Source organism: Gordonia amicalis NBRC 100051 = JCM 11271 (assembly GCF_000332995.1).
GTDB lineage: Bacteria > Actinomycetota > Actinomycetes > Mycobacteriales > Mycobacteriaceae > Gordonia > Gordonia amicalis.
On record NZ_BANS01000030.1, the window covers coordinates 1 to 57,671 of the forward strand.

Annotated in this window: 50 protein-coding genes and 1 tRNA gene (1 of these 51 running past the window's edge); 20 read left to right on the forward strand and 31 right to left on the reverse strand. The window is 68.5% G+C overall.

Features of this window, described 5'->3' with window-relative positions:
* Positions 1–315 precede the first annotated feature (315 nt).
* A tRNA-Met gene (locus GOAMI_RS14930) sits at positions 316–392 on the reverse strand.
* Between the two features lie 229 nt (positions 393–621).
* Here GOAMI_RS14930 and GOAMI_RS14935 point away from each other — a divergent pair.
* A complete protein-coding gene (locus tag GOAMI_RS14935) occupies positions 622–903 on the forward strand; it encodes a hypothetical protein (RefSeq protein WP_006437374.1) in 282 nt (93 codons plus the stop codon).
* Between the two features lie 88 nt (positions 904–991).
* Here the strand turns inward: GOAMI_RS14935 and GOAMI_RS14940 are convergent, their stop codons facing one another.
* A complete protein-coding gene (locus GOAMI_RS14940; protein ID WP_040004879.1) occupies positions 992–3,979 on the reverse strand; it encodes a UPF0182 family protein in 2,988 nt (995 codons plus the stop codon).
* A 165-nt stretch (positions 3,980–4,144) separates the two neighbouring features.
* Here GOAMI_RS14940 and GOAMI_RS14945 point away from each other — a divergent pair, with 165 nt between their 5' ends.
* The gene (locus tag GOAMI_RS14945; protein WP_006437376.1) at positions 4,145–4,681 is read left to right on the forward strand and encodes a PPA1309 family protein; all 537 of its coding nucleotides are present in this window, start codon (positions 4,145–4,147) and stop codon (positions 4,679–4,681) included.
* Between the two features lie 19 nt (positions 4,682–4,700).
* Here the strand turns inward: GOAMI_RS14945 and GOAMI_RS14950 are convergent, their stop codons facing one another.
* Positions 4,701–5,765 (reverse strand): YlbL family protein, encoded by a 1,065-nt coding sequence (locus tag GOAMI_RS14950; RefSeq protein WP_006437377.1) that lies wholly within the window; start codon positions 5,763–5,765, stop codon positions 4,701–4,703.
* 173 nt (positions 5,766–5,938) lie between these two features.
* Between GOAMI_RS14950 and GOAMI_RS14955 the strand changes: the two genes are divergently transcribed.
* The 3 genes from GOAMI_RS14955 to GOAMI_RS14965 all read left to right on the forward strand — a co-directional run bounded on the left by GOAMI_RS14955 (position 5,939) and on the right by GOAMI_RS14965 (position 9,739).
* Positions 5,939–7,408 (forward strand): zinc-dependent metalloprotease, encoded by a 1,470-nt coding sequence (locus tag GOAMI_RS14955; protein ID WP_006437378.1) that lies wholly within the window; start codon positions 5,939–5,941, stop codon positions 7,406–7,408.
* Between the two features lie 87 nt (positions 7,409–7,495).
* The gene (locus GOAMI_RS14960; RefSeq protein WP_006437379.1) at positions 7,496–8,407 is read left to right on the forward strand and encodes a hypothetical protein; all 912 of its coding nucleotides are present in this window, start codon (positions 7,496–7,498) and stop codon (positions 8,405–8,407) included.
* 15 nt (positions 8,408–8,422) lie between these two features.
* Entirely contained in the window at positions 8,423–9,739 is a 1,317-nt protein-coding gene (locus GOAMI_RS14965; protein ID WP_006437380.1) for an ABC1 kinase family protein, read from the forward strand.
* Positions 9,740–9,807: 68 nt separating this feature from the next.
* Here GOAMI_RS14965 and GOAMI_RS14970 read toward each other — a convergent pair whose 3' ends face one another.
* Positions 9,808–10,101, reverse strand: a complete 294-nt coding sequence (locus GOAMI_RS14970; protein WP_006437381.1) for a WhiB family transcriptional regulator — start codon at positions 10,099–10,101, stop codon at positions 9,808–9,810.
* Between the two features lie 536 nt (positions 10,102–10,637).
* Positions 10,638–12,770, reverse strand: a complete 2,133-nt coding sequence (locus tag GOAMI_RS14975; RefSeq protein WP_006437383.1) for an ATP-dependent helicase — start codon at positions 12,768–12,770, stop codon at positions 10,638–10,640.
* A 130-nt stretch (positions 12,771–12,900) separates the two neighbouring features.
* On the opposite strand from GOAMI_RS14975, the gene GOAMI_RS14980 reads away from it, so the two are divergent.
* Positions 12,901–13,185, forward strand: a complete 285-nt coding sequence (locus tag GOAMI_RS14980) for a mycoredoxin (RefSeq protein ID WP_006437384.1) — start codon at positions 12,901–12,903, stop codon at positions 13,183–13,185.
* Between the two features lie 60 nt (positions 13,186–13,245).
* On the opposite strand, the gene nudC is transcribed toward GOAMI_RS14980, so the two are convergent.
* The 4 genes from nudC to GOAMI_RS15000 are packed head-to-tail and all read right to left on the reverse strand — an operon-like array spanning position 13,246 to position 22,176.
* Positions 13,246–14,181, reverse strand: coding sequence for an NAD(+) diphosphatase (gene nudC / locus GOAMI_RS14985; protein WP_006437385.1), 936 nt, complete (start codon positions 14,179–14,181; stop codon positions 13,246–13,248).
* A 47-nt stretch (positions 14,182–14,228) separates the two neighbouring features.
* The gene (locus tag GOAMI_RS14990) at positions 14,229–15,305 is read right to left on the reverse strand and encodes a potassium channel family protein (RefSeq protein WP_006437386.1); all 1,077 of its coding nucleotides are present in this window, start codon (positions 15,303–15,305) and stop codon (positions 14,229–14,231) included.
* 60 nt (positions 15,306–15,365) lie between these two features.
* Positions 15,366–18,776, reverse strand: a complete 3,411-nt coding sequence (locus tag GOAMI_RS14995) for an ATP-dependent helicase (protein WP_006437387.1) — start codon at positions 18,774–18,776, stop codon at positions 15,366–15,368.
* A complete protein-coding gene (locus GOAMI_RS15000; RefSeq protein WP_040004881.1) occupies positions 18,769–22,176 on the reverse strand; it encodes an ATP-dependent helicase in 3,408 nt (1,135 codons plus the stop codon). The genes GOAMI_RS14995 and GOAMI_RS15000 overlap by 8 nt, the downstream gene beginning before the upstream one ends.
* A 99-nt stretch (positions 22,177–22,275) precedes the next feature.
* On the opposite strand from GOAMI_RS15000, the gene GOAMI_RS15005 reads away from it, so the two are divergent.
* Both GOAMI_RS15005 and GOAMI_RS15010 read left to right on the forward strand, forming a co-directional pair.
* Positions 22,276–23,064, forward strand: a complete 789-nt coding sequence (locus tag GOAMI_RS15005) for an alpha/beta fold hydrolase (RefSeq protein ID WP_006437389.1) — start codon at positions 22,276–22,278, stop codon at positions 23,062–23,064.
* 12 nt (positions 23,065–23,076) lie between these two features.
* Entirely contained in the window at positions 23,077–23,376 is a 300-nt protein-coding gene (locus GOAMI_RS15010; protein WP_006437390.1) for an MGMT family protein, read from the forward strand.
* Between the two features lie 4 nt (positions 23,377–23,380).
* On the opposite strand, the gene GOAMI_RS15015 is transcribed toward GOAMI_RS15010, so the two are convergent.
* The 8 genes from GOAMI_RS15015 to GOAMI_RS15050 form a co-directional block, all read right to left on the reverse strand.
* Positions 23,381–24,112: a sirohydrochlorin chelatase gene (locus tag GOAMI_RS15015; protein ID WP_006437391.1), complete on the reverse strand. Its 732-nt coding sequence runs from the start codon at positions 24,110–24,112 to the stop codon at positions 23,381–23,383.
* Between the two features lie 20 nt (positions 24,113–24,132).
* On the reverse strand, positions 24,133–25,338 hold the full coding sequence (locus GOAMI_RS15020; protein WP_006437392.1) for a uroporphyrinogen-III synthase: 1,206 nt from the start codon (positions 25,336–25,338) through the stop codon (positions 24,133–24,135).
* A complete protein-coding gene (locus GOAMI_RS15025; RefSeq protein WP_006437393.1) occupies positions 25,335–25,763 on the reverse strand; it encodes a nitrite reductase (NAD(P)H) small subunit in 429 nt (142 codons plus the stop codon). Before GOAMI_RS15025 ends, GOAMI_RS15020 begins: the two co-directional genes overlap by 4 nt.
* A complete protein-coding gene (nirB, locus tag GOAMI_RS15030) occupies positions 25,760–28,342 on the reverse strand; it encodes a nitrite reductase large subunit NirB (RefSeq protein ID WP_006437394.1) in 2,583 nt (860 codons plus the stop codon). Before nirB ends, GOAMI_RS15025 begins: the two co-directional genes overlap by 4 nt.
* Before the next feature lie 50 nt (positions 28,343–28,392).
* The gene (locus GOAMI_RS15035) at positions 28,393–29,859 is read right to left on the reverse strand and encodes a nitrate/nitrite transporter (protein WP_006437395.1); all 1,467 of its coding nucleotides are present in this window, start codon (positions 29,857–29,859) and stop codon (positions 28,393–28,395) included.
* 240 nt (positions 29,860–30,099) lie between these two features.
* Positions 30,100–30,954 (reverse strand): TIGR02569 family protein, encoded by an 855-nt coding sequence (locus GOAMI_RS15040; protein ID WP_006437396.1) that lies wholly within the window; start codon positions 30,952–30,954, stop codon positions 30,100–30,102.
* A gap of 91 nt (positions 30,955–31,045) precedes the next feature.
* The gene (gene moeZ, locus GOAMI_RS15045; RefSeq protein WP_006437397.1) at positions 31,046–32,242 is read right to left on the reverse strand and encodes an adenylyltransferase/sulfurtransferase MoeZ; all 1,197 of its coding nucleotides are present in this window, start codon (positions 32,240–32,242) and stop codon (positions 31,046–31,048) included.
* A 73-nt stretch (positions 32,243–32,315) separates the two neighbouring features.
* Positions 32,316–33,359 (reverse strand): DUF3152 domain-containing protein, encoded by a 1,044-nt coding sequence (locus tag GOAMI_RS15050; RefSeq protein WP_006437398.1) that lies wholly within the window; start codon positions 33,357–33,359, stop codon positions 32,316–32,318.
* 66 nt (positions 33,360–33,425) lie between these two features.
* Here GOAMI_RS15050 and fasR point away from each other — a divergent pair, with 66 nt between their 5' ends.
* The gene (gene fasR / locus GOAMI_RS15055) at positions 33,426–34,118 is read left to right on the forward strand and encodes an HTH-type transcriptional activator FasR (RefSeq protein ID WP_024498905.1); all 693 of its coding nucleotides are present in this window, start codon (positions 33,426–33,428) and stop codon (positions 34,116–34,118) included.
* 91 nt (positions 34,119–34,209) lie between these two features.
* Here fasR and GOAMI_RS15060 read toward each other — a convergent pair whose 3' ends face one another.
* Positions 34,210–34,440 (reverse strand): DUF3107 domain-containing protein, encoded by a 231-nt coding sequence (locus GOAMI_RS15060; protein WP_005197051.1) that lies wholly within the window; start codon positions 34,438–34,440, stop codon positions 34,210–34,212.
* A 113-nt stretch (positions 34,441–34,553) separates the two neighbouring features.
* Complete coding sequence (locus GOAMI_RS15065) at positions 34,554–35,258, reverse strand: ferritin-like fold-containing protein (protein WP_040004882.1); 705 nt, start codon at positions 35,256–35,258, stop codon at positions 34,554–34,556.
* Between the two features lie 313 nt (positions 35,259–35,571).
* Between GOAMI_RS15065 and GOAMI_RS15070 the strand changes: the two genes are divergently transcribed.
* Complete coding sequence (locus GOAMI_RS15070) at positions 35,572–37,182, forward strand: DEAD/DEAH box helicase (RefSeq protein ID WP_006437401.1); 1,611 nt, start codon at positions 35,572–35,574, stop codon at positions 37,180–37,182.
* 17 nt (positions 37,183–37,199) lie between these two features.
* Positions 37,200–38,474, forward strand: coding sequence for an Rv3212 family protein (locus GOAMI_RS15075; RefSeq protein ID WP_006437402.1), 1,275 nt, complete (start codon positions 37,200–37,202; stop codon positions 38,472–38,474).
* 19 nt (positions 38,475–38,493) lie between these two features.
* Here the strand turns inward: GOAMI_RS15075 and GOAMI_RS15080 are convergent, their stop codons facing one another.
* Entirely contained in the window at positions 38,494–39,282 is a 789-nt protein-coding gene (locus GOAMI_RS15080) for a ParA family protein (RefSeq protein WP_006437403.1), read from the reverse strand.
* A 106-nt stretch (positions 39,283–39,388) separates the two neighbouring features.
* On the reverse strand, positions 39,389–39,835 hold the full coding sequence (locus GOAMI_RS15085) for a hypothetical protein (RefSeq protein WP_024498902.1): 447 nt from the start codon (positions 39,833–39,835) through the stop codon (positions 39,389–39,391).
* 130 nt (positions 39,836–39,965) lie between these two features.
* On the opposite strand from GOAMI_RS15085, the gene GOAMI_RS15090 reads away from it, so the two are divergent.
* On the forward strand, positions 39,966–40,901 hold the full coding sequence (locus GOAMI_RS15090; RefSeq protein WP_006437405.1) for a diacylglycerol/lipid kinase family protein: 936 nt from the start codon (positions 39,966–39,968) through the stop codon (positions 40,899–40,901).
* On the opposite strand, the gene GOAMI_RS15095 is transcribed toward GOAMI_RS15090, so the two are convergent.
* Complete coding sequence (locus GOAMI_RS15095; RefSeq protein ID WP_006437406.1) at positions 40,820–42,058, reverse strand: MFS transporter; 1,239 nt, start codon at positions 42,056–42,058, stop codon at positions 40,820–40,822. The two genes, GOAMI_RS15090 and GOAMI_RS15095, sit on opposite strands and share 82 nt — an antisense overlap.
* Positions 42,059–42,499: 441 nt before the next feature.
* On the opposite strand from GOAMI_RS15095, the gene GOAMI_RS15100 reads away from it, so the two are divergent.
* Entirely contained in the window at positions 42,500–42,754 is a 255-nt protein-coding gene (locus GOAMI_RS15100) for a WhiB family transcriptional regulator (protein WP_004023450.1), read from the forward strand.
* 91 nt (positions 42,755–42,845) lie between these two features.
* Here the strand turns inward: GOAMI_RS15100 and GOAMI_RS15105 are convergent, their stop codons facing one another.
* Entirely contained in the window at positions 42,846–44,351 is a 1,506-nt protein-coding gene (locus GOAMI_RS15105; protein ID WP_006437407.1) for a sensor histidine kinase, read from the reverse strand.
* A gap of 42 nt (positions 44,352–44,393) precedes the next feature.
* Positions 44,394–44,609 (reverse strand): biotin/lipoyl-binding carrier protein, encoded by a 216-nt coding sequence (locus GOAMI_RS15110; protein ID WP_040004884.1) that lies wholly within the window; start codon positions 44,607–44,609, stop codon positions 44,394–44,396.
* 143 nt (positions 44,610–44,752) lie between these two features.
* Here GOAMI_RS15110 and GOAMI_RS23935 point away from each other — a divergent pair, with 143 nt between their 5' ends.
* A complete protein-coding gene (locus GOAMI_RS23935; RefSeq protein WP_369758845.1) occupies positions 44,753–44,827 on the forward strand; it encodes a 50S ribosomal protein bL37 in 75 nt (24 codons plus the stop codon).
* 119 nt (positions 44,828–44,946) lie between these two features.
* Here GOAMI_RS23935 and rsrA read toward each other — a convergent pair whose 3' ends face one another.
* Positions 44,947–45,234 (reverse strand): mycothiol system anti-sigma-R factor, encoded by a 288-nt coding sequence (gene rsrA, locus GOAMI_RS15115; protein ID WP_006437409.1) that lies wholly within the window; start codon positions 45,232–45,234, stop codon positions 44,947–44,949.
* Complete coding sequence (locus GOAMI_RS15120) at positions 45,231–46,025, reverse strand: sigma-70 family RNA polymerase sigma factor (protein ID WP_006437410.1); 795 nt, start codon at positions 46,023–46,025, stop codon at positions 45,231–45,233. Before GOAMI_RS15120 ends, rsrA begins: the two co-directional genes overlap by 4 nt.
* A gap of 206 nt (positions 46,026–46,231) precedes the next feature.
* Here GOAMI_RS15120 and ybaK point away from each other — a divergent pair, with 206 nt between their 5' ends.
* Positions 46,232–46,726 (forward strand): Cys-tRNA(Pro) deacylase, encoded by a 495-nt coding sequence (gene ybaK, locus GOAMI_RS15125; protein ID WP_006437411.1) that lies wholly within the window; start codon positions 46,232–46,234, stop codon positions 46,724–46,726.
* 38 nt (positions 46,727–46,764) lie between these two features.
* Positions 46,765–47,529: an SOS response-associated peptidase gene (locus GOAMI_RS15130; protein WP_040004890.1), complete on the forward strand. Its 765-nt coding sequence runs from the start codon at positions 46,765–46,767 to the stop codon at positions 47,527–47,529.
* A 7-nt stretch (positions 47,530–47,536) separates the two neighbouring features.
* Here GOAMI_RS15130 and GOAMI_RS15135 read toward each other — a convergent pair whose 3' ends face one another.
* The gene (locus GOAMI_RS15135) at positions 47,537–48,565 is read right to left on the reverse strand and encodes a zinc-binding alcohol dehydrogenase family protein (protein ID WP_040004891.1); all 1,029 of its coding nucleotides are present in this window, start codon (positions 48,563–48,565) and stop codon (positions 47,537–47,539) included.
* A 138-nt stretch (positions 48,566–48,703) separates the two neighbouring features.
* On the opposite strand from GOAMI_RS15135, the gene GOAMI_RS15140 reads away from it, so the two are divergent.
* From GOAMI_RS15140 to GOAMI_RS15150, 3 genes are read left to right on the forward strand one after another with little or no spacing between them, the layout of a single operon-like run.
* Positions 48,704–49,831 (forward strand): ABC transporter permease, encoded by a 1,128-nt coding sequence (locus GOAMI_RS15140; RefSeq protein WP_006437414.1) that lies wholly within the window; start codon positions 48,704–48,706, stop codon positions 49,829–49,831.
* Positions 49,828–50,508, forward strand: a complete 681-nt coding sequence (locus tag GOAMI_RS15145; RefSeq protein WP_006437415.1) for an ABC transporter ATP-binding protein — start codon at positions 49,828–49,830, stop codon at positions 50,506–50,508. The genes GOAMI_RS15140 and GOAMI_RS15145 overlap by 4 nt, the downstream gene beginning before the upstream one ends.
* Before the next feature lie 17 nt (positions 50,509–50,525).
* Positions 50,526–51,140 (forward strand): TetR/AcrR family transcriptional regulator, encoded by a 615-nt coding sequence (locus tag GOAMI_RS15150; RefSeq protein WP_006437416.1) that lies wholly within the window; start codon positions 50,526–50,528, stop codon positions 51,138–51,140.
* Positions 51,141–51,152: 12 nt separating this feature from the next.
* Here the strand turns inward: GOAMI_RS15150 and GOAMI_RS15155 are convergent, their stop codons facing one another.
* From GOAMI_RS15155 to GOAMI_RS15165, 3 genes are all read right to left on the reverse strand, one after another.
* Entirely contained in the window at positions 51,153–52,664 is a 1,512-nt protein-coding gene (locus tag GOAMI_RS15155) for a flavin-containing monooxygenase (RefSeq protein ID WP_006437417.1), read from the reverse strand.
* 80 nt (positions 52,665–52,744) lie between these two features.
* Entirely contained in the window at positions 52,745–54,427 is a 1,683-nt protein-coding gene (locus tag GOAMI_RS15160; RefSeq protein ID WP_006437418.1) for an HNH endonuclease signature motif containing protein, read from the reverse strand.
* A gap of 225 nt (positions 54,428–54,652) precedes the next feature.
* Positions 54,653–55,843: an ATP-grasp domain-containing protein gene (locus GOAMI_RS15165; RefSeq protein ID WP_040004892.1), complete on the reverse strand. Its 1,191-nt coding sequence runs from the start codon at positions 55,841–55,843 to the stop codon at positions 54,653–54,655.
* 111 nt (positions 55,844–55,954) lie between these two features.
* On the opposite strand from GOAMI_RS15165, the gene GOAMI_RS15170 reads away from it, so the two are divergent.
* Entirely contained in the window at positions 55,955–57,148 is a 1,194-nt protein-coding gene (locus tag GOAMI_RS15170; protein ID WP_006437420.1) for an MFS transporter, read from the forward strand.
* Here GOAMI_RS15170 and malQ read toward each other — a convergent pair.
* Positions 57,120–57,671, reverse strand: partial view of a 4-alpha-glucanotransferase gene (gene malQ / locus GOAMI_RS15175; RefSeq protein WP_040004886.1) — the 3' portion only. 1,581 nt of this gene lie beyond the right edge of the window; 552 of the gene's 2,133 nt are visible here — the last part of the coding sequence; its start codon lies beyond the right edge, outside the window — the gene reads right to left on this strand; the stop codon is at positions 57,120–57,122. The genes GOAMI_RS15170 and malQ overlap by 29 nt on opposite strands.

The following is a 57,671-nucleotide window of genomic DNA, read 5'->3' on the forward strand; positions in this document are numbered from 1 at the left end:
TCGACATAAGTTACGCACGTGGGTCCCCAACGTCAAATCGCCTGGTCAGAAGGGGTGATTGGGGATCGGCGCCGAGGTCGGCATGCACAACCGCGGCGGATTCGCGCGAGATTCGGTGAAGAAATTCCTCGGTCCGCTCCGGAGACCGGTGCCGGCCGATCTGGATCGGCCCCCATCCCGCAACCGGGCGAGCTCCACGCACCTGCGGTTCGAGCACCGCGCCAGGCCGGCCGTCGCTCGGGCATCGGCTCCGCACACATGAGAAGCACATAGCAAGAACCCCCGCCCGGGAGTCCCGGGCGGGGGTTCTTGTGTTGGTAGCGGGGACAGGATTTGAACCTGCGACCTCTGGGTTATGAGCCCAGCGAGCTACCGAGCTGCTCCACCCCGCGTTGGTGAACACCACGTTACACATGCGCTCGTCAGCGATGCAAATCGATCCCGAAACCGCGGCTGAACTGGGCGTATAGGAGTGATCGCGGTCACGGAAGACCGTTAAGCACAGGTCACGGCGCCGTACCTGACCTGCGTCGGCGGACCACCATCACTGTGAGCCGAGTCACCTTCGGGCGTAGAATCGGCGCTACCCGAACCCGGCCGACCCACCACCGAGGAGGGACCATGTCCGCCCACTTCCACCATGAGAGCCACGGCAACCATCCGATGAGCTTCATCGGATTCGTATCCGCGCTCGGCGGCTTCCTGTCGGCTGCACTGTGGCTGGTCCACATGGCCTCCGGCAACACAGGCCTCGCAGTCCTGTTCGCAGTGGTCACGGTCGCAGCGTTCGGCTTGACCGTCTCGATCTTCTTCACCATCGGTCACCGGTATCACCACAGCCCGGTGCTACCGGACAACACCGCGGACGAAAAAGAGCGCTACGTGCGCAAGTACCGCGGCTAGCGGTACCCGACGCACGTAACGCTCGGATCGTTACTACTGCCCGATCGACACGCCCCCGTGTGGGGCGCGTCGATCGGATCCACCCGGTTCAGTTCTGCTTCGGTAGTGACTCGTACTGTGTCACAGCCTTGTTCAGCTGATCGAGGGCCGCGCCATAACCGGCGAAGTCGCCCTTGGTCTGCGCGTCGCGCAGCGCGCTGAGCGCGTCTCCGATCGCCTTCACCGCGGCATCGCGCTCGGGTGTACCACCCTGCGGAGGAGCCGGCAGCTGCGGACTCGTCGTCCCGCCCTGCTGCTGAGGCCGGTCCGGCTGGGTGGGCTGCTGTTCACCGGGAACCACACCGGCGGCCGGCGTGATCCCGACCTGGCGCAGTGCCTCGGCCGTCGTCGGCGCATAACCGATCCGGGCCTCTCGTTCCTTCGGCTCGTACCGGGTGATCACCCGGAACAACCGGGGGAAGGCCTCTTCGCCCTGGGCCTGCGCATACATCGGGACGACGTACAGGATCCCGTTGTCGCCGACCGGCAGCGTCAGCAAGTTGCCGAACGTCACCTTTGCCGTGTTCTCGAGGGACTTGAGCGATTCGGCGACTCGACCATCGGTCTTCATCGGGTTGAACGCCTGCTTCGGTCCCGACCGCTGGTTGTTGCCCGGCAACTCCTTGACGGTGATCTGTCCGTAGTTCTCCGGGTCCGAGGCAACGGTGATGTAAGCACCGAGGATCGGACGGTTGAGTCGTGTGAGGACAGAGGTGAGCTGGAACGACGCCTGCTTGCTCTCCGGGTCCGAGGCCACGAAGTAGTACGGCGGCTGATCGAGTCCACGCTGTTCGGCGTCGGGGCTCGTCGGGTCCGACGGCACCGACCAGAAGTCGTTCGCCTGGAAGAACGTTCCCGGGGTGTCGACGTGGTAGCGCGTCAGAAGCGCCCGCTGGATCTTGAACAGATCCTCCGGGTACCGGACGTGCTCGCGCAACGAGGTCTGCTTGTCGAACTCGGCACGCGAGGCGACCGATCCCGGGAAGACCTTCATCCAGGTCTTGAGGACGGGGTCCTCGGTGTCGAACTCGTACAGCTTGACCTCACCGGTGTAGGCGTCGACGGTGGCCTTCACCGAGTTGCGTACGTACGACACGGTCTTGTTGACCTGCGTACGTCCGGTCTGACCGGGGTTGAGGTCCTGGGCGTCGGCGGTCGCGCTCTGCAGCGACGTCGGCTGCGAGTACGGGAAGTTGTCGAGCGTGGTGTAGCCGTCGACGATCCACTTGATCGAGCCGTCCTCCATGACCGCCGGGTAGGTCTTGGAGTCGACGGTCAGCCACGGCGCGATCTGCTCGACGCGGTCCCGCGGGTCGCGGTTGTAGATGATCTTCGACGCCGAGGTGATCTCGCCCGACAGCAGGAAGTTCCGCTCCGCGTACTTGCCCGCATAGAGGAGTCGGGTGAACCAGTTGCTCAGCGGGACGCCCGCGGGCCCCTGGTAGGTGTACTTGGCGTCGCCCATGTCGTGTTCGCGGGGCTCACCGCCTTCGGAGCCGACGATCGCGTAGTCGGGATCGATCTTTGCGAGAAGCTCACCGAAGTAGATGCGCGGCTGTGTCACCTTGATCGGGGCGTCGCGCTTGTACGCCTCGGTCTGGTAGTTCGTGGTGTCGCTGACGTAGTAGAACGGGTCACCGCCGCCGTCGATGTCGTTCTCGTCGACCGACTCGTTGACCCGGTTCGCCGGCGCGGCGACGAAGCCGTTGCCGTGGGTGTAGACGAGATGCTTGTTCAGCCAGTTCTGCTGGTTCTCGAGGTAGCGGCTCGGGTCGAGTTCACGCACTGCGACCACGAAGTCGCGCAGTTCGCCGTCGATCTTGTAGCGGTCGACGGCGAGCTGCGTCGGGAAGCCGTAGAAGTTCTGGCGCTGCTGCTGCTGGATGAATGTCGGCGACACCACGTTCGGGTCGAGGATGCGGACGTTCGACAGCGTCGGGGTGTCCCCGTTGACGAGTGCGGGATTCGCGGGCTCGGCGGTCCAGTCCTTCTGCGTGATGACCTTGTCCGGCCCGATGCCGTAGGCCTCCCGCGTGGAGTTGATCGCCCGCTGGATGTATTCGGCTTCCTTCTGGGCGGCGTTCGGCTTCACCGAGAACTGCTCCATGGTGAGCGGCCAGCCCACACCGATCAGCAGTGCCGAGAACAGCATCAGCACGGTTGCGAGGGCGGGGATGCGCAGATCACGCAGCACGATGGCGGCGAAGAACGCGACGGCACAGATGATCGCGATCGCCATCAGGATGAGCTTGGACGGCAGGACCGCATTGATGTCGGTGTAGCTGGCACCCGGGAAGATCTCGGCCTTGCGCTGACTCGAGAGCAGGTTGTACCGGTCGAGCCAGTAGGCCGCTGCCTTGAGCAACAAGAAGGTGCCGGCCAGAACGGCGAGCTGGATACGGGCGGCCATCGTGACCGAACCCCCGCCCTGGCCCAGCCGGATGCCGCCGAAGAGGTAGTGGGTGACCAGGTTGGCGAGGAACGCCACGACGACCACGACGAACAGGAGATTCAGCACGAACCGGTAGAACGGCAGGTCGAAGGCGTAGAAGCCGATGTCGAGGTTGAACTGCGGATCGGTCTGGCCGAACGAGGTCCCGTGCAGGAACATCTGGACCGTGGCCCAGGAACCCTGCGCGACGAGACCGGCGAGTGCGCCGATGATCAGGGCCGGCACCACGGCGAACCACCGGACCTTGGTCATGATGGCGGTCCGGTAGCGCGCGAGCGGATCGTTGGGTCCCGCGGTGGGCACGAACACCGGCCGGGACCGGTAGGCCAGGGCCACCGCGCCGAAGATGATCAGGCCGACGACGAGAGTCGTGATCAGGAAGAGGATGACGCGGGTCCAGATGACCGTGCTGAACACGCTCGAGTACCCCACATCACGGAACCACAGCCAGTCGGTGGCAAGACCGATCAGTCGTGGTCCGATGAGCAAGAGGACCAGCACGGCAACGCCGAGTCCGATGCCGATCTTGCTCCTGCGTGACAGTGTCGGCATTCCTGCCGGCCCTCGAGCGCCCACCAGACCCACTCTCCAAAGCTCTCAATTCGGACAACGCCCTGCGTGACGCGCAAGCCTGGGCGTGGTGTCCACTGTACTGGCACCGCCCGGATGCCGATCACACTCGGGCGGTGGGACAACGATCCGGGGTTGGTCACGGTTCCCGGGTGCGCCCCGCCGGGGCAAGATGGTCGGATGCCCGACAACGCGACGACACCACGAGCCTTCTCCACCGACGATCTCGGAAGCTCGCTGAGCGAGATCATGGATCACCTCGATGCCGATGGCTGGGGGCAGCCGCCTGCGGTGTACGCGCTCGTGCCGACGTCTCTGCTCGTCGAGCGCGTTCCCGGCGTCGTCGCCGACGACGACCGGTCGGTCTTCACGCCCGTCGAGGAGGAGTGCGACGACCTCGACGAATTCCTGGCCACCGCGATCTGGCCCGCAGCGGTCGCCGGGGCGGCGGTGGCGCTCGAGATCGTCGTCACGCCACCGGGTCCGGATGACGACGGTACACCGAAGTACGTGGTCACCGAGACAGCCGATCAGCACGCGGACGAGGACGTCGCCCGGTTGGTCGTCGGTGTGCTGCGCAACGGGCCCGACCTGGCGCTCCTGCGGCTTCGACCCGTGCCCGACGAGGTGCCCGAGCTGCTCACCCATCCCCAGCTCGCGCTCGAGCTACGGGCAGCGCTGCACGAGACCTTCGCCCCGGACGCGCCGGAGTCCTGACCGGTGGACCGCCGGTCCGTCAGCAGGACGGGGCCGGGCGTCCCGAACCGATCGCGTCGAGGGCGTCGACCGCGCCGTCGAGCGTCTCGACCTTGACCAGTTCGAGTCCGTCGGGACGGTCGGAGACCGCCTCCGCGCAGTTGCGGGCCGGGACCAGGAACACGGTCGCACCGGCGTCGTGGGCCGCCCGTGTCTTGTGGGTGATGCCGCCGATCGGACCGACGTCACCGTCGGCCGAGATCGTGCCCGTTCCCGCGATGAACTTGCCGTGCGTCAGTTCGCCGGGACCCAACTGGTCGACGACCGAGAGCGCCAGCATCATGCCCGCCGACGGTCCGCCGATGTCGCCGACGGTGTAGGTGACCTTGAGCGACGGGTCGGCGTTGGCGACCTCGGCCGTGACCCCGAGGAATCCGGCCTTCTCGTCGCCGGGATGCGGGGCGAGCGTGACGGTCACGGTCTGCGGCGTGCCCTGCCGCACGATCTCCAGCGGAAGCACCGTGCCCGGCGGATTCTTCGACACGACGTCGCGCAGTTCCTTGCTGGTCTCGACCTCGACTCCCCCGGCCCTGGTGACCACGTCGCCGGCGCGCAGGACGTCGGCCGACGGCCCGTCGGCGCCCACAGCGGCGATGCGCAGGACCGTGGGACGGTCCAGGAACCGCAGGGCCGCGACGGTGGCGTCCTCCTCCGACCCCGCCATCTGCTGGGCGTTCTCCTGCTGTACCTGTTCGGTGCTGCGGTCCGGCGGATACACCTCGTCGCGCGGGGTCAGTGCGTATTTCCCGGACATCCACAAACCCAGGGCGTCGAAGAGTGTGAGCCCGTCGCTGACCGACACCGTGGTCAGGTTCAGGTTGCCGGTGGTCTTGTCGAGGGGTGCACCGTCGATCTGCACGACCTTGCGCTCGACGACCTTGCCGTCCTGCTCGACCTTCGTCATGCCCAATGTGTTCAGCGTCGGTCCGGGACCGAGAGCGGCGTAGGGCACCTGCACCTGCGTGCCGACGACGAGCAACGCCAGCAACACCAGGGCGCTGACCGCGGCGGTGGCGATCCGGCGGAAGCGAGGGCTCGAACTCATTCCGCACACGATAGTGCCCCGACCTCTGAGGACAGTGTCGACGTCGTGCTCCGCACAGGCCGGCGTCATGCCGCCACACCGCCCGAAGGCGGGCCGCGCACGTGCGGCGGCGCTACGCGCACGGCGAACATCCGACGCCGTTGAGGGGCCTGTCCGGGCGGTACGGTGGACATATGAGTGATCTGCCCTTCGGCTTCTCGGCGTCCGGCAACGGCGACGACGACCGCGACAAGAACAGCGGTGACCAGAACAAGCCGGGCGACAACCCCGGCGGCAACCCCTTCGGCGGGGCCAACCCGTTCGGATTCGCCATGGGCGGCCAGGGACAGGGCTTCGGCGACTTCGATCCGTCGAACTTCGACCCGAACATGCTCGGCCAGATGTTCTCCCAGCTCGGCAGCATGTTCAGCGGCATGGGCGCCGGCATGTCCGGTGGCGGCGGCGGTCCGGTGAACTATCAGGTCGCCATGAATCTCGCCCGCCAGCAGATCGGTTCGTTCACGCCGATTCTGGACAAGGAGATCTCCGCGTCGGCCGACGCGGTGCGCCTCGCCGACGTCTGGCTCGACGACGCGACGACCTTCCCCAGCGGCGTCACCCAGACCGTCGCGTGGACCCCGGTGCAGTGGCTCGAGGAGTCCATGGACACCTGGAAGGGTCTGTGCAACCCGGTCGCCGAACAACTCGCACGCACCTGGCAGGACAACCTGCCCGCCGAGGCGGCCCAGTTCGCCGGCCCGATGCTGGGCATGCTGACGCAGATGAGCGGTATGGCCTTCGGGACCCAGCTCGGCCAGGGTCTCGGCCAGCTCGCCAAGGAGGTGCTCACCTCCACCGACATCGGCCTGCCGCTGGCTCCCGAGGGGATTGCGGTGCTGCTCCCCGAGGCGATCGCGAAGTTCGCCGAGGGTCTCGAGCAGCCCGGACAGGAGATCATCGTCTTCCTCGCCGCCCGCGAGGCCGCGCACGTCCGCCTGTTCACCCACGTCGGCTGGCTGCGTCAGCGCCTGCTGTCGACGGTCGAGGAGTACGCCCGCGGGATCAGCATCGACTTCAGCGGGATCACCGACGCCACGGCGAACATCGATCCCACCGAACTGCTGTCCGATCCGTCGAAGCTCGAGGAGCTCATCAGCTCGTCGACATCTTTCGAGCCGACCACCACGCCCGAGCAGAAGGCGGCACTCGGCCGCCTCGAGACGCTGCTGGCGCTCATCGAGGGCTGGGTGGAGCAGGTGGTGACCCGAGCACTGGGCGACCGCATCCCGAGCACCGGCGCGCTGACCGAGACCATCCGTCGCCGCCGCGCCTCCGGCGGCCCCGCCGAGCAGACCTTCGCGACCCTCGTCGGTCTCGAACTGCGCCCGCGCAAGGTGCGGGAGGCGTCCGAGCTGTGGCGCCGGGTCTTCGAGGCCACCGATCTGTCGACCCGCGACGGTGTCTGGGCGCATCCGGACCTGCTGCCCGACTCCGACGACCTGGACAACCCGGCGGCGTTCATCGACCGTCTGCTGCACAAGGACACCGACCTCGACGACGCGATCGCGCAGCTCGAGAAGTCGCTCGCCGAACAGGACGGGGTCGAACAGGGAGACGCCGACTCCGGGGACGACGGCCCGAACCCCGGGCAGACCGGCTCATAACTCCACAATCGACGCCGAACCCGATCATGTTGTGGATAACCGGCCCGAACGACGCCGGCGAGGTCCTTTCGCTGGCAGAGTTGCGCCATGTCCATCACGGTCCCGCGCATCCGTCCGGGAACACCGATCCTGGTGCGGCCGGGCAACCGGGTACACGTGGGGATCGATCCGGCCGGCAGCGTGATCATCGAGCTCGACGCCGGTATCTCGGCGCATTCGGTTGCCGCGATGTTGCGGTTGCTGGAGCGCCCCTGCACACCGGAACTGCTCAACCGTCGCGCGTCGGCGGCCGGGCTCGCCGACGACGAGATCCGGACGCTCCTCGACGGCCTGGCCGCAGCCGGACGGACCATCTCCGACACCCGAGCCGAAACGTCCTCGGACAGTTCGGATCTCGCGGACTTCCGGATTCAGATCCACGGCCAGGGGCCGTTGTCGGACCTGCTGGGCGCCTCCCTGCGCGCACAGGGCCTGCAGGTGCACCGGACGATGCGGCGCCGAGCCGACGGCTCGCTCGACACCGTCGACACCCGACTGGTGATCCTCAGCGACTTCCTGGTCCACGACCCGCGGGTCGTCTTCGCACTGACGAGGGCACGGATCCCGCATCTGCTGGTGCGCGTGCGCGACGGCGTCGGCATCGTCGGCCCGCTCGTCCTGCCCGGACTCTCGAGTTGTCTGATGTGCGCCGATCACCATCGTTCCGACGCCGATCCGGAATGGCCGATGATGGCGGTGCAACTCATCCGCGCGCCGGGCGATGCGGATCCCGCGCTCGTGCGGCCGACCGCAGCGATCGCGCACGGCCAGATCGAACGTCTGGTGAACAGCTTGCGGCGACCCTCCCCCGCCGCGAGACGACACGAACCGCAGCTGTTGAATCAGGTGTTGGAGTTCCGCGATGATCCCGCACGGGTGGACCGTAGAGAATGGTTACCCCACCCGAGCTGCGATTGTCGTCCGGTGGGAGACGAACGGCTCAAGTCGTCTATTGTGTGACGCGGAAAGGATGCTATGACCGACATCACTCGGGGGCAGGGTCGTCGCAACGCGAAGTTGGCGTCTCTCCCCATCGGTATGGCCGGACGTGCGGCGGCGGGGCTCGGCAAACGCATGGTCGGCAAAGACAAGGACGAGGTCAACCAAGAACTCCTCGAGAAGTCCGCGGAACAGCTGTTCGCGGTCCTCGGTGAGCTCAAGGGCGGCGCCATGAAGGTCGGCCAGGCGCTGTCGATCATGGAGGCCGCGATCCCCGACGAATTCGGTGAGCCGTTTCGGGAGGCGCTCACCAAGCTCCAGGCTGATGCACCGCCGATGTCGGCCGACAAGGTCCACAAGGTCCTCGACCAGCAGCTCGGCACCCGCTGGCGCGAGCGCTTCAAGGAGTTCTCCGACGAGCCGGCGGCGTCGGCATCGATCGGTCAGGTCCACAAGGGCGTCTGGTCCGACGGGCGCGAGGTCGCGGTCAAGGTGCAGTACCCGGGCGCCGACCACGCACTCAAGGCCGACCTGAAGACGTTGTCGCGCATGTCGGGACTCCTGCAGCGGCTGTCGCCGGGCACCGACGTCAAGGCGATGATGGACGAGCTCATCGATCGCACCGAGGCCGAACTCGACTACCTCGGCGAGGCCGAGAACCAGCGGGCTTTCGCCAAGGCGTACGACGGGCATCCGGACTTCTTGATTCCCAAGGTGATCGCCAGCGCACCCAAGGTCGTGGTCTCGGAATGGGTCGACGGTGTCGCACTGTCGAAGATCATCACGACCGGCGACCAGAAGACCCGCGACAATGCGGCCGCGAAGATGGCCGAGTTCGAGGTCAGCTCGCCCTACCGGGTCGGCCTGCTCCACGGCGACCCGCATCCGGGCAACTTCTTCATCGCCGACGACGGCCGGTTCGGCGTCCTCGACTTCGGCGCCGTCGGCCACTACCCCGGCGGTCTGCCTCCGGAGACCGGGCCGATCCTGCGGCTCGCCCGGGACAAGAAGTACGAGGAGCTCAAGGAGCTCATGGTCGAGGCCGAGTTCATCCGGCCGTCGCATGCGTCGAAGGTCACGAGCGCCGACCTCGAGACCTACCTGCGGCCCTACGTCGACCCGCTGTACTCGGAGTCGTTCCACTTCACGCGCAAGTGGATGCAGCGCGCCGCCGGCAAGGCGACCGACGTTCGCGGTGAGGTCTACAAGACCTCGCGAAACCTCAACGTGCCCAAGCGGTTCGTGATGGTGTTCCGTGTACTCGGCGGCTGTGTCGGCATAGCCTCGCAGCTCGAGGCGCATGCGCCGTACCGCGCGATCATGGAGGAATGGGTCCCCGGCCTGGGCGATTGATCCCCCACAGCACGCAGAACGACGACGCCGCGAGCATGTGCTCGCGGCGTCGTCGCTTTCGGTTCGACTCAGGCCGCCGCGTTCTTCCGCGGCCGGCCACGGGAGCGCTTGCGTGCGATCACCGCACCGCGCTCGAAGATCTCGCCACCCCACACGCCCCAGGGCTCGGCGCGATCCAGGGCCGCCTGCAGGCACTGGGTCCGCAGCGGGCAATCGGCACACATGGCCTTGGCACGCTCGAGGTCGCGGGGATTGTCGGCGAACCACAGATCTGCGTCGGCCACCTGGCAGGGCAGGTCGAGCCGGGCGGTCGCTGCGCGGTCCGCCGATGGACAGGACTCGAGTACGCAATCGACAGTCATTGGTTTTCTCCACATCTGCTCGTTGGGAAATGGTGACCCATGTCCTCGATGTGGATGTCGGTCCGAACCCCTGGTGGGGCGTTGATCGGGTGACAAAAAAAGAGGGCCACGGGTTTCGCCTCTGCGATTCGCCCGTGGCCCGAATGTCTCGGAGGTCTAACTCCGTGGAATTCGTGTCGGTACGGGGAACCCATGCGGCGCGGGGGCTGCTGCTGCGGCTGCCGCGGGCGGCGCTACGTGCGCTGCTGCAGCCGGATGCGCTGCCGGTGCCATCGTTCGAATAGCGACCGGACGTGCACAGACGGCAGGCAGCCAGGAGCGGTTGCGACGGGCGCGCAGAACGACGGCGTGCGCCTGATTCGGCTTGGCCGCAGGCACGGCGACGCCGGCCTGGTTCACGATGCTTCCGTTCACTGATCCGCTCCTTTCTCTTCTCGGTGGCTCCCACATGAGCGATGGGCCCCTGACGGACGCAGGAATACTCCCACCCGTGCTGACGGAGACCAGACTAAACGGTGCGCCGGAAAGCGCACAACCTATTTTTGACCTGCGGTTTTGACGAGCTCAAGAAGATCCTCTCCGTACTCGTCGAGTTTCTGCGCGCCGATCCCCGAGATCGACACCAGCGCAGCGGTATCGGTGGGGCGTTGTTCGGCGATCGCGGTGAGCGTCTTGTCGGAGAACACGACGAAGGCGGGCACCTTCTTCTCGTGCGCACGATCGCGACGCCACTCCTTGAGAGCGACCAGGAGGTCCTCATCGAGGTCGGACGGGCATCCGGCACAGCGGCCGAGCAGGGTCGCCGTCGAATCCATCAGCCGCGAGCCGCAGACACGGCAGGTCGGTCCCTTGCGGGGGGCACGTTCCTTGGCGATCTTCGAGGCCGGCGAATCGTCGGGGATGAGATCGGTCAGGAACCGCGACCGGCGGCGTGCGCGGCCCCCCTCGTTGCGGGCCAGCGCCCACGACAGGTGCAGATGTTCGCGCGCACGGGTCACGCCCACGTAGAACAGGCGACGTTCCTCTTCGACGTCCTCCCAGGAGCCCTTGATGGCCTGACTGATCGGCAACGAGCCGTCGGTCAGCCCCACCAGGTAGACCGCGTCCCACTCGAGTCCCTTCGCCGCGTGCAGCGACGACAGCGTGACACCCTGCACGGTCGGTGGGTGGCGTGCCTCGGACCGGGTGGTGAGTTCCGCGGACAACTGCGGCAGCGTGAGGTCGGGGTTCTCCGCGACCATGTCCTCGGTCAGCTGCACCAGCGCCTTCAGCGATTCCCAGCGGGCGCGCGCCTGGGCACCCGACGGCTCCTCGTCGGTGAGTCCGAGTTCGCCGAGAACCGCGCGCACGACGTCGATGGTCGTGACACCGGGCTTGACCTCGCGGCCGGCAACCGTGGCGATCTGACGCATCGCCTGCCGGACCTCGGTGCGGGCGAAGAAGGCCTCACCGCCGCGTACCTGGTACGGGATCCCGGCCTCGGTCAGCGCCTGCTCGTAGTTCTCCGACTGGGCGTTGACGCGGTAGAGGATCGCGACCTCGGACGGTGAGACACCCGACTTGATGAGGTGTTTGATCTCGATCGCGATCGACGTGGCCGCGGCCGGTTCGTCGGCGTACTCGGCGAACTGCGGTTCCGGGCCGGGTGGGCGCTGGCCGATGAGCCGGAGCCGGGTGCCGGCGATGCGTCCGCGGGCGGCGCCGATCACGCGGTTGGCGAGGTCGACGACCTGGGGTGTGGACCGGTAGCCCCGCTCCAGTCGGACGACCGTCGCCTCCGGGAAGCGACGGCTGAAGTCCAGCAGGTAGTTCGGCGAGGCGCCGGTGAACGTATAGATCGTCTGGTTGGCGTCACCGACCACCGTCAGATCGTCGCGCTCGCCGAGCCAGGCGTCGAGCAGGCCCTGCTGGACCGGCGTCACGTCCTGATACTCGTCGACGACGAAACACCGGTAGCGCGAACGGAATTCGTCGGCCGCACCGAGTTCGATGGTCAGGATCTGGGTCATGTAGATGAGCAGGTCGTCGAAGTCGAGGAGACGGTCGCCGTCGGGCGAGACCTTGGAGTCCTCGTAGTGCGCGTACACCGCGGCGACCTTCTGCGGGGGTGCCGGTGACTCGCGACCGAGACGACCGACCGCCTCGACGTAGTTCTCCGGCGAGATCAGGGTGGCCTTGGCCCACTCGATCTCCGAGGACAGGTCGCGCAGGGTGTCGGTCGCGGTGTCCAGGCCGGCGCGGCGTGCGGCGCGCGAGATGAGCGGGAACTTGTTGTCGAGGAGCTCCCATCGGGCATCGCCGAAGGCGCGCGGCCAGAAGTATCGCAGCTGCCGCATCGCGGCGGCGTGGAAAGTCTGGGCGGCGACGTTGCCGGTGGAGCCGCCGACGCCGAGGCTCCGCAACCGGGTCCGCATCTCCCCCGCCGCGCGGGCGGTGAACGTCACCGCGAGGACCTGACCGGGATTCACCTGACCGGTGTCGACGAGATGCGCGATACGGCGCGTGATGGTGCGCGTCTTACCCGTACCCGCACCGGCGAGCACGCACACCGGTCCGCGCGGCGCGAGGACGGCCGCAGACTGCTCGGGGTCGAGGCCCTCGACCGCACCGGCGTCGCGGGAGCGGGCATCGGGGTTCGCGGAAGAGGTCGGGTGGCGCACGGGGTCCACTATGTCACCACCCACCGACGCACTCCGGACCGGCGATCGGGGCCGGCGATCGGGGCCGGCGTGACGCGTCCCACGCCGGGGACGACGGCGCCGCCGGGAACAGCCCCGATGACCGTGGTGTTATGGGTGCATGAGCAACGTGATCGACGACGAGGCCGGCGCCCGCACCTCCGACACCGGCGAACTGACCATGTACACCACCTCGTGGTGCGGCTATTGCGCCCGCCTCAAGACCGGACTGAAGGCCAGCGGGATCCCCTGGCAGGAGATCGACATCGAGCTGAACCCGGATGCCGCCGAGTTCGTCGGCAGCGTCAACGGCGGCAATCACGTCGTCCCGACCGTGCTCTATGCCGACGGCACGACCGCGACCAACCCCTCGATCGCCGACGTCAAGAAGAAGCTCGGCGTCTGATCTCGTGACCCGATCACCCGGGCCCGGCTCTCGCCGGACCCGGGTTTTCTGTCTGTCGGGCTACCGGCCCGGCGCTTGCGTTCCCTGGGCCCAGGACTCGATCAGCGTGCGTGCGATCGAGATCGAGCCGGGCAACTGCAGCCGGGGCGCTTCGCCGCCCGGACCGGAATCGGCGCGCGTCCATCCATCCCGCGACAACGCCTCGCGCACCTCGTCACGGTGGAACCACTGGGCGTCGCCGATCTCGCCGTCGAGGAAGGCCAGTTCGTCGGCCGGGTCGCCGATCGCGGCGAAGCCCAGCATCAGCGACCGCGGGAACGGCCACGGCTGGCTGCCCAGGTAGCGCGGTTCACGCACCACGATGCCGACCTCTTCGTGCACCTCCCGCAGGACGCACTGTTCGAGCGACTCCCCCGGCTCGACGAAGCCGGCGAGGGTCGAGTACCAGCCGTCGGGCCAGACGGCCTGGCGCCCCAGCAGAATCCGGTCGGCGCCGTCGTGCACCACGGTGATGATCGCGGGATCGGTGCGCGGGAACTCGTCCCGGCCGGATTGGACCCTACGACGTACCCAACCGCCCCGCGCCGGCTGGGTGGCCGAGCCGTCGACCGGTGAATGACGCGCCGTCTCATGCCAATTCAGGATTCCCAGCGCGGTGACGAGCAGGCCCGCCTCGTCCGGCGTCAGATGGATCGCGCCGCGGCGCGCGTCGTCGGTGGGTCCGTCGATGTGGTCGACCCGGCGCGTCCACCGGTCGATGCCGTCGACCACACCGAGAATCACCGCGTCGGCCGGCGGCGCATCGGCAACGGTGGCCGCCGGAACCCAGTGCAGTGCACCGGAATCCCCGACCGGATACCGGCCGTTGGAGTCGATCAGCAGCACCTTCGCCGAAGACCATCCCGCCAGCATCCGCTCGGTGTCGTCGCGGATCCCGTCGGCTCGGTGGAAGGTCGCGCGCGACAGCAGCGGCTGCTGGACAAGTTCGAACTGCACGTCGGTGTGTCCCTTTTCCGTGGTCGGTGCTGGATGGTCGGCGAGCCCTAGTCGTCGCCGGGGCTCTTGCGGACGTACAGGAGGCGGTCGCCGACCTCGATCTGCTCGACCTCGCTGTCGTCGACGCGGTGCAGCACCCCGTTGCGGACGACACCGAGCACGATGTCACGGGTGTGTGCCGGCGAGCCGCCGGTCTCCGTCGGGTCGACCTCGCGTTCGGCGATGGCGTAACCCGCGTCGGGCGTGAGGAGGTCTTCGATCACCTCGACCACCGACGGGGTCATCGTCGCGATGCCGAGCAGGCGTCCCGCCGTCTCCGAGGACACCACCACGGAGTTCGCGCCCGACTGCCGCATCAGATGCGTGTTCTCCGACTCCCGGATCGACGCCACGATCTTGGCCCGCGGGTTGATCTCGCGTGCGGTGAGCGTGGCGAGGACGGCGGTGTCGTCCCGGTTGGTGGCCACGACGATGCTCGCGGCATGTGCGACACCGGCGAGGCGGAGCACGTCGGACTTGGTGGCGTCGCCACGGACGGTGACCAGCCCGTTGGAGGCCGCGGACTCCAGGACGGTGGGGTCGGCGTCGACGACCACGATCTCCGAGGGCTTGATGCCGTCGCCGCGCATGGCGTCGACCGCGGTGCGGCCCTTGGTGCCGTAACCGATGACGACGGTGTGATTGCGCACGGTATTCCTCCAACGCTGGATCTTGAGCGCCTGTCGGGACCGTTCGGTGAGCACCTCGAGAGTGGTGCCGATCAACACGATCAGGAACAGCACACGCAGCGGCGTGATGATGATGAGGTTGATGAATCGAGCGAAGGGGCTGATCGGCGTGATGTCGCCGTATCCGGTCGTGGACAGCGTGACCGCCGAGTAGTAGAGCGCATCCAGGTAGGACAGTTCGTTGTCCTGGGCGTCGCGATAACCTTCGCGGTCGAGCCAGACGACCACCGAGGTGAACAGCAGCGCCAGCGTTGCCCACAGCACCCGCCGGCCGATGGCGCGGCTGGGGCTCTGCTGCAGTTCGGGGATGCGGACGACACCGACCAGCGCGTGGTCGGGCCGGTTGGCCAGCTCGGATGATCCGAAGCGGCCGCGGAAGCGGCTACGCACGGCCACGTTTGCGCTCCTGGAGTTCGCTCACACGCTGAAATGTAACCCACGGAGGGGCGCGATAGCTCATTTGGCGAGCTTGGCGGCGATGGTTGCCTCGTCGGGCAGGTCGTCGGCCTCCAGGGTGTGTCCGTCACGCACGTAGTGGAACGCCGCGTGCACCTTCTCCACCGGGACACCGGCGAGCTGCGCCCAGGCGATCCGATACGCGGCCAGCTGGATGAACAGCGACTCCCGTCTCGCCGGTTCGGGTACGACGCCGGTCTTCCAGTCCACGACCGTCCACGAGCCGTCCTTCTCGGCGAAGACCGCGTCGATCCGGCCGCGCACGACGATGCCGCCGATCACCGTCTCGAACGGCACCTCCACGTCGGTGGGGCTGCGATTGGCCCAGCGCGAGGCGAGGAATGCGTCACGAAGGGCGTCGAGGTCGGCGTCGGGACTCGCTGTTGCGTCGGCGGCACCGGGCAGTTCGTCGATGTCGAGCAGCCGGGTGGCGCCGAACCAGCGTTCCACCCAGGCGTGGAATGCGGTGCCGCGCCGTGCCATCGGGTTGGGCCGGAAGGGAGTCGGACGCCGGAGCCGACGGGCGAACTCGGCCTCGTCGGCGTCCAGTTCGACGAGCTGACTGACCGAGAGGTGCGTCGGCAACGTCACCTCGACGAGCGCCTGGTTGGCCTGATGATGTTCGGCCAGAAGTGCCGCCACCTCGGCCTCCCAGGCCGCGACCTCGTCCTCCGGATCCGGTGGCATCGGCAGGGTCTCCGGATCGGCCGAGGTGGCGGGGGTCTCGAACAGCGCGGGCGCCTCGCGGTCCGCGATGGCCGCCAGGACGAGGTCGGCGGCCGCCTGCACCGCATCGCGGCGCCCGGCGAGCGGGTCGCGCGGCCAGGGCTGCGCGACAACGCGTTCGGCGAGCGGGTTGGTCGCGTCCTCTGCGGGCGGCGGCGTGCGGACCGCGATGGACAGACCGGTGGAGTCGACGGCCGGGTCGGTGACCGCCTCGTCGACGGCAACCATCAGCTCGTCGAAGAAATCCGAACCGCCGCGCGGCTTGTCACCGGTCTCCGACCAGTGGTGGGCCGAGATCAGCAGATCGTGCCGGGCACGGGTGAGGGCGACGTAGAGCAGGCGCCGGTCTTCCTCGAGGCGTCGTTCGCCGATCGCCGCCTTGTGATCGGACAGGGCGTCCTCGAGCTGTTTGCGGTCGCCGACCGTGTCGATCTTCAGCAGCGGAAAGCCCTCGGGCGCACCGTCGGCCGACTCGGCGGGGATCGCGAGGTCACCGCGCAGGTCGGCGGGGAGTTCGCGCGCGCTGCCGAGCCAGGTGGTGTCGGCCTTGGCACTGGGGAAGATGCCCCTCGCCAGGTGGGGGACGGCCACGACATCCCACTCCAGACCCTTGGCCGCGTGCACGGTGAGGATCTGCACGCGCTGTTCGGCAACCTCGATCCGGCCCGGTTCGAGGCCTTTCTCGATGGACTCGGCGGCGTCGAGGAACGCCAGCAGCCCAGGCAGATTGGCGCCGGGACGGTCGGCGTAGTGACTCACGTAGTCGGCGAACGCGTCGAGATGTTCGCGGCCGGTGATCGCACCGCGCATGCGCCGTGCGCGGATCTGTGCTTCCACGCCGACGCCGATGGTGTTCTCCACGTCGGCGACGAGTTCGGGCAGTGGCTGTCCGATGCGGCGCCGAAGTGATTCCAGTTGGGCGCCGAACGCCCGGATGCGGGCGTATCCCTCGGGGCTGTAGTCGCCGGGGTCACCGGGATCGATCACGGCGTCGGCGATCCCGGCCCGGTCGACGATCTCGGTGGGCAGCACCGCGTCGAGCGCGGCGTCGAGCTCTTCCCGGCTGGTGACGACCCCACCCGCTTCGGCGTAACTCTCGGCGGCCAGGGTCGTGGCCCGGCGCCAGAGTGCCGCAAGGTCTTTGGCCCCCAACCGCCAGCGGGCACCGGTGAGGAGCCGCATCACCGCGGTGCCGGCCATCGGGTCGGCCATCACGCGCAGGGTCGCGACGATGTCCTGGATCTCCGGGACGTGCAGCAGTCCGCCGATGCCGACGACCTCGGTGGGGATGCCGCGGCTCTCCAGCTCGGCGGCCAGCGGTGCGGAATCCTCGTTGCGCCGCACCAGGATCGCCGTGGTCGGCGGTGCCTCGCCGGCGGTCTCGGCCGCCCGGTAGCGCGTCTCGATCTCGTCGGCGATCCAGTTCCGTTCGTCGATGACCGTCTCGGTGAGAGCGAGGGTCGCGGTGCCGCGCGGGGCGTCGGGCCGGGGCCGCAGGATGGAGACCGGGATGCCGCGGCGGCGGAGTTCCTCGGAGATCTGGTTGGCCAGGCGAAGGCCCTGGGCGGCATTGCGCCAGCTGGTGAGGAGTTCGCGGCGCTCGGCGGGCGTGCCGTCGGGGCGCGGGAAGTCCCGGGCGAACCGCGGCAGATTCGCCGCGGAGGCGCCGCGCCACCCGTAGATCGACTGGATCGGATCGCCGACCGCGGTGACGGCGACGGCATCGCGCGACGGATCGTGGCCGCCGAACAGGGTCGAGAGCAGCACGCGCTGCGAGTGCCCGGTGTCCTGGTACTCGTCGAGGAGGACCGCCCGGAACGCCGTGCGCTCAGCGGCCACGACCTCCGGATTGGACACGACGAGCCGTGCGGCGAGCGACATCTGGCTGCCGAAGTCCAGTGCGGACTGAACCCGCATCGTCTCGCCGAGGGCGATGACCATCGGGATCAGTTCGCGCCGTTCGTCGATCACCTCCTGGACCTTCAGCAGCGCCTGCGTCGGCTTGTCGCGTTGCTTCGGCCCCTTCGGCAGGGTGTCGATGAGCTCGTACAGCTTCGAGCCCGCCTCGGCGAGATCGTCGATGTCGACGAGATGTTCGGACATCTCGCCGTACAGCTTGAGGACGGATTCGGTGACGGAGGCCGGAACCTTCTTGGTGTTCAGTTCCCCCGGCCACGACGACACGAGCGAGAACGCGAGCTGCCAGAGTTCGGTCTCGGTGAGCAGCGTCGACGACGGTTCGACGGGCAGGAGCAGGCCGTAGTCGGCGATCAGCCGGCCGGCGTACGCGTGATAGGTGCTGACCTCCGGGTCCGCACCGCGCAGGCGCGCGGCCAGCGAGCCGTCCGGGTCCCAGGTCCGCAATGCCGGTGCACCCGACAGCATCGACAGCCGGCGGCGGATGCGCGCACCGAGTTCACTGGCGGCCTTGCGGGTGAATGTGAGTCCCAGGATCTCGTCGGGCGCCACCACCTGGTTGGCGACGAGCCACACCACGCGCGACGCCATCGTCTCGGTCTTGCCCGCACCGGCACCGGCGACGACGAGCATCGGTTCGACCGGCGCCTCGATCACCGCGACCTGTTCCGGGGTCGGGTCCGGGAGGCCGAGCGCCGCAGCCAGCGACTTCGCGCCGATCATCGCCCGGCCGGTCGCGAGTCCACCGGTCTGGGTTCCGCTAGTCATCGGTCACCGCCTTTCCGGGGATCTTCGCGGGGCAGCTGGTCGAGAGGTTGCAGTGCACGCAGCCCGGGTTGGGCGTCGCGGTGAAGGTCGGGCCGATGCTGGCCCGAGCGGCCCGGCGCACGACGCCGATCCACTCGTCGAGCAGCTCCGGCGTCAGCGGTGACTGAACGCGTTCGGCCGCACCGGAATTACGGTTCGCGGTGGACACGTACACCAGACGCGCCCCGCCGGGTGCGACATCGCCGAACTGCGGCACTCCCCCGTGGGCCAGCGCGACCTGGTAGGCGGCCATCTGGGCGTGTTCGTCGGCGTCGGCCTTGGTGATCGGGGTCTTCGACGTCTTGACGTCGACCACCACCGGGCGGCCGGCCGAATCGGTCTCGAGGCGGTCGACCCGGCCGCGCAGCCGCACGTCGGGGGCGTCCTCCTCGCCGGGTTCGCCGGTGGGACCACCGGGAATGGTCGCGTCGACGGGCAATTCGACGCCCACCTCGTCGAGGTCGGCCCGCGAGATCCGCAGCCAGTCGCGGAAATGGCCGAGCATGTTCTCGGCACGCTCGAGTTCCCGCGCCGAATACCAGCCCGCACCCGTGTCGACCCGGTCCCAGATCCCGCGTAGCGCCGCGGTCACCTCGGCCGGATCCAGCTGTCCCGCGACGGCCTGCACCAGCGTGTGCACCAGGCTGCCGGTGAGCGCCGGTGTCCCGTCGCCGTCTCGGCCGCCGTTGCGTTCCAGCACCCAGCGCAACGAACAGCGGTTCAGCGCTTCGACATTCGACGGCGACAGCACGACTGGTCCGTTGTCCGGTGTCCACAGCGGCGCGTCGGTGCTGGGTGCGGCGAGCCCGAACCAGTCGCGCGGATGGGCACCCGGGATGTCGGAGTCGGCGAGCACGGCGAGCAGGCGGGCGGCCGCGCGCGTCCGCTCATCCGGTTCGGGTTCGTGCGCACCGGCCATCACCACCGACCGCAGCGTGGCGACCAGCGACGGCAGCGACAGCACGCGGTCGACGCCCGGGTCGAGCTGGAGTTCGGCCTGCGGCGCCTCCTCGTCGGGATCGTCCACGAGGTCGGCCAGTTCGGTGAGAAAGCGAGACGGCGAGGCGTCGCCGCTGCCGTCCTCCACGGCCGTCACCAGCAGCCTGCTGCGCGCACGCGTGCACGCGACCAGGAACAGCCGCCGCTCGTCGGCCAGGGCCGTGGCGCCACGGGCGACGGTGTCGACCGCGCCGGCGTCCATACCGTCGAGGATGTCGACCAGCGCGCCGGTGGAGAGCACGCCGCCCCGGCTGCGCAGCGACGGCCACAGACCGTCCTGGACACCGGCCACCGCGACGACCTCCCACTCCCGGCCCACCGCGGCGTGCGTGGACAGTACGGTCACCGATTCGGTTGCCGCTGTGGCGGTTCGGCTGTCGCGCGGGATCTGCAGCTGAGAGAGGTAGTGGACGAACCCGGCCGGTCCGGCGGCGGGCAGCGTGTCGGCGAAGTTGGCGGCCGCCTCGAACATCGCCATCACCGCGTCGAGGTCGCGGTCGGCCTGCTCCCCGGCCGGACCGCCGCGGACCGCCGACGCCGCCCAGCGCCGCTCCAGACCGGTGGCCTGCCATGCGGCCCACAGCGTCTCCTCGACGCCACGGCCGGCATCGTGGGCCCGCTGTCCGGCCGCCACGACGTCGAGCACTCGTGCCAGTGGGGCGGCCTCGGTCTCGGTGAGGGCGCGCCGGTACCGTGCGCCGAGTTCGGGGTCGAGGAGGGCGCGGGTGAGCGAGGTCAGCGACTCCGGTTGTGCCGTCGGGTCGCTCTTCTCGTCGAGGCGTCGGATGCCGCGCCGCAGACGCCGCATCGCGCCGGGGTCGGCGGCACCGACCGGACCCGACAGCAGTGCCAGGGTGTCCTCGGTGGTGAACAGCTCGAACTCCGGGATCGCCTCACCACGTGCCGTCGGGTCCTCGCGCCGGGCGGCCACCACCCGCAGCACCAGCATCAGCGCGATCACCGCGCGCTGCCGGTGCAGCGGCAGATCGCTCGCCGGTGTCGTGACCGGGACACCGGCCGACCGGAACGCGCGTCGGAGCGGCGGCAACGCCAGCGACACCGACCGCACGATCACCGCCATCTGCGACCACGGGACGCCGTCGAACAGATGCGCCCGCCGGAGCAGATCGGCGATCGCGGTGGCCTCCTTGGCCGTCGAACCGTAGACGCGTACCGCGGCGACGTCGCGCGGCACGTCGGCATCACCCTCGGCCCGAACCGGCTCCGGGTACGCGTGGGGGCGCGCACCGGGAAGCCGCGCGGCGATCGCACGCCCCAGGCGAGCGAGGTCGGGGTGGGAGCGGAAGTCGTGTTCGAGGACGATGTCACGGTCGGAGCCCGGGTCGGCGAGCTCGTCGGCGAAACGCGGACTGGCTCCGCGGAAACCGAAGACCGACTGATCGGTGTCGGCCGCGATGATCGTCGAGGTGGTGCCGGTGCCGACCAGCCGGATCAGCTGTGCTGCCTGGGGATCCAGATGCTGCGCATCGTCGACGAGAAGGTGGCGGATGCGGCGGCGTTCACCGCTCAGCAGTTCCGGGTCGGTGGCGAAGGCCGACAACGCCGAACCGATCAGCTCGGCCGCGTCGACGGCTGGCGCCGATGCACCGGGGGTCTCGAGTCCGACTGCGCCGCGCAGCAGCATGTTCTGCTCGTACTGGGCGTAGGCGCGGGCCGCGGCGGTCCACTCGGGGCGTTTGTGTTCACGGCCAAGCGCCGCGAGTTCCTCCGGTCCGACGCCGCGTTCGGCGGCCCGCATCATCAGGTCACGCAGGGCCTGCGCGAAACCGTCCGTTCCCAGGGCCGGCCGTAGATGCGCGGGCCAGTACTCCGCCCCGTCCTCGATGTCGCCGGCGAGCAGCTCACGCAGCACGACGTCCTGCTCCGAGCCGGTGATGAGCCGCGGGGGCGGGTTGCCGTGCGCGCTCGCCTGCAGGCGCAGGATCGCGAAGGCATAGGAGTGCACGGTGCGGACGAGGGGTTCGCGGAGCGCACCGCCCAGCACGCGCCGCCCGGCCGCGTTGGCCGAGAGCACGCGCCGGGTGATCTCCTCACGCAGCGCAACCGCCGCACGACGACTCGACGCCAGGACGAGCACCGATTCCGGATCTGTCGCGGGGTCGAGCAGGCGCGCGACGGCGGCGTCGACGATCAGTGCCGTCTTGCCGCTGCCGGGTCCGCCGTGGACCCGGATCGGCCGCCAGGCCTGCTGTTCCGCGCTGCCCGGATTGCTCGCGCCTGGGTCGATGACCTGCGCGATCACCGCCGGCCACGTCCGGGGACGGTCCGCCGCCTCGGGAGCCGCGACGAGTCGTGCGCGCAGGGCGCTGCGTGGCGCCGTGGTGCCCGGTTTCCGACTCATGGGCTCCATCGAATCATGTGCCACCGACGCCCCCGTCGGCCCCGAGGTGTCACGCGGGTGGGTCGGGCTCCGGCCCCGCGCATACGGCAGGATGGACGGGTGACAGCTCTCAACACGTATGTCTTCGGCGGCGGCTCGGCGGAGAGCACCGCGACGGTTCTCGCGATCCACGGGCTCACCGGTCACGGTCGCCGGTGGGAGCCCCTGGCCCGGCACCTGGGTGGCGTCCGCATCGTCGCACCCGATCTCATCGGCCACGGTCGCTCACCGTGGCGTCCGCCGTGGAGCATCGAGCACCACGTACGTGCACTGTCGGCGGTCCTCGACGAACACGTCCCCGACGGTCGTCCGATCGTCGTCGCGGGTCACTCGTTCGGCGGTGCGCTCGCCCTGCACCTGGCGAATCGCCGACCCGATGCGGTCAAGGGGCTCGTCCTCCTCGATCCCGCGCAGGGCCTCGACCCCGAGTTCGCGCTCCAGGTCGCCACCGACAGTCTGGACAACTGGGACTACGCGAACGTCGACGCCGCGCGCACTGCCAAGAAGTCCGAGGGCTGGGCGGATGTTCCCGACGACATCATGGAGGCCGAGCTCACCGAGCACCTGATCCCCCGCCCGCACGGCCGGGTGGGCTGGCGGGTCAGCGCCCCGGCGGCCGCCGCGTCGTGGAGTGAAATGGCCAGGCCCGCAGTACTTCCGCCGCCGGGCGTGCCGACGCACATCGTCGTCGCCGACCAGGTGCAGCCGCCGTTCGTCCGACCCGCGTTCCTGGAGGCCTGCGCGAGCGAACGCGGTGGCGACGTCACGGTGCACCACGCCGACTGCGCGCACATGGTGCCGTTCCTCGAACCGGAACTGACCGCGACCCTGATCCGCTCACTGCTCTGAGGGCCTGCGCCGATGGCTGCGATCACCGAGGAGCAGGTGGAGACCGTCCGCGCGCTGGTCGCGGCCATCCCGGTCGGGCAGGTGAGCACCTACGGCGACCTCGCCGGCGCGGCCGGACTGTCCAGCGCGCGGATCGTCGGCTGGATCATGCGCACCGACACCGCCGACCTGCCGTGGCACCGGGTCGTTCCCGCGAGCGGTCGTCCCGCACCGCATCTCGCCACACGTCAGCTGGAACGACTTGCCACGGAGGGCGTTCCGATCGACGACGGACGGATCCGGTTGCGCGAGTGCCGGTGGGAGATCCCCTGACCCGTCAGGCCGGGGTGCGCCGATACGGGCTGATCGCCGCACGCATGCGCGTGACGATGAGGTCGACGATCCGCGGGTCGGGGCCGAGAGGTGCGGCCACCGCGTCGGCGCCGTAGGTCTCCAGACGCTGGTGGAAGAGTCCCGGCGCGAGCAGGTAGCTCGCGATCACCACGCGGCGACCCGTGCGGCGCGCACATGCGACCGCCTCCGGCACCGACGGCTGCGCAGTGGCGATGAATCCGACCTCCACTCGCCCACCGATCAGCGATTCCAGTTGCCGCGCAGCCAGATACACCTGCCCGCAGGCACTGGAGTCCGACGATCCGGCAGCCGCGAGGACCACCGCGTCGCCCGGCTCCCAACCGGCCTCGGCCAGCCGCAGGCGGGCCACCGCCGCGATCGACGGGTCCGGGCCGAGCGCGCGGGTCACCACGGTGTCGGACCGGCCCGCCAGCGCGACGTGTTCGGGGATGTCCTTGCGGACGTGGTAACCCGACGCCAGAAAGGCCGGCACCAGCACGGCCGGACGGTCGAGGTCGGCGATCACCTCACTGGGCGTGGGTCCGAGTACGTCGACGAACGCGGTGCGGGTCACACCGATCCGCGCGCTGACGGCCTCGGCGATCTCGGCGATGACGTTGACGCCGTGCGGATTACGGGTGCCATGGGCGACCAGCACCGGACTGACGTCGCGCAGGCGGTCGCCGTGCGGGAGCCGTACGTGGTTGTCTCGCATGTGTTCTCCCCAGGATGTGTTCATTCGTCTTCGGCGTCGTACTCGAGGTCGACGGCCAGGCGGTAACCGCGTTTCACGACGGTCTGGACCATCTTCGAATCCCCCAGTGCCGCACGGAGTCGCGCGACCGCGACCTCGACGGCGTGGGTGTCGGAGCTGTCGCCGGGCAGCACAGCGAGCATCTCCTGCCGAGACACCACCCGCCCGGGATTGCGCGCGAGCAGTTTCAGGAGCAGCAGGCCCGTCGCCGACAGGTCTTTCAGTTCGCCGTCGACGACGACGGCCTGCCCGCGGATCGCGGTGTCGTGTCCGGCGACACGCAGCACGTGGGTGCGGCGCGGGAGTTCGTCGGTGATCAGGCGCGCGAGCGCACCGAGCCGGAACCGGCGCGGATACGTCGTCGGGATCTGCAGCGCCTCCAGTGGACTGGCCGTCACCGATCCAACACACATCACCGGCACCGCGGTACGCAACGCGTGGACGAACTGCTGCAGCTTCCCGAGTTCCTTGGCGCGGGTCAGGATCGACGCCGCGGCCGGCGCACTGGTGAAGGTGATCGCGTCGAGGTCGCCGCGCAGCACCGAGGCGATCATCTTGTCGATGCGCGCCACATCCGGATGCATGTTCCAGCGGTAGACCGGGATCGGTACGACCTCGGCCCCTGCGGCGCGCAGGACGGTGCAGAAGTCCGGCAGCGGTTCCCACTCGCTCGTCGCGCCGTGGAGCTGCACGGCGATCCGCACACCTTCGACGCCCTCGGCGAGCAGGTGATCGAGCACCTCCGAGGAGGATTCGCTCTCCGGCGACCACTCCTCCCGGAGTCCCGCGGCGCGGATCGCTCCCTTTGCCTTGGGGCCGCGCGCGATCAACCGGCTCTGCGACAGCGAATGCAGCACGTCCTCGGCCCTGCCCCAGCCGTCGGCCGCCTCGATCCAGCCCCGGAACCCGATACCGGTCGTTGCGACCATGATCTGCGGCGGCGAGACGATGATCTCCTCGGTCACCCGCTCGAGTTCGGTGTCGTCGACCAGTGGCAGGATGCGGATGGTCGGCGCCTGCACGACCCGCGCACCTCGTCGTTCCAGCAGCGCGGCGAACTCCTCGGCCCGGCGGGCGGCGGTGATACCGATGGTGAATCCGGTCAGTGGCAAGGGGTCGGCGGGCAACGGGTCGGCGGGCAACGGGTCGTTGTCGGTCGAGTCACCGGGATGATTGATGGCGTTCACGCGGGAAAGAACACCTCGACGGTCCGCTCGACGACGCGTACTCCGTAGCTCGGCACGGAGACGGACTCGTCGTCCAGGCAGACACCGGTCCGCAGCGCGAACACCTGCTTACCGAGCGGCGAGGCCACCGTCGGCTCGCCGGCGCGGTCACCGGTGAGTCCGCGCGAGAGCACCGCGGCGCGGCCGAACGGGTCGATGTTGCCGATCGCGTACAGGCGGGAGCGGCCGGGTGCCGCCTCCCGGTCGGTCTCGGCGGCGAGCAGCCGGAACAACGCGGCCTGCTCTCCGCGAGGACCGAGCACCGCGACCCCGCGTCCGACGATCAGGTCGTCGATCGAACAGGCCCTCACCCAGGTTCCCTCGACCGCGCCGGACCCGTCGACAGCGAAGGAACTCCGTCCGGTCTCGTCTGGTGCGATGGTCATGTCGGCACTCCTTCCTTCACCGGCGCCGCGTCCACGACCGATCCGGTGTTCACATCCGCCCCCGGACGTACCTGCGGCATGTCGAGCAGCACCGGCACCTTACGTTCGTACTCCGCGAACCGGATGGTCGGGTCGACCACGTCGGGTGCGTTCACGAACGACACGAACCGCCTCAGCTTGTCCTCGTCGCCGAGCACCGCTGCCCATTCGTCCTGGTATCCGGCGACGTGCCGGGCCATCGCGTTCTCCAGTTCGGCGGCGAGTCCCAGGCTGTCGTCGCAGACCACCGCCTTGAGATGGTCCAGACCGCCCTCCAGAGACTCCAGCCACGGGGCTGTGCGCTGCAGTCGGTCGGCGGTACGGATGTAGAACATGAGGTACCGATCAATGTAAGCGACCAGGGTGTCGTCATCCACTCCGCCGGCCAGCAGCTGCGCATGCTTGGGGCTCTGGCCCCCGTTGCCGCCGACGTAGAGGTTCCAGCCGTGCTCGGTGGCGATCACGCCGACGTCCTTGCCGCGGGCCTCCGCGCACTCGCGGGCACATCCCGAGACCCCGAACTTGATCTTGTGCGGCGACCGCAGGCCCCGGTATCGCTTCTCCAGGAAGACCGCCATGCCGACCGAGTCCTGGACGCCGTACCGGCACCAGGTGGAGCCGACGCAGCTCTTCACCGTGCGCAGGCTCTTGCCGTAGGCGTGGCCGGACTCCATCCCGGCCTCGACGAGGCGTCGCCAGATCTCGGGCAGCTGGTCGACGCGGGCGCCGAACAGATCGATGCGCTGACCGCCGGTGATCTTGGTGTACAGGCCGTAGTCGCGGGCGATCTCGCCGATCACGATGAGCTGCTCGGGCGTGACCTCACCTCCCGGCATGCGCGGCACCACCGAGTACGACCCGTTCTTCTGCATGTTCGCGAGGAAGTGGTCGTTGGTGTCCTGCAGTGCGGCCTGTTCGCCGTCGAGGATGTGCTCGCTCGACGTGGAGGCGAGGATCGAGGCGACGGTCGGCTTGCAGATCTCGCAGCCCTGCCCGGTGCCGTAGCGGTCGATGAGCTCGGAGAAGGTCCGGATGCCGGTGACCGCGACGATCTCGAACAACTCGGCGCGAGACTGGGAGAAGTGGTCGCACAGCGACTTGCTGAGCTCGACGCCCGACGCGGAGAGCAACTGCTTGATGCTCGGCAGGCAACCGCCGCAGGTGGTGCCGGCCGAGGTGCAGCCCTTGATCGCCGCGATGTCGCAGGCCCCCTCGGCGATCGCCGAGCAGATCGCCCCCTTCGACACCCCGTTGCAGGAGCAGATCTCGGCGTCGTCGGGCAGCGCGTCCATACCGACGCCGGTGCCGCCCTCCGGCGCGATCAGAGCCGCCGGGTCGCCGGGGATCTCCCGGCCCACCATCGGCTTGAGCAGGGCGTAGGCCGAGGCGTCGCCGACCAGGATGCCGCCGAGCAGGGTCTTCGCGTCGTCGCTGACGACGATCTTGGCGTAGCGGCCCGCCACCGCGTCGTGGTAGGTGATCTCGAGGGCGTTCTCGGTGGTCGCGAACGCATCGCCGAAGCTCGCGACGTCGACGCCGAGAAGCTTCAGCTTCGTCGACATGTCGGCGCCGGGGAAGGTCGACGAGCCGCCGAGCAGGCGGTCCGCGACGACTTCGGCGGTCGAGTAGCCGGGAGCGACGAGCCCGTAGCAGCGCCCCTCGACCGCGGCGACCTCGCCGATGGCGAAGATGTTCTCGTCGTCGGTGACGCAATCGGTGTCGACGAGCACACCGCCGCGCTCGGCGACCGCGAGGCCGGCGTCGCGGGCGAGCTGATCGCGGGGCCGGACGCCGGCCGAGAAGACGACCAGCGAGGCGACGATCAGCGACTCGTCCGACAGCGTGACGCGCAGCCCGCCGTTCTCGGCGTCGGCGATCTCGGAGGTGCCGACCCCGGTGTGGACCTCGAGACCGAGGTCGGTGACGAGGTTCTCCAGGATCGCCCCGCCGCCGGCGTCGACCTGCATCGGCATGAGCCGCGGCGCGAACTCGACCACATGCGGTTTGAGACCCATCAGCCTGAGCGCGTTGGCCGCCTCGAGTCCGAGCAGGCCACCGCCGACGACGACGCCCGTGGCCCCCGGGCCGGCCGCGTCGGCGGCCGCCCGGATGTCGTCGAGATCGTCGAGCGTGCGGTAGACGAAGCACCTGGGGTTGTCGTGACCCGGGACCGGCGGTACGAAGGCGTAGGAACCCGTCGCGAGCACGAGTGCGTCGTAGGCGATCTCGCGTCCCGACGACGTGACGACGCGGCGTTGCGGCCGGTCGATCGCGGTGACGGCCTCACCCAGATGGGTGACGACGAGATCGTCACCGTCGTAGGTGTTGCCGTCCAGTGCCAGCGAATCCCGCTGCCATGCGCCGACGTAGGAGGACAGACCCACGCGGTCGTAGGCCGGTTCGGTCTCCTCACAGACGATCTCGACGCGCCACCGGTTGTCGGTGTCACGCTGCCGCATCTCCTGCACGAAACGGTGTCCGACCATGCCGTGACCCACCACGACGACGGTGCTGCAACCCGTGTTGGTCTCGCTGCTCATTGTCTACTCCCTGTGCCTTGCCTGGTGGTCGAGTTGCGCCGCGCGCGATCTCAGGCCAGCGCTTCCTTGGCGGCCGGCTCGCCGGTGGTGGCCGTGCCGGCGCTCACGGCGTCCGCGACCGGCAGATCGGTGGTCTCACCGACGACGATCGGGCGCCGTGCGTAGAACCACCAGGTGACCACCGCGGCCATCACGTAGAAGGTGAGGAACACCCAGAAGGCCTGTGTGGCCGACTGATTGGACTTGTAGCTGGACCGCAGTACCAGGTTGATGCCGACACCGCCGAGGCCGCCGGCCGCACCGGCGATCCCGATGAGCGCGCCGGACATGCTGCGCGACCAGGTGGTCTTGCCGAAGGCGTTCAGACCCGACAGCGACTGCGCCTTGTGCTCCCAGATCGTCGGGATGATCTTGTACACCGAACCGTTGGCGATCCCGGAGAGCAGGAACAACAAGATGAATCCGGTGATGAAGGCCGCGAGGACACCTCCGCTGATCACCTTGCCGTTCGCATCGGCCGACATACCGGCGATCACGAGGATCGACGCCGATGCGGCCATCGCGATGAAGCAATACAGCGTCACCTTGCCGCCCCCGATGCGGTCGGCGAGCTTACCGCCGTAGGGACGTGCGACCGACCCCAGAAGCGGTCCGATCCAGGCGATCTGGGCCGCCGCGAGGGCGGGCTTGGAAGCGCCGGCCGAGGTGAAGCTGATGTTGAGGACCTGGCTGAACGCGAAACCGAAACCGATGAACGAGCCGAAGGTGCCGACGTAGAGCAGGCAGATGAGCCAGGTGTCGCGGTACTTGAGGCAGTCGATCATCGCCTTGCCGCTGGCCGTCTGATGGTCGAGGTTGTCCATGTAGATCGCGGCGCCCACACCTGCGATGGCAAGTGCCACGAGGTAGATCGCGCAGACGATCTCGGGCTGGTCGGCGAAGAGCCAGATGACCAGCAGACCGATGACCTGGACGACCGGGACACCGATGTTGCCGCCGCCGGCGTTGAGTCCGAGCGCCCAGCCCTTGAGACGCTGCGGGTAGAAGGCGTTGATGTTGGTCATCGAGGAGGCGAAGTTGCCGCCGCCGAACCCGGTGATGGCCGCGACCGCCAGGAACCAGCCGAACCCGAACTCGCCCGGGTTCATCATCAGCATCATCGTCAGGCCCGTCGGGATGAGGAGCACGACGGCCGAGAAGATCGCCCAGTTGCGTCCACCGAACTTCGCGGTCGCCTGGGTGTAGGGAATGCGCAGGCACGACCCGACGAGGGTCGCGGTCGCGGCGATGACGAACTTCTGATCCATGCTGATGCCGTACTCGGGGCCCATGAACAGGGCCAGCACCGAGAACAGCGACCAGATGGAGAAGCCAACGTGTTCGCAGATCACCGACCAGATCAGATTGCGCTTGGCGATCGCGGCGTTGCCGTTGTCCCAGGCGACCCGATCTTCGGGATCCCAGTCGGTGATGGTGTGGTCACGAGTGAGCTGTGCTCTGAGGTCTGCGAAGGCCATGCGTCCCCGTCTTCCGATGCTTGGTGGTCACTGCACGAGCAGTGCGGGCGGTCATCTGTGACACGACAGCGGGCTGTCGTATCGGGCGCCGACACCGATGTCGTGCGACTGACACCAAGCATGTGGGGAGCGTGTTGCGGGGATTTTCCGCGAGGTGACCGGACCGTCACGTTGTTCTCACTTCGCCGCAGATGGGGTGTGAGAACCCTGACAGATCCGACGCAGGGCTGTGAGCTGCGGTTATACGAGCAAACGTACCAGCTCGACGACCCGCTGCAACCCGGGCAGTGCGCCGGAGGTGGAGCGCGGGTGCAGCGCGTGGACCGCCAGCCGGAACATGGTCGCCCGCAGCATCATCTGCGGCCACTCCGGCTGATCCGACCACCGCTGGACGAGTTCGGTGTCCGCGCCACCCCAGGCGAGGGCGTCGACCACCGCGACCGCGGCCGCCCAGGGGGCCGGTCGCCAGTACGGGACGATGTCGGTGATGCCGGGTGCGGCGGCACCGGCGAAGAGTACGGTGCCGAACAGGTCGCCGTGCACGACCTGAGACGGCAGGTCGACCGGCTTGCGAAGCTTCGCAAGGGTTCTCAGCATCTCGACGCTCTGCACGCCGTCGGGTGCCGTCGGCTCGGCCATCCCCGCGGCCCGCGCCGACCGCAGCGGGACGTCCTCCCACGCGGCACGGTCGGCCGCGGTGAAGACGTCGACGTCGGTGTGCGGCGGCGCGGGGGGCTGCAGGAGGAAGCGCGGACGTTCCAGTGCGGCGGTGGCCTCGTGCAACCGGTCGGCGACGAGGACGACCTCGTCGTGCCGCGGCTCGGGGGTCCCGGCGATGTAGGTGTCGGCACGCCATCCCGAGACGACGTAGCGCCCGTCGGTCGCGCGGAACGGCCGTGCGATCCGCATACCCTCGACGTACAGCGTCTCGCGGACGGAGGCCGACCAGGCGGCGCGCGCGTGATCGGGCACCAGCGACAGCACGACCTCACCGACGCGCCAGCCACCGACCCAGGAGTCGCCCATCGCGACGGGCGGATGCGCGGTGAGCCCGAACGTGTTCAGCACATGTTCGGGCGGCTCGACGGTATTCACCAGGCCAGATTACCGAGCGCCGTGGACCGATTCGGTGAGGCACGCGGTGCCGCGCCCGAGATGCGGCGACCGCTGCCCCCCGCGGACGCGGTCAGTAGACCGGCAGCGTCTTGTCGACCTGGTTGGCCCAGGCGGTCACCCCGCCCTGGAGATGCGTGGCGTCGGCGAAGCCCGCCCGCTTGAGTGCGGCGAGCGCCTCGGCCGAGCGGATGCCGGTCTTGCAGTACAGGACCGTCGGACGATCCTGCGGCACCTTCGCCAGACCCTCGCCCGACAGGATCTCGCCCTTCGGGATGAGGGTCGCTCCGTCGATCCGGACGATGTCCCACTCGACCGGCTCACGTACGTCGATGATCGCGAGCTTCTCCCCCGCGTCGATCTTCTGCTTGAGTTCGACGGCGGTCAGCGTCGATCCGGCCGCGGCGTCGGATGCCTCACTGGACACCACGCCGCAGAAGTCGTCGTAGTCGATGAGGCCGGCGATGCGCTCACCCTCGGGGTCCTTGCGGATCTTGATGGTGCGGTAGGTCATGTCGAGGGCGTCGTACACCATGAGCCGGCCGAGCAGCGGCTCGCCGATACCGCAGATGAGTTTGATGGCCTCGGTGCCCATGATCGAACCGATGGAGGCGCACAGGATGCCGAGCACACCGCCCTCGGCGCACGACGGCACCATTCCGGGCGGCGGGGCCTGCGGATACAGGTCGCGGTAGTTGATGCCGCGGCCGTCGGGAGCGTCCTCCCAGAACACCGACGCCTGACCCTCGAAGCGGTAGATCGACCCCCAGACGTACGGCTTGTGCGCGAGTACCGCGGCGTCGTTGACCAGGTAGCGGGTCGCGAAGTTGTCGGTGCCGTCGAGGATGAGGTCGTACTGCGAGAACAGCTCGACAGCGCCTTCGGGTTCGAGACGCTCGTCGTGGAGGTTCACCGTGACGTACGGATTGATCTCGAGGATCGAGTCCCGCGCGCTCTCTGCCTTCGGACGCCCGATGTCGGACTGGCCGTGGATGACCTGGCGCTGCAGATTGGACTCGTCGACGATGTCGAATTCGACGATGCCGATGGTGCCGACACCCGCCGCGGCCAGATACAGCAGCGTGGGCGAGCCGAGTCCGCCGGCGCCGATCACGAGCACCTTCGCGTTCTTCAGGCGCTTCTGACCGTCCATCCCGACGTCCGGGATGATCAGGTGGCGGCTGTAGCGGGCCACCTCTTCATTGCTCAGTTCGGCTGCCGGCTCCACGAGGGGTGGCAACGACCCGGTGAGCGACCCTTGCGACGACACGAACGCCTCCAGTATTCGGCGAGTACACGGACTCTTGGCACAACCACCGTGGTGGCCGGCTCATTCCCGTGGGTCAGCGACTGGGAAACGGCCAGGGGTTGGGACGACAGACGAACGCGCGATTGGCCTTCATGTCCGGATCGAGGGCCATGACCTCGGAGTTGGCGGTACCGAAGGACTGCTGCATCATCACCGGCGCGAGCGCGCCGTCCTCGCGGCACGGCTCATGTGCGGCGTAGCCGAGTCCGTGCCCGACCTCATGATTGACGAGATACTGCCGGTAGGCGACGTCGTCGCCCTCATAGGACAATGCTCCGCGAACCCAGCGCGCCTCGTTCAGGGTCACGCGGCCCTGCGGCGGGTAGAAGCAGGAGGTCTCCAGCTTGATCTGGTACCCGCACAGCTCGCGGGTCGTTCCGGTGGAGACCAGGGTGATGCGCAGGTCCGGCTCGCCGCGGTCGATGCGCCGGAAGCTCACGCGTCCGTCGCCGATCCAGCTGCGCGGATTGGTCAGCGTCGTGTCGACCATCTTCGCGAAGGTCGGGTCGCCGCCGTAGTCCTGAGGGTTGAGACCGTTCTCCACCTCGACGGTGTAGGTGTACTCCTGGCCGCCGGTGCCGACCTTCTCGCCCGCACCCCGCAGCACCCGGAAGGTCTGCCGGCCCTGCGTGGTGAACGGGCCACCCTGGGGGAGGGTACCGGCGGGCAGTGCCGCCGCCTGGATGTCGCCGGTCGGGGCACCGATCGGACGCGTCTCGGTGCTGATGTACGGGTTGCGTGCAGCGGAGTCGGGGTTGACCGCGGCGGTCGGTGCCAGATCGGCGTTCCCGCTGTCCTTGATGGTCACGACTATCAGCGCGATCGTGAGGATCGTCAGAACCGGGATGGCATAGGCGCGCCAGCCGTACGTCGAGACGAATCGGCCGAGAGCCGACTGCTTCTTGTACTCGGGCTGTGCATCGCGATCCACGCGGGGACGGCCGCTGTCATCGGTCGGGTCCCAGCGCGCACGCAGCGGCTGGTCCGGCTTGGGACGTCCCGACGATCTCGGGCCGACATCCTTGGTGCGCACCGGTCCCTGATCCAGGCCGGGGCCACCATCCTCTGCGCGGCTCACGGACTAACTTTCTCACAGCGGACCGCAGATACTGCGTAGGAAGGTCTCCCGAGTACGATCTTGCCCATGTCGACCGCAACCAACGCGTCCGCAGTGCCCGGACGCAGTACGCGCCTGCCGCGCAGCGCACGGCGGATGCAGTTGCTCGACGCGGCCAGTGAGATCTTCGTCGAGCGCGGCTACCACGCCGCCGGGATGGACGAGATCGCGGTGCACGCGGGAGTGAGCAAACCCGTCCTGTATCAGCACTTCCCGTCCAAGCTGGACCTCTACATCGCGGTCGTCGACTCCCATGCCGAGAAGCTGGTGAGCGATGTGAACACCGCCCTGCGCACCACCACCGACAACCGGAAGCGTGTGCGTGCGGCGGTGGAGGCGTTCTTCGACTTCATCGACCAGGACAACTCCGGCTACCGGCTGATCTTCTCCTCCGACGCCTCCGATCCGGCCGTCATCCGACGCGTCGAAGGTGCCACCGAGGCGTGTGTGGATGCGGTGTACGGCCTGGTCATGCACGATTCCGGACTCGATCCGTACCGCTCGCGCATGCTCGCCTCCGGACTCGTCGGAGCCAGTCAGGTCAACGCGCGCTACTGGCTCGAGGCCAAGCGGCCCGTCGACAAGCAGACCGCCGTCGACACCACCGTCGCGCTCCTCTGGGGCGGTCTGTCCCACTTCCCGCGTCAGGCGCCCCAGAACACCGAGACCCAGAACGACGCCGAGACCCCGGCGGAGGACTCCGACCCCGGTCCCGCCTGAGAACCACGGACGTACGAACAAGGGTCCTGCGCGCACCTCGCGATCATTCGCGGAGGGCGCACAGGACCCTTGTTCGTTGGCTTGTGTCCGGTCAGGAACCGAATCCGACGCGACGGTTCTCCGACGCACCGACCTCGACGTAGGCGATCTTGGTGACCGGGATCAGGTAACGGGCGCCCTTCTCGTCCACCAGGGCCAGCAGCTGCTGCTTGCCGCCGAGTGCCGCCTCGACCTCGGCGTAGGCCTTGTCGCTGGTCAGCGACGTCGCGATGGTCAGCTCACGCGGGCTGTCGGTGATGCCGATCTTCACTTCCACGGCCATGTGCCGCCCTCCTCCGGTGTCAACAACGCTTGCCGCACAAGGCTAGTCCAGCAGCTGTCAGACGGGACAGCCGCTCCGCTGACAGCGAAAAGCAGCGGGGTGCGCGAGCCCGGTCAGTCGAGTGCGAGATCGGCCATGCGCGTGGCGTGTTTGGCCGCGACCGCGTCTAAGAACCGAGCGACCCCCGACAGCGACGAGGCCCCGGAGAACAGCAGATCGGTGACCTCCTCCTCGGCGGCGAGCACCCATTGCGCATGGGTGATGGCCTCGCCGAGCAGGCGGCGACCCCAGAGGACCAGCGCCGATTTGATCGACGGATCCGCCTCGACCGCGGCCCGGACCTGATCGCGGGCGAAGGCCGAGTTCGCGGTCTCGGCCATCACCTCGGCCATCACCGAGCGGGAGTCGGGCGGGAGCATGTCGGACAGTTCGACGTAGAAGTCGGCGGCGAGCCCGTCGCCGACATAGGCCTTGACCAGAGCCTCGTACCAGGTCTTCGGGGTGGTGGCCCGGTGGTACTGGTCGAAGATCGACCGATAGCGTTCCACGGCCTCGGCGGCGGTGAGACCGGTCATCGTCTCGACGCGCTCGGCGAGCCGGTCGAAGTGACCGACCTCGGAGGCGGCCAGCCGCGCGATCGCGATCTTGCCCGGCACATCGGGAGCCATCGCCGACTCTTCGATGAGCCGGTGGAAGGCGGCGAATTCGCCGGCGAGCAGCACCGCGAACAGCTTCCCGACCACGCGGTCCTGATTCTCGATCGCAGCAACCGGCGTGGACGACGGGATGGGCTCAAGGGGGTCGGATGCATGCGCCATGAGGTGATGGTAGCGGCCGCTCCGGAAGCACCAAGTACACTCGACTGCGGTGCACTCCGACGGGACCCCCCGTCGCTTGCCCGCTGAGCTGCGTGATCATCGCGTGCTCTCCGGCGCGAGCGTGTGGATGCGGCCGATGGGATGTGACGACAACCGCTCGCGAGATTCTCGCGGGAGCCAAGAGTTCGTGTCACGACGCCCCGGTCGGATCCCCGGTGCCACTACGACATTTGCGCGCGCACTTTCGAGCTTTCCTCGTGCGCGCAGGAATCACACGCGCGCAAGAGACTGCCCAGAAAGGCAACCACCGCATATGAGCGATTCGGCCGTGCAGACGACCATCGTCGACGACACCCACACCGCCCCCACCTTCGCCGAACTCGGCGTGGATGAGCGTATCGTCTCGGCTCTCGCCGACGACGGCAAGACCCACACCTTCGCGATCCAGGAACTGACGCTCCCGCTCGCCCTCGAGGGTCACGATCTGATCGGTCAGGCCCGCACCGGCATGGGCAAGACCTTCGGTTTCGGCATCCCGCTGCTGCACCGCCTGGCCCACGCCGAGGCCTCCGGCGTGCGGCCCCTCGACAACACCCCGCGCGCGCTGATCATCGTGCCGACACGTGAGCTGTGCGTTCAGGTGACCGGCGACCTCCAGGTGGCGGCGCCGTCGCTCGAGGTCACTCTCGCCGACGGCACCCGTCGGCCGCTGAAGGTCACCTCGATCTACGGCGGTCGCCCCTACGAGGCGCAGATCGCCGAGCTGCAGTCCGGCGTCGACGTCGTGGTCGGTACCCCGGGTCGCCTCCTCGACCTCGCCCAGCAGGGCCACCTCGTGCTCGGCAAGGTCTCGATCCTCGTCCTCGACGAGGCCGACGAGATGCTCGACCTCGGCTTCCTCCCGGACATCGAGCGGATCATGTCCGCGCTGCCGACCCCGCGCCAGACCATGCTGTTCTCGGCGACCATGCCCGGACCGATCGTCACCCTGGCCCGGACCTTCCTGCACCGGCCTACCCACATCCGCGCCGAGAACGCCAACGACTCGGCGGTCCACGACCGCACGAAGCAGTACGCCTACCGCGCGCACGCACTCGACAAGGCCGAGCTCGTCGCCCGCATCCTGCAGGCCGACGGCCGCGGCGCGACGATGGTCTTCACCCGCACCAAGCGCACGGCCCAGAAGGTCGCCGACGACCTCGCCGAGCGCGGGTTCAAGGTGGGTGCCGTGCACGGCGACCTCGGTCAGATCGCCCGCGAGAAGGCCCTCAAGCGGTTCCGCGACGGCGCCATCGACGTCCTGGTCGCCACCGATGTCGCCGCCCGCGGCATCGACATCGACGACGTCACCCACGTCATCAACTACCAGTGCCCCGAGGACGACAAGACCTACGTGCACCGGATCGGCCGTACCGGGCGCGCCGGCCGCACCGGCATCGCGGTGACCCTGGTGGACTGGGACGAGCTGCACCGCTGGGAACTCATCGACAAGGCCCTCGGTCTCGGCATCCCCGACCCCGCGGAGACCTACTCGACCTCCGAGCACCTGCGCGAGGACCTGTCCATCCCGGAGACGGCCACCGGCCGCATCGTGGCCGCCAAGCCCGAGCGCGACCCGAACGAGACCCGCGAGACGCGCGAGGACCGGGAACCGCGTAAGCGTTCGACCCGCACCCGTCGTCGTACCCGCGGCGGCCAGACCTCCGAGGGCGACACCGCGGAAACCGCCAGCACGAGCACCGAGACCGCCGAGGAAGCCAAGGGCAACGATTCCGAGGCCTCCGACGAGGGCACCGGCGAGGGCGCCTCGAAGCCGCGCCGTCGTCGCCGCCGTCGCGGTGGAGCCAAGGGCAAGCCGGCCGGTGAGGGTGCAGGCGACGCGACCCCGGTGTCCGCCCAGTCCGCACCGGCAGCTGCCGAGTAACCACCACGAGTCCACGCGTGGCACGCGTCAAACCGGAGCGGCGCCGGCCGATCGACCTCGCGGTCACCGCGATCATCGTCGTGCTCGTCGCCGTGTCCGGGCTGATCGCCTGGCTGGTGAGTCCGGTACGTGGGACCACCAGCGTCCAGGCGCAGTCCACCCCACCCGAGGTCGAACAACCCGCGGCGGTTCCGGGCTCCTTCGCGCCACGCTGGCACGCCGCCTCCGACGCCACCGTCACGCCGGCCATCGCCGCTTCGGTGGTCGTGACCGGCAACGGCGGCACCGTCACCGGGCACGACCCGGCCTCGGGGGCGGAGCTGTGGTCCTACCGCCGAGATCTCGACCTCTGCGTCGTCGGCACCGCGTGGACCGCCAGCACCGACCTCGCGCTCGCGGTCTACCGCAACTCCCGCGGCTGCTCGGAGGTCACCGCGCTCGACGCGAAGACCGGGGCCCGCAAGGGCGCCCGGACCAGTGACGCCGACGACCAGCTACGGCTGGTCAGCGACTACGGGTACGTGATCGCCCAGGGCCCCCGCCGGCTCGAGACGTGGGGCTCGAACCTGGTGCGCGGAATCGAGTACGGCCGGGTGGAGGCGCGCGTCCGCCCGGAGGACGAGGCCAAGCGCAAGGACTGCGTCATCTATTCCTCGGCCATCTCCGGCGACCGCATGTCCGTCACCGAACGCTGCGCCGACGACCCGGGGTATCGGCTGACCGTGCTCGGCGTCCTCCTCGACGACGACGAACGCGTCGAGCAGTACGGGTCGACACTGATCACCGGTGACGTCAGCGGGCCACCGCCGGTGGTCATCGCGATGTCGTCGTCGGGTATCGCCGTCTACGACGGCGGCGCGAGTCCCGCCGAACCGCCGGCGCTCGGCGGCGACAGCGGACCGTCCATCCGACGCTTCGACTCCGAGGGCGTGGCGACCGGCTCGAACACCGTGTCCGGGGATGCGACACCACCGTCGGGAAGCGTCCCGCTCGACGGGAACGGCATCGTCACCTATTGGACCGGCAAGTCGACGGTCGTGCTGGATGGACAGAGCCTCAAACCGATCTACCAGGTCCCCGGCACGCTCGGACCCGGCCAGGTGATGGCCGGGCAGCTCCTGCTGCCGAGTACGGCCGGGATCAGCGTGCGTGATGTTGCCGGCGGCCGCGAGATCCGTTCGATCCCGCTCGCCCGCAACGCCCCGCCGGACGGAGTGGTGAGCCTGCGGGTCCTCGGCGACGTGGTCGTCGAACAGCGCGGCACGACGGTCGAGGCCTTCGGTCCGGCCTGACCTCACCCGTCACGACGCCTCAGAAGTCGAGGGTGCGTACACCCTCCCCCGCGTCCCAGTACTTCCACAGGTTCTCCGCGAGTTCGCGATATGCGGTGGCGCCCTTGTTCTTTCGTCCGCGCATGACCGAACTCCCGGAGGCCGAGGCCTCCGCGAACCGGACGGTTCGCGGGATCGGCGGGTTCAGCACCGGGAGCTCGTAGCGATCGGCGACGTCGGAGAGGACGTCGCGGCTGTGCGTGGTCCGAGCGTCGAACAGCGTGGCCACCGCACCCAGCATCGTGAGGTTGGGGTTGGTGATCTGCTGGACCTCGCGGACGGTGCGCAGCAACTGCCCGACACCACGATGCGCGAGCGTCTCGCACTGGAGCGGGACGATCACCTCGTCGGCCGCGGTGAGCCCGTTGAGCGTGAGCACGCCCAGCGACGGCGGGCAGTCGACGATGATGACATCGAAGTCCTGCCCGACCTCGGCCAGTGCCCGCTTCAGTGCGTACTCCCGCCCGGGCCGCATCAGCAGCAGTGCCTCGGCCCCGGCCAGGTCGATGGTGGCGGGCAGCAGGGTCACCTTGTCCTCGGTGTCGAGGAGCACGTCGGCGATCTCCTCGTCGCCGAGGAGCACGTCGTGCACCGAGGACTCCAGCTGGTCGGGATCGTGCCCGAGGGAGAACGTGAGACAGCCCTGCGGATCGAGATCGACGACGAGCACCGACACGTCGAGGTCCGCGAGAGCGGCTCCGAGGGACTCGACCGTGGTGGTCTTGGCGACCCCACCCTTCTGATTGGCAATCGCGAGGATGCGCGTCATGGGCCCTACTGTACGGCCGGTCGGCACCGAGTCGACATATTAGAGTCGGCGTCGCGGTAACAACTGGGTCAACTGATCGGAATGCCCGATTTCCGCCGCGATCAGGTCAGGGGCCGGGTTCGAGGTCGCCGGCCAGCCACCGGACCGAAGCCGGACTGAACAGCATCACCAGCACCGCGAGGGCCGCCAGGGCCAGCGGCACGCTGAAAACCGGCAGGCCGCTGGTGAACAGGTAGTACGCCACCGGGAGCAGCAGGATCTGGGCGATCATCGCGATCGAGCGTCCCCAGCGCCGCCCCGTCCACAGCGCGATCCCCCCGGCGAGGACGCCGCCGCCGATGATGCCGAACCAGGCCGCGGTGCCGTAGCCGCTGATGGTCGTCTCCTCGTGCCCGGCGAGCGCGCGGATCACCAGGATCACCGCCACCACCACGCCGATCAGTCCCTCGACGGTGGTCACCGCCCCGGCCACCTTGATCTGGGTGGGCGTCACCGACGGATCGGCGTCGATCTCAAGCCGGTCGTGCTCCGGGCGGTCCTTCTCCGTGCTCACCCGTCCAGGGTATTCGGCGCGGGTCGGGAGAGGCTGTGCACCCCACGCGGGCACATCTGCCGGGCCGGCGGACGCAGGGCGGATGCGCGCCCATGCCACCCACCCCATATCCTCGGGTGTCGTGCGCGTCATGCTCATCGTCAACCCCTTCGCCACCGCGACCAGTCCGGCCGGTCGCGATGCTCTCGTGCACACGCTGAGCGCACACTTCGACCTCGACGTCGAGCTCACCACCCACCGCGGGCATGCCTTCGAACTCGCTGCCCGCGCGGCGGCCGAGGATTTCGACACGGTCATCGTCCACGGCGGCGACGGCTCGGTGAACGAGGCCACCAACGGTCTCCTCGACCCGCCGGGGACGAGTGACCCCTCGCGTCACCGGCCCGCCCTCGCCGTCATCCCGGGCGGCAGCGCCAATGTCTTCGCGCGCACCCTCGGCATCGACCCCGACCCGTTGCTCGCGACCCGGCAGATCATCGAACTCCTCGACGCGGGGGCGAGCCGTCGGATCGGCCTCGGTCACACCGACGACCGGTGGTTCCTGTTCAACACCGGAATGGGTATGGACGCAGTCGTGGTGCATGCGATGGAGGACAAGCGCCATGCGGGCAAGGCCGCCACTCCCGCCCGGTACCTGTGGACCACCGTCACCAGTTTCCTCAAGCAGGCGGGCAGTTCGGCGACCTTCGACGTCGAGATCCCCGGCCGCGACCGGATCGTCGGCGCCCGTTTCGGTTTCGTCTCCAACACCAGCCCCTGGACCTATCTCGGACCGCGCGAGATCCGCACCAATCCGACCACCGGTTTCGACACCGGTCTGGGCGTGTTCGTGGCGACCTCGACCGGCGTGTTGCGCAACCTTCCCCTGGCCACTCGATTGCTGACACAAGCAGATCCCAAGGCGCACCATCTATTCCGGGATGACGATGTCGACGAGGTCCGCTTCATCGCCGAGGCCCCGATCGACGTGCAGATGGACGGCGACTACATCGGCGCGTTCCGCGACATACGCTTTCGCCATCGTCGCGACGCCCTCGGCGTCATCGCGCCGCCCGCCACCGCGTAGGGCAGCGCGGCGATCGCGAACAGCGCCGCCGGGCCCAGATGTGCCGAGCCCGCGGCCCATCCGGCGAACGCCAGGAGCGCGACCACCTCCTCCCCCACGCCCGCGATCGACGTGACCGTCGCCCGCGGCGCCGAAGCCAACCGGTCCTGCAGCGCGGCGTCGGCGACGACCAGCGCCCAGCCGAAGATCCCGAAAGCGACGGCCACGCCGAGGACACCGGCCGGGTGGCCCCACAGCGCGGCGAGGATCAGCGTGACCGCACCGGCTCCCACCGCGGGGCCGACCGCGGCGGAGTCGCAGACGCGTCGCGCCGCGAGGGAACCGCAGATGTCGCCGGCGGCGACCACGATCATGAGCAGTGCGACCGACTGTGGGGTCGGGGTATCCGAGACCGAATCGGCCAGGAAGGACTCGACCAGCAGCGGCAGATACTCGTCGAGCGCCGCGACCCAGGTCAGAGCGACGACAAGCATCAGCATCCGGCGGGCGACCGGCTGTTCGCGCACGTCGCGCAGCCCATTGCGGAGAATCGCGAGCCACCCCGTCGGCGCATCGTCGACGGCAGTGACGGCGGCGCCCGGTGCCACATCCTGTCCTGTGCGTCGTGGCCCGGTGCGCCGGGTCTCGGGCAACAACGCGGATGCGACCGCGCAGAGCACGCATGCCGCGACGCTTGCGATACCGACCGCCGCGTATCCGCCCCACGCGAGCAGGGGCACCGCCAGCGCCGTGCCGCCGATCAGCCCGACCGCGGCGGCCGCGCGCATCGCACCGGCCAGACGCGCATAGTCCGGTGACCTGCCGAGATGCGCGAGTTCGTCGTAGACGAGCGCCTGGCTCGTGCCGGAGCGCAGCGAGCCGCCGATCGCCCACAGGACGAAGCCGGCCCCGAAGGAGAGGAACGAGGGAGCGAAGGTCCAGAGCGCGAAGCCGGCACCGGTGACCAGCGGCCCCGCGACGAGCAGGCGGCGTCGTGAGAACCGGTCGGCCAGGATTCCGGTGGGAACTTCGACGACCACCGTCGAGACCGACCAGAGCGCGAACAGGGCGCTGATCTCGACGGCCGACAGCCCGGCCCCGGGAACGGTGGCATCGGCGAACAGAATCGCGTAGACCGGGTAGAGCGGTATCAGGTCCTCGAAGAGGGCGGCGCTCACGGCCGCGGCCGTTAGTCGCCGTTGTGGACTCGGACCGTCATGGCCGGATCGGCGTGGTGTGGATCAACATCGTCGACGCATGTGAGCAAGAGTACTCGATGGGTCTGTCCACGTAACGGGCTATTTTGTGCCATGCCAGGGTCGCGACCTGCGGAAACTCATCGACAGTTGTCGCGGGGTGCGCGTAGGCTACTACACGGGCGGTCAACCTGCTGTCCGTACCCCCCGTGGGTCCCGCTTCGGCCGGAGTGGTAGGCGCGAGACGTGATGTTGCCCACGTGTTAACCGAGAACCATTGACTTCGGCCGGATTCGTGAAAGTATTCACAAGCAACAACGCGGAAACATACGGTGCGCCCGCGTGAACTGAGAGTTACCAGCCAACAAATCAGCAATCAGCCAATCGAGTGGTGCGCGGAAACGCGCCTGAAGGAGTAGTGGAATGGACTGGCGTCACAAGGCCATCTGTCGCGACGAGGATCCGGAGCTGTTCTTCCCCGTGGGAACCAGCGGTCCGGCCATCGCACAGGTCGCCGACGCGAAGCTCGTCTGTGCACGGTGCCCCGTCACCGCCGATTGCCTCTCGTGGGCCCTCGAGTCGGGCCAGGATGCAGGCGTCTGGGGCGGCATGAGCGAGGACGAGCGTCGCGCACTGAAGCGTCGTACCGCACGCACCCGCACCCGGAGCAGCGTCTAGAGCTCATCCGAGTCGGCGTTCGCCCGGATTCGAAGAAACCCGGCCACGGCCGGGTTTTTTCGTGCCCGGCAACGGTTTTGCCGACCGCCCCTCATGACCGCAGGGGAACGTTCACTCCGACTTCGGTTCCCGCGCCCTCGGGATTGGCACGGACGTCCAATTCGCCGCCGAGTTCGATCGAGACGAGTGTCTTGACGATCTGCAGTCCGAGGTGATCCGAGGTGGACAGGTCGAAATGCTCGGGTAGGCCGGAGCCGTTGTCGCGCACGGCGATCCGGAGGTTACGCACGTCACGTTCGGCGATGACGGCGATCTCGGCGTCCGACCGGGGTGAGCCGTCGAAGCCGTGCTCGATCGCGTTCTGGATGAGCTCGGTGAGCACCATCACCAGCGGCATCGCGAGCTCCGCGGTGAGCACCCCGAGACGGTCGCGATGACGCACCGTCACCCGCGACTCGTTCGACGCGACATCGACCAGGATCGGAACCAGGCGATCGACGACCTCGTCGAGATCGACCTCCTCGTCGACGCTGCCGGACAACAGCTCGTGCACGAGGGCGATGGAGGCGACGCGGCGCACGGCCTCGTTGAGGGCCTCCTGCGCGTCGGTGTTGGAGGTGCGCCGGGCCTGCAGACGCAGGAGCGCCGAGACCGACTGCAGGTTGTTCTTGACCCGGTGGTGGATCTCCCGGATGGTCGCGTCCTTGCTGATCAGCGCGCGGTCGCGCCGTTTGACCTCGGTGACGTCGCGGATCAGGACCACGGTCCCGGATTCCTGGCCCTTCGGGCGGAGCGGCACCGCCCGGATGAGGACCGTCGCGCGTCGGGCGTCGGCCTCCACGCGCATGCCGATGTCGCGGTACGGCCCGGTCGGTACCTGGGCGACCCCGGCGGCGATGTCGAGCATCATCGCGACATCGTCGGCCTCGAACGGCTCGGTGACGAGTTGTTTGACGACGTCGGACAGCCTGGTGTGGTTGAGCTCCGCCGTCCAGCCCATGCGGTGGAACGCCGAGAGCGCGTTGGGGCTCGTGTAGGTGACCGTGCCGGTCCGGTCGAGCCGGATGAACCCGTCCCCGGCGCGAGGCGTCGACAGACCCCGCGGATTCCCCTCCTCGTGCGGGAACGTGCCATCGGCGACCATCTGGCACAGATCGTCCGCGGAGTCCTGATAGGCGAGCTCCAGGGGCGACGGCAACCGCGGGTGGGTGAGGTCGACGGCCCGCGTCAGCACGCCGATCACCGCCCCGTCGAAACCGACCGGAACCGCCTCCTGACGCATGGCGGTCGCCCCGAACCAGGTGGGGTCCTCGTCGCGGAGCACCTTGTCGGAGTCGAAGGCGCGGAGCACCTGCGGATGCACCGCGGTGTCGATGACGCGGCCCACCTCGTCGGTGGGGAACACGGTCGACGCAGTGTTGGGCCGGCACTGTGCGACGGTGACCACGGCGCCCTCATCCGTGCGGACCGACAGGAGGAAGTCCGCGAAGGAGAGGTCGGCCAGCAGCTGCCACTCGGCGACCAGACGCTGCAGGTGCGCGGCAGCCGCGTCGGAGAGGGTGGTGTGCTCGGCGAGCAGGTCGGCAAGGGTCGACATGGGGATGCTCCGGGTTCGCGGACCGGCGGGCGGGCGGGCGGGCTACTCGAAGGTCGCGATGACGTCGCCGGCCTGGATGACATCGCCCACCTGCACTTTGATGTCGGCGATGGTGCCCGGTTCTTCTGCGAGAACAGGGATCTCCATCTTCATCGACTCCAGCAGCACCAGGCTGTCACCGACCTCGATCTGCTGTCCGGGGGCGACCAGGACCTCGAGGACACTCGCGACGATCTCTGCCACCACGTCTTCTGCCATGCACATAAGTTAGCCCACGTGATGGCGGCCGACGATCGGTCGGGGCCGCGTCGGCGCCGGGCGATGACCGACCGGGTTTTGGCACGTGGGAGAATGCCTGAGACACTGTGATGTCCCCATCCGCCGGCAAAAGGAGATGCGTCATGGGAAAGCGCGGACGCAAGAAGCGCGCTCGTAAGAAGAACGCTGCCAACCACGGCAAGCGTCCCAACGCCTGATCTTCGCCTCTCGGCGGGGTTCGGCGAACGAGCACCAAGAAAAACGCCCGGGTACGGCCACCATGGCCGCCCGGGCTTTTTCGTGTCCGGCCTCCGCACGGTCGGAGGCCGGATCGGGTTCAGCGGTCGGTTTCGGCGATCTCCTGGATGATGACCGTCTTACGGATCTCCACTCGCAGACGATCGCGCAGACCCTGAGGTGCCTGGTCGCCGCCGCATTTGCGGTTGACGAGCGCCTTCAGCTGCAGCTCGATGCCGTAATGGGCGAGGCAGGACGGGCAGGTGTCGAGGTGCCCCTGGAGCCGCCTGCGGGCGTTCTCGTCGCATTCGTTGTCCAGCAGCAGCCAGACGTCGGCGATCACCGCGGAGCAGTCGAGCTGGGTGAGTTCCGGATCGATGTCGCTCATCGCGCCACCTCCGCACCCTTCGCGCTGGCGGATCGGTTGAAACCACGCTCCCGCGCGACGTCGGCCAGCAGTTCACGCAGCTGACGGCGTCCCCGGTGGAGTCGGGACATGACGGTGCCGATGGGGGTGTCCATGATCTCGGCGATCTCCTTGTACGGCAGGCCTTCCACGTCGGCGTAGTACACGGCCATCCGGAAATCCTCCGGGAGCTCCTGCAGCGCGGCCTTGATGTCGTCGTCCGGAAGGGCGTCGAGGGCCTCGATCTCCGCCGAGCGCAACCCCTGTGAGGTGTGCTCGGCAGTCGACGCGAGCTGCCAGTCGGTGATCTCGTCGGTCGGGTACTGCGCGGGTTGGCGCTGTTTCTTGCGGTAGCCGTTGATGTAGGTGTTGGTCAGGATCCGGTAGAGCCACGCCTTGAGGTTGGTGCCCTCCCGGAACGACGCGAAGGCGGTGAACGCCTTGATGTAGGTCTCCTGGACGAGGTCCTCGGCATCGGCGGGATTGCGGGTCATCCGCAGGGCGGCACCGTACATCTGGTCGAGCAGCGGCAGGGCGTCGCGCTCGAACCGTTCGGTGAGCTCCGCGGGCGACTCGCTCGGATCGGTGCGCCGCGGCGCACCCTTCTCGGCAGACCCCTTCTCGGTGTCGGCTGACTCGGCTTCGGCCACTACGATCCCTTCGATGAGAGGCGTCACTGGGACGTTGCCGGTCAAGCTTACCGACCTCGGCCCAGGCAGGAGAGGCCTCGCCTCCACGAGTTCCGGTGGTTCGAGTACCGCCGTTGAGCTCATATCGGTTCGACCTCCTCGCATGCGCTCCCGATCATCACGTCGCAACCAGTCACAACAGGCCGGGACGGGAGGTTTGTTCCCGACGTGATCCGTCACATCGGCAGAATTCGACCCCGAGCAGGGCAGCTCCGCCGACAACGGTGGACCGGGGGCGGCTCGCTTACGCTTTCCACGTCCCGACTCCGTCCCCCAGGAGGCTCCCGACCATGGCGGCAACACCGGCGATCGCTGCACTCGAACGCGCGAAGGTCGTGCACACCGTGCACCGCTACGACCACGACCCGCGGTCGGAGGCCTACGGGGCCGAGGCCGTCGAGGCCCTCGCCGACTCGCTCGGGGTGGTCGGCGAACAGATCTTCAAGACGCTCGTCGTCGAATTGTCCGGCGGCGATCGCCCCGGGCTCGCCGTCGCCGTGGTCCCGGTCCCCCGCAAACTGTCGGTGAAGGCGGCCGCCGCCGCACTCGGTGCGTCGAAGGCGCAGATGGCCGAGGCCAAGGCCGTCACCCGCAGCACCGGTTACGTCCTCGGCGGCGTCTCGCCCGTCGGCCAGCGCACCGCCCTGCCGACGGTCGTCGACTCCTCGGCGCTCGAGTTCGACCGGATTCTCTGCAGCGCAGGCAGACGCGGACTCGAGATCGCCCTCGCACCGGCCGACCTCGTGGCGGTCACCAAGGCGGTGGTCGCCGACATCGCCGTGTGAGGTCCCTTGTGTCGCAGGCGTAGGGCAGCATGGTGACCATGTGCGGACGCTATGCGGTGACCACCGATCCGGCGAAGCTGGCGGCGGAGATCGACGCGGTCAACGAGGTACCCGACCCCCCGGCGGCGGATGCCGCCGACCTGGACTCCCCTGGTCCGCGCTCCCCCGGCCCGAACTACAACGTCGCGCCCACGACCACGGTGATGACCGTGGTCAAGCGGCATTCACCGGAGGACCCGCACGACGACCCGCTGCTGCGCATCCGCGCCATGCGGTGGGGGCTCGTGCCGCCGTGGAGCAAGGAGGTCGGCAAGGGTCCGCTGCTCTTCAACGCCCGGGCCGAGAGCGCCGCGGAGAAGAGTTCGTTCCGTGCCTCGGTGAAGTCCAAGCGATGCCTCGTGCCGATGGACGGCTGGTACGAGTGGAAGAAGGGTCCGCTCGACAGCAAGGGCAAGCCCACCAAGGTCCCGTTCTACATGTCCCCGCAGGACGGCACGCGGTTGTTCATGGCCGGGTTGTGGTCGGTCTGGCACGACAAGAACTCCGACGACGCGCCGCCCCTGCTGAGCTGCTCGATCCTCACCACCGATGCCGTGGGCAAACTGCGCGACGTGCATGACCGGATGCCGCTGATCATGCCGTTCGACAACTGGGATGCCTGGCTCGATCCCGACCACCGGGCACCGGACGAGCTGTTCGCCGCGCCCGCGGAGCGTCTCGCGGAGGCGATCGACATCCGCGAGGTCGCCCCGCTGGTCAACCGCGTCGCCAACAACGGACCGGAGTTGCTCAACCCCCTGTGATGCCGACTCACGCATCCGCGACCAGCACTGCGGCCCCGTCGAAGCGTCCCGCCGCGAGGTCGGCGAGTGCGCGATCGGCCTGCGACATCGGGTACCGGTGGGTCGTCGCCCGGACGCCGTGCTGGGCGGCCAGCGTCAGGAACTCGACGCCGTCGGCGCGAGTGTTGGCGGTGACGGAGCGGATCTCCTTCTCGTAGAACAGCTCCCGCTCATAGTTGAGCGGAGGGATGTCACTGAGATGGATGCCGGCGATCGACAGGACGCCGCCACGGTCGAGTGCGCGCATCGCGACCGGGACCAGCTCGCCGACCGGGGCGAAGGTGATGGCCGCGTCGAGCGGCACCGGCGGGGCGTCGGTGGCGTCTCCCACCGACGCCGCGCCGAGGTCGGCGGCCAATCGCCGGGACTGTTCCCCGCGCGTCAGGACGTGCACCTCGATCCCGAGCGCGATCGCCAGCTGCGCACACAGGTGGGCACTGCCGCCGAAACCGTAGAGCCCCAACCTCTTCGGACGTCGGCCATCAGTCTCGAGATCGTCGAGGAGGCCGGTCCGGCGCAGTGCGCGATAGCCGATGATGCCCGCACACAGCAGCGGGGCGATCGCCACGTCGTCGATCCCGGACGGCAGCGGATACGCGAACGCGGCGGGGACGGTGACGAACTCGGCGTAACCGCCGTCGACCGCCCATCCGGTGTACACCGATGCCGCACAGAGGTTCTCGGCACCTCGGACGCAACGATCACAGGTGCCGTCGGTGCTGTGCAGCCAGGCCACGCCGACCCGGTCGCCGAGCGCGAAACCGTCGGCGTCGTGACCGAGTTCGACGACCTCCCCGACCACCTCGTGACCAGGTGTCACGCCTGTGCGGCGGACCGGCAGATCACCCTCGGCGACATGCAGGTCGGTGCGACAAACGCCGCACGCGCGCACCCGGACCAGCAGTTCACCGGGCCCGGGCCGCGGATCCGGTTTGTCGACGAGCCGCAGCGGACGTGTGTCGATCGGCCCCGGCTCGGTCACCGCCCAAGCACGCATGCCCCTCAGGTTAGTGCCGGACACACGACGCCGCGCGGTCTTGAACATGACCGGTATCACTCCTGGGGACGTCATCATGCCGACAGGGTGTCGGTATCGTTGTCGACATGGTGTCGGCAAACCTGCGAGAGCAGTGACATGTTCCTCGCACTACGTGAACTCTCATTCGCACGCGGACGATTCGCCCTGATGGGCTCGGTGGTCGCGCTCATCGCCATCCTGATGGTGCTGCTCAGCGGGCTGTCGGTCGGTCTGGTGAACGACGGCGTCTCCGGCCTGAAGAAGTTGCCGGTGACCTCCTTCGCGTTCCAGAAGGACGTCGCCACGGATTCCGCTTTCTCGCGCTCTCTGGTGCCGACTTCGGCCGTCGAGAAGTGGGCGCAGCAGCCGGAGGTCGAGGACGCCGCCCCGTTCGGCAACACGTTGATCAACGGCCGGACCAACACCGGCGTCGACATCGACCTCGCCCTTTTCGGCGTCGAACCGAACACCTTCGTCAACCCCGCCGCCGCGGACGGCGACTCGCTCTCCGGTGCACCGGGAGAGCTCGTCATCAGCGAGACCGCCGCCGAGGACGGCCTCGCGATCGGCGACACGGTCACCGTCGAGCCGCTGGGTACGCAGCTTCGCGTCGTGGGAATCCTCGACGGTCAGAGCACTTTCGGACACGTCGACGTCGCCTACGTGCCGCTCGGCACCTGGCAGGAGATCGGCGCCGGGTCGCGTCCCGGCGAGCCGGTGCCGCCCCGCGTCTACGAGGACATCACCGCTGTCGCAGTGCAGGCGGGCAACGGCGTCGACCTGGCGGCCGGTGACGCAGCCGCGAACACCACCTCGCTCACCCTCGACGAATCCTTCGGCGCCTCACCGGGATACACCGCCGAGACGTCGACCCTGACACTGATCGAGGCATTTCTGTACGCGATCTCGGCACTCGTCGTCGGGGCGTTCTTCACCGTCTGGACGATCCAGCGCAGGCAGCAGATCGCGGTGATGCGGGCGATGGGCGCCTCCACCGGATACCTGCTGCGCGACTCGCTGATGCAGTCGTTCATCCTGCTGCTCGTCTCGGCCGGGGTGGGTATAGGCATCGGCGTCGGCCTCGGGGCCGCCATCGGCTCCACCCCGATGCCCTTCGCCCTCGAGACCGGTTCGGTCGCAGGGGCCGGCGCCCTGCTCGTGCTCTTCGGCATGATCGGCGCCGCCGTGGCCGTCCTCCGCATCACCCGTGTCGATCCCCTGACCGCCCTGGGAGGCAACCGATGAGCGCACTCACCCTCTCCGAGGTCAGCCTCGTGCACGGGGACGGCGAGGACGTCGTCACCGCACTCGACACCGTGAGCATCGACGTCGCGCCCGGTGAGTTCGTCGCCGTCATGGGGCCGTCCGGTTCGGGTAAGTCCAGCCTGCTGGCCGTCGCGGGCGGTCTGATCACTCCGACCTCGGGGACGGTCACCGTCGACGACACCGACCTGAGCACCGCGTCGAAACGAGAGCTGACCCGCATCCGGCGCGAACACATCGGATTCGTCTTCCAGAGCGGCAACCTTCTCGACGCACTGACCGTCGAGGATCAGTTACGGTTGCCACTGACCTTCGGCCGCGTCACCGACCCCCGCTCTCCCGACGAGCTCCTCGCCGACGTCGGCATGTCGCACAAGGCCAAGCGTCGTCCCCACCAGCTCTCCGGAGGTGAGCGGCAGCGTGTGGGCATCGCCCGGGCACTGATGACCCGGCCGGATGTACTCCTCGTAGACGAGCCCACGGCCGCGCTCGACCGCCGGCGGAGCCACGAGATCGTCGAGCTCCTGGCCCATGAAGCCCATGAGCACGGCGTCGCGACGGTCATGGTCACCCACGACCACGAGGTCGTCGCGCATTGTGACAAGGTGTACGAAATGGTCGACGGAAAGCTCACGCCGGGATCGCCGGCATCCAGATGAGCTGAGGAGGTGGGCGTTTGCCACGCATTCAAGCGCCCACTGTCGCCGAGCATCGACGACAGCAGATCCAGGCGATCCTCGCCGGCGCGAAGGCCATCCTGGCCGAGACCGGCGAGGCGCCGACCCTGGCCGCGGTCGGCAAGCGCGTCGGCCTCGCCCGCTCGAGCGTCTACCAGTACTACTCGTCGAGCGAGGAACTCCTGGCCGCGGTCGTGGCTGATCTGTTCCCCAGTTGGGGCCGGTTCGTCCGCGATCGTGTCGGTGCGCAGACCGAACCCGGACAGCAGATCTGGGGTTACATCTGTGCCAACGTCGAATTGTTCGTCGGTTCGGAACAGGCTGTGGCGAATGCGCTTGCCCGGGTGGTCGATCCGAGTGTCCTACAGGAGCCGATGCAGCGGTTCCATCGGGAACTGCAGGAGCCGCTCGTCGAAGCCCTCGTCGCGCACGGCGAGCAACGTCCGCTCGAGGTGGCCCAGCTGATCGACGCGGTGATCGTCCAGGCGTGCAGGTCACTGGGTGCCGAGCATTCCGAGACGGCGACGTCGCCACCTGCGAACGCAGACGGGTCCGAGATCACCGCGATGATCCGCCGGTTGCTCGGCGGCTATCTCGGACTCCCCGACCACTGACCTGGGCTCCGGTCAGCGGAATGCGTAGTCACTCAAGGGGAATGAGTCCATCTCGCGCAGGGTGCGCAGCGTGGAGGCAGGACGCAGGAGCGTCGCCTCACCGTGCTGATTGAAGTAGTAGCTCCGCGACGTCGTGCAGTCGCCGTTGTAGAACACCGACGACTGCAGGCGGCGGGTCGCCTCGTCGAGGAAGTCGGCGTTGGCCGCCTCGGTGACCTCGAAGGTGTCCCGGCCGCGGCGTCGGAGTTCACCGAAGAGGCGGGTGATGTGTTTCATCTGCCCCTCGATGGTGGTGAAGTAGGACAGGCCGCTGTAGGAGTACGGACTGTTGAGCGAGATGAAGTTGGGGAACTTCGGCACCGCGACGCCCTCGTAGGCCTGGAATCGGCCCTCCCGCCAGAACTTCCCGAGGTCGCGGCCCTCCCGGCCGATGATCTCGAAGGCGGGAAAATTGACGTCCCACAGGTTGAATCCGGTGGCCAGGACCAGGGTGTCGATCTCGGTCTTGGTGCCGTCGCCGGCGAGGATGCCGTCCGCCTCGAGCCGGGCGATCCCGCTGGTCTCCAGTGTCACATTCGGTCTGGCGAAGCTCGGGAAGTAGGTGTTGGAGAAGGTGGGACGCTTGCATCCGAAGTCGTAGTCCGGCGTCAGCTTTCGTCGCAACTCCGGGTCGGGGACCTGTGATCGCAGGTGCGCCTTGCCGAGTCCCGCAGCCAGCTTGTTGCCCGGCTTGAACTGCTTGAAGTGGAGGACGCCGAAGACCATCAGCATCTCCAGCAACGAGGTGTTGACCAGCCGTGCTGCGCGCTGGGTCAACGGGATTCGCCGGAACAGCTGCTGCACCGGCGACGGGATCGCGAAGTCGATCTTGGGCACCACCCAGATCGGTGTCCGCTGAAAGACGGTGAGCGCATCGGCACGCTCGGCGATCTCCGGGATCAGCTGGACGGCGGTGGCGCCGGTGCCGATGACCGCCACCTTCTTACCGGTGAAGTCGAAGCCGTCCTGCCACGCCGCGGTGTGCAGGATCGTGCCCTGGAAGTTCTTGATCCCCGGGAAGTCCGGGACGTGCGGCTGGGAGAGAAAGCCGGTCGCGGTCACCAGGTACCGGGCGGTGCGCTCGGTTCCGTCACCGGTGCGCACTCGCCAGAGACGCGCGGTGTCGTCCCACTCGGCGCCGTCGACCGTCGTCTGGAATTCCATGTGCCGTTTGAGGTCGTACTTGTCCGCGACGTGATGTGCATACCGCTTGAGCTCGGGACCGGGGGCGAACAGTCGAGACCAGTTCGGGTTGGGCTCGAAGGAGTACGAGTAGGTGACCGAGGCGATGTCGACGGCGAGACCGGGATAGTGGTTCACGTGCCAGGTCCCGCCGAGATCGTCCTCCCGCTCGAGGATCGCGATGTTGTCGATGCCCAGGCGTTTGAATGCGATGGCCGCGCCCATCCCACCGAATCCCGCGCCGACGATCAGGACGTCGTGGGCAGGAGCCTCGTGAGCAGGAGCGTCGTGTGCAGGTTGCATGGAAAATCCCCGATAACTGTTACCGACAGTTACCGTAACGTAGCACACACTCAGGCGGCCCGGAACCGCTCCGGATCGCCTCAGAAAGGCGCCGGACCGTCCGCCTGCTGACGACGTTCCCGCTCGCGCTGGTTACGGGCACGCTCGGCTCGCCGCCGGGCGTGTTTCGCGGCGGTTCGATCGGTCGGCGGCGGGGCGTCGACGCTGGTGATGATCCGGGGTGTCGGTGGGGCTTGGGCGGCTTGTTCGAACCGGATACGCCGCAGGTTGGGGAAGAGATCTTCGAGGGTTTCGGCGTCCCCGCGGATGCGGTAGCCCTCCGGGCTGATGTACTCGGTGACCAGCCGGCCCGCCTCGTCGCGGTACTGGACGTCGATCCAGTCGCCGAAGGTCTTGTGCAGATGCCCGAACCGGCATTTGGCGTTGAGGTTCTCACTCGACGTCGCACCACCGCGAGTCGGGCTCTGTCGGTCGTATTCGGTGACATGGTCGAGGTCGCAGTCGAAGGCTGAGTGTTGGCAGCCGGGTTCGGTGCAGTAGCCATCCCGGATGCGCACGAAGTCGGCGCAGGCGGTGGTCGGCCGGTAGGGATCGGACGGTTGGGAACCCGGGTAGACGACGACTGCACCCGACGTTTCTGTATCGGGCGAGTTCGATTCGTTCGGCTCGTCGGTCGCAGTGGTTGCAGGTTGCGGACGCTTGGCCTGACGTGACTGCGCGTCACCCTTTTCGCCACCCGTCGACGAGTCCGACTCGGCGGCAACACGTATGGGCGGTGTGCGGACCGGGGTGACCGGTTTGATCACCGCATCGGGCCTGGCGGCGAGGTCGCGGACCTGCTCGTCGGAGATGACACCATGACAATCGACCCACCCGATACCAGGCGCGCCGTCCAGCGTCGCCGGATCGGTCACCGCATAGATGACCACCTCGCTGCGCACCGCCGCGACGACAGTCCCGGGTTCGGGGACCTCGGCTGTGCAGTCGTCGCGATCGCAGGAGCATTCGAACGGTGTGCCGGTCAACAAGGCGAACATCGCATCGGAGTTGCGTTGTCCTGCCGTCCGTCCGTCGTGCTTGCACACCGAATCAGCCAGCACGCGCACTGCTTTGTCCGCGATACGCACATTCTCAGCGGCCATCACGCCGGTGATTTCGGCGGTGCCGTCGTCCAGCGCGTGGGTCCACACGCCACGATTGTCGAGGGCTTCTTTGCGTCGTTCGCGCACCAGGTCGGGGTCATGGCGGAAGACGAGGCGGTCGACCATGTCGCGCAGTCGCGCCCGCGTCCACGACCCCTTCTTCGACCGCAACGTCGCGGCGATCTCGGCGTCGAGGACCGGGGTGATCGACGAGTCCGCGGCGACGAGTGCGGTGCGCGACAGGATCACCTGCACCTGCCAGCGTGTCGTGATGCCATCACGAAGGGTGTCGAGGACTTCGGGAAGCGACTCCTGCAGGCCGATGGCCTCGTCGATCAGGATCTCGGCCTGCCGACGGGTGAGCGACAGCTGCCGGGCCACCCGGATGACGCAGTCGGCTTCGCCGCTGACCACGACCCCGCCGGCAAGCGTGCCGCGCACCGCGATACACCGCTCGGCGATGGCAGTGACCAACTGATACTGCGACCAGGCGTTGTAGGACTCCCGCCGCTGCACCTCGGCCAGAGAATCCATCAACGAGTACATGTCGGCTTCGAAGGGGTTGGCAGGATCGACCCCGGCGAAAGACCCGCCCGGTAGATCGGCCGACGCACCCGACACGCTGCCCCCACAACGTCTACAGCCCGACCCGGTTGGCCGAATCTGTTACCAACCAAGGTAGAGCCGACCACCGACAGATTCAGATCTTCATTCACAGGGGAATGCCGTCCGCTGTTGTGAAACAACCGAATTCGCCGAATTGAAGTCGCACGCGACATCGATCCGTCTCCGCGAACCCGGTCGAAGTCGCGCCACCCGAATGACATCGCATGGCGCTCATCGCCGTCATGCGATAGCGGTCCCGTCCCACAGCACGTCGAAGAACTGCGTCGCCATCAGTTCCTCGCTCGTGTCGCGGTCGAGTCCGAGCTCCCTGCGATAGACCAGGATGTGTTGCAGGGACAGGGCCGAGTAGAGCAGCGGCAGGTGGTCGTGCGGCTGGTCGTAGACACCGCCTGCACCTTTGGCCGCGGCCAGGTCCCTGCGCAGATGCGATGGATGCCTGAGCGCATCACGCAGTACAGCCGCTTTGATCATCTTCTTGCGCCCCGCGGGGACGACGACCAGTTCACCCGGGTCGAACAACGCGGTGTCGAACTCCTCGGCGGTGGCGACGGTGCATCCGGCGGTCGGCCGCGGATTGCATTCGACCATGTGGTGGACGCCGTCTTCGGTGACGAGGTAGTCGAAACTGATCTGCCCGTGCCAGTTCAATTCTCGCGCGACGCTCTGTGCGGCGGCGAGCGACTCCGGAGAGTCGACCGACGCGAAGACGATACCGCCGCGGTCGTCGATGGCGAGGGGATGCTTGTAGCAGGAGTGCAGCACGATCTCACCGTGATGCGCGACGCTCCAACTGCACCGGTCGACACCGGTGAGGTATTCCTGGACGAGCCAAGGATCGTCGCGTGTCGGGGTGATGTCATCGATCGAGGACTCCCCGGCCAGCGGACCGGTGTTGGTGAGGACGTCGAGTCCGCCACGGCCGTAGGCGGCCCGGGCGAACCAGTGCGGCCAGCGCTGCGTGGCCTCGCGCAGTTCGTCGCGGTTCGTCGTGGTCACCGACTCCGCGGCCGGAAGCCCGAGTTCGCGGCACAGTGCGGTGAATTCGACCTTGTCGTGAACGCGGGCCAGGGTCTCGAAGTCGGGGAAGAACAGTTCGGTGGCCGGATGCGCCGCCGTGATGCGGTCACGATGCCTGGCGAGGTAGAAGACCTCCTCGAACATCGGGAGCAGCCAGTTGATGTCGTGGTCGCCGATCGCGTCGATCACCGCGTCGATGAAGGCCGCGGTCTGCTGGGTGGGCGCGGGGAACACCAGATGCCTCCGCGCGCCGCGCGAATGGCTGCCCGGCGCCGCCGCGAAGGTGTCCGCGGCGGTCACATCGCGGCCGGTCTCGCCGAGTTTGTGGATCTCGTCGACGGCGAACGGCATCCGTGACGTGGTCACCAGGACACGAGGTTCAGAAGCCTGCATGCCACGGACCATAAGCGACGCGACGGCGCCCGGTCCGGCGATGCGCCGAGACGTCGAGGATTTGTTCCCGGTGAACGCCCGGAACCGGTCCGGCGGTAGTTTGGCAGTCTCATGTCTGATCGTTCGAGCACCCCGTCGTTCATCTCGGCGGTGTACGCATTCGCCGTTGTCATGCTCGGGACCACGCTGCCGACGCCGCTGTATTCGATCTACAGCGAGAAGCTCGGATTCGGCGTCGCGACGACGACGGTCGTCTTCGGGGTCTATGCGGCCGGCGTGATCGCCGCACTGATCGGATTCGGCCGCTGGTCCGATGTCGTCGGCCGACGCAAGCTGCTCCTCGCCGGTGCGCTGTTGTCCGCCGCGAGCGCCGTCGTCTTCCTCAATGCGGGACCGGTCTGGCAGCTGCTGGTGGGGCGGGTGTTGTCCGGGCTGTCGGCGGGCATCTACGCCGGGGCCGCGACGACCGCGGTCATCGAACTGGCCCCACCGTCGTGGCGGGGTCGTGCGCCGGCGGTGGCGACCGCGGCCAACATCGGCGGTCTCGGACTGGGACCGCTGGTGGCCGGCCTGCTCGCCGAATACGCACCGTCTCCGCTGCGCACCCCGTTCCTCGTCGATCTCGTCCTGCTGACGCTCGCCTGCGTCGGAATCTGGCGACTGCAGGAGACGGTCGACGTCAAACCCGGTGCGCGTCTTGGTGTTCAGCGACTGTCCGTGCCGGCCGACATGCGCGGGGTGTTCGTGCGCGCGTCGATCGCCGCCTTCGCCGGTTTCGCCGTGATGGGGACGTTCACCGGCGTCATTCCCTCGTTCGTCGTGAACATCCTCGGCATCGACGACCGCGCCTTCACCGGATTCATCGTCTTCGTGCTGTTCGCCTCGTCGGCCGTCACGCAGATCGTGGTGCGGCGCATGCCCACCGATCCGGCACTGATCGCCGGCTGCGCGATCCTCATCGCCGGTACCTGCCTGTCGATCGTCGGTCTGATCGCCGCGTCGACCGCCGCCCTGCTCGGTGGCGCCGTGGTGTGCGGTGTGGGGCAGGGCATGTCCTTCAGCAAGGGACTGGCGTCGGTGGTGGCGGCGAGCCCGGCGGATCGGCGCGCCGAGGTCACCTCGACCTATTTCGTGGTCGCCTACGTCGCGATCTCGCTGCCCATCGTGGGACAGGGCGTGGCCGCGCAACAGTGGGGTCTGCGCCCGGCCGGTATCGCCTTCAACATCGGTGTCGCCGTGCTCGCGCTGGTGGCGCTGATACTGACGATCTTTGTGGTCAGGAGCCCGGCACACCGCACTCGTTGAGCACGTTCACCAGGCGACGGAACCGCACGCTGCTGACGAGGTCCTCGACCAGCACCACCTCGCCGTCGGCGTTGGCCAGCGGGATGCACCAGTTCGGGTACTGCTCGGCGCTGGTACCGGGCTGGTTCTGAATCCGTCGCTCCCCCACCGCATCCACCAGGGCGACGCTCAGCAACACCGACGGCGAATGGGCGATGACGGCGTACAGGGCATCGACCACCTTCGGGTCCGACAGCGGGGTGTCCCGGGACAGCAACCCGCGCTCGTAGGCGAGTTCGAGGACGGCGTCGCGTTCGCGTTCGTTGCGCTCCCGTTCGGCCTCTTCGCCCGTCTCGAGGAGGCCCAACCGGGCTCGAAGCGCGATGTGGTCGCCGGCCAGATAGCCCGACGTCGGCGGCAGATCGTGGGTCGTCACCGACGTCAGGCACAGCTCGCGGTAGCGCTCCGGCGCGATCGCGGCTGCGCGGTCCTGCTCGAACCACAGGATGGACGTGCCCAGGATTCCGCGCTCGCGCAACGTTTC

Excerpts from the sequence above, each read along its gene's own strand:
- GOAMI_RS14935 (WP_006437374.1), top strand. The coding sequence starts at position 622 with ATGTCCGCCCACTTCCACCATGAGAGCCACGGCAACCATCCGATGAGC.
- GOAMI_RS14945 (WP_006437376.1), top strand. The coding sequence starts at position 4,145 with ATGCCCGACAACGCGACGACACCACGAGCCTTCTCCACCGACGATCTC.
- GOAMI_RS14950 (WP_006437377.1), bottom strand. The coding sequence starts at position 5,765 with ATGAGTTCGAGCCCTCGCTTCCGCCGGATCGCCACCGCCGCGGTCAGC.
- GOAMI_RS14955 (WP_006437378.1), top strand. The coding sequence starts at position 5,939 with ATGAGTGATCTGCCCTTCGGCTTCTCGGCGTCCGGCAACGGCGACGAC.
- GOAMI_RS14960 (WP_006437379.1), top strand. The coding sequence starts at position 7,496 with ATGTCCATCACGGTCCCGCGCATCCGTCCGGGAACACCGATCCTGGTG.
- GOAMI_RS14965 (WP_006437380.1), top strand. The coding sequence starts at position 8,423 with ATGACCGACATCACTCGGGGGCAGGGTCGTCGCAACGCGAAGTTGGCG.
- GOAMI_RS14970 (WP_006437381.1), bottom strand. The coding sequence starts at position 10,101 with ATGACTGTCGATTGCGTACTCGAGTCCTGTCCATCGGCGGACCGCGCA.
- GOAMI_RS14980 (WP_006437384.1), top strand. The coding sequence starts at position 12,901 with ATGAGCAACGTGATCGACGACGAGGCCGGCGCCCGCACCTCCGACACC.
- GOAMI_RS14995 (WP_006437387.1), bottom strand. The coding sequence starts at position 18,776 with ATGACTAGCGGAACCCAGACCGGTGGACTCGCGACCGGCCGGGCGATG.
- GOAMI_RS15000 (WP_040004881.1), bottom strand. The coding sequence starts at position 22,176 with ATGAGTCGGAAACCGGGCACCACGGCGCCACGCAGCGCCCTGCGCGCA.
- GOAMI_RS15010 (WP_006437390.1), top strand. The coding sequence starts at position 23,077 with ATGGCTGCGATCACCGAGGAGCAGGTGGAGACCGTCCGCGCGCTGGTC.
- GOAMI_RS15015 (WP_006437391.1), bottom strand. The coding sequence starts at position 24,112 with ATGCGAGACAACCACGTACGGCTCCCGCACGGCGACCGCCTGCGCGAC.
- GOAMI_RS15025 (WP_006437393.1), bottom strand. The coding sequence starts at position 25,763 with ATGACCATCGCACCAGACGAGACCGGACGGAGTTCCTTCGCTGTCGAC.
- nirB (WP_006437394.1), bottom strand. The coding sequence starts at position 28,342 with ATGAGCAGCGAGACCAACACGGGTTGCAGCACCGTCGTCGTGGTGGGT.
- GOAMI_RS15035 (WP_006437395.1), bottom strand. The coding sequence starts at position 29,859 with ATGGCCTTCGCAGACCTCAGAGCACAGCTCACTCGTGACCACACCATC.
- fasR (WP_024498905.1), top strand. The coding sequence starts at position 33,426 with ATGTCGACCGCAACCAACGCGTCCGCAGTGCCCGGACGCAGTACGCGC.
- GOAMI_RS15060 (WP_005197051.1), bottom strand. The coding sequence starts at position 34,440 with ATGGCCGTGGAAGTGAAGATCGGCATCACCGACAGCCCGCGTGAGCTG.
- GOAMI_RS15065 (WP_040004882.1), bottom strand. The coding sequence starts at position 35,258 with ATGGCGCATGCATCCGACCCCCTTGAGCCCATCCCGTCGTCCACGCCG.
- GOAMI_RS15070 (WP_006437401.1), top strand. The coding sequence starts at position 35,572 with ATGAGCGATTCGGCCGTGCAGACGACCATCGTCGACGACACCCACACC.
- GOAMI_RS15080 (WP_006437403.1), bottom strand. The coding sequence starts at position 39,282 with ATGACGCGCATCCTCGCGATTGCCAATCAGAAGGGTGGGGTCGCCAAG.
- GOAMI_RS15090 (WP_006437405.1), top strand. The coding sequence starts at position 39,966 with ATGCTCATCGTCAACCCCTTCGCCACCGCGACCAGTCCGGCCGGTCGC.
- GOAMI_RS15100 (WP_004023450.1), top strand. The coding sequence starts at position 42,500 with ATGGACTGGCGTCACAAGGCCATCTGTCGCGACGAGGATCCGGAGCTG.
- GOAMI_RS15105 (WP_006437407.1), bottom strand. The coding sequence starts at position 44,351 with ATGTCGACCCTTGCCGACCTGCTCGCCGAGCACACCACCCTCTCCGAC.
- GOAMI_RS15110 (WP_040004884.1), bottom strand. The coding sequence starts at position 44,609 with ATGGCAGAAGACGTGGTGGCAGAGATCGTCGCGAGTGTCCTCGAGGTC.
- rsrA (WP_006437409.1), bottom strand. The coding sequence starts at position 45,234 with ATGAGCGACATCGATCCGGAACTCACCCAGCTCGACTGCTCCGCGGTG.
- GOAMI_RS15120 (WP_006437410.1), bottom strand. The coding sequence starts at position 46,025 with ATGAGCTCAACGGCGGTACTCGAACCACCGGAACTCGTGGAGGCGAGG.
- ybaK (WP_006437411.1), top strand. The coding sequence starts at position 46,232 with ATGGCGGCAACACCGGCGATCGCTGCACTCGAACGCGCGAAGGTCGTG.
- GOAMI_RS15130 (WP_040004890.1), top strand. The coding sequence starts at position 46,765 with ATGTGCGGACGCTATGCGGTGACCACCGATCCGGCGAAGCTGGCGGCG.
- GOAMI_RS15135 (WP_040004891.1), bottom strand. The coding sequence starts at position 48,565 with ATGCGTGCTTGGGCGGTGACCGAGCCGGGGCCGATCGACACACGTCCG.
- GOAMI_RS15140 (WP_006437414.1), top strand. The coding sequence starts at position 48,704 with ATGTTCCTCGCACTACGTGAACTCTCATTCGCACGCGGACGATTCGCC.
- GOAMI_RS15145 (WP_006437415.1), top strand. The coding sequence starts at position 49,828 with ATGAGCGCACTCACCCTCTCCGAGGTCAGCCTCGTGCACGGGGACGGC.
- GOAMI_RS15155 (WP_006437417.1), bottom strand. The coding sequence starts at position 52,664 with ATGCAACCTGCACACGACGCTCCTGCTCACGAGGCTCCTGCCCACGAC.
- GOAMI_RS15165 (WP_040004892.1), bottom strand. The coding sequence starts at position 55,843 with ATGCAGGCTTCTGAACCTCGTGTCCTGGTGACCACGTCACGGATGCCG.
- GOAMI_RS15170 (WP_006437420.1), top strand. The coding sequence starts at position 55,955 with ATGTCTGATCGTTCGAGCACCCCGTCGTTCATCTCGGCGGTGTACGCA.